This window comes from Allgaiera indica, from assembly GCF_900106675.1.
Lineage (GTDB): Bacteria > Pseudomonadota > Alphaproteobacteria > Rhodobacterales > Rhodobacteraceae > Acidimangrovimonas > Acidimangrovimonas indica.
The window spans coordinates 169,586-210,357 of record NZ_FNOB01000007.1 but is presented as its reverse complement, the minus strand read 5'-3'; the positions used below and the strand labels follow the sequence as shown (position 1 = coordinate 210,357).

Here is a 40,772-nt window from a genome sequence, read left to right as displayed (position 1 = left end):
GTGTCGCAACACGATACGATAGATGTCCGAAGGTCTTCCTCTCAGCCATCGCCCTTGCCGCAACTGTCATCTATTGGCTATGAGTCCTCACCCTAATCACGCCGTCAGCCAATCATCGCTTGCAACCGGGGCGGGCCATACGTTTTCGACCGCAGGCTCGAAGCCGTGCGGTGCGCCTTGAGGTACTTGCGCAGGCTCACTCGAACGCATGGCGTTCGCCTGCTCACTTCAATCATGATCGTCGTCTGTTCCGCCGCCTCCGCGGCCAATCCTTCGAAGATCCTGGCGAACACCCCCATGTCGCTCCAGCGCTTCCAGCGGTTGTAGAGCGTCTTGTGCGGGCCATATTCCTTGGGCGCATCGCACCACCGCAAGCCATTGCGATTGATGAAGATTATTCCGCTCAAGACGCGCCGGTCATCGACCCGTGGCTTGCCCATCCTCAGGAAAACGGTCCCCCGGACCGTTTTCTGACCTTCGGAAACTCTTTGGAAAGAAAGGCTGAAGCCGCGCCATCTGCTCATCGGTCAGCCAGAAAAGTGTGCTCATCATGCCCCCATCAGTTCGGGAGTGTGAATCACAGAGGCACCGAGTTCACAAGCCGATCAATGGGTCCTGACCCTAACAGGAGATCGCGAAGATTATAAAGTTGATCCTTCGCAAGTTTCTTCCGATTATGATATACTGTTAAACTACGCTCCTGGCGTTTGAAGCGGTGACTTTGCCGACTTTCCCCAGGCGGCATGCCGTTTAGCGGAAAGGTCGCCTGATCGTACTCTCCGATCAATTTGTTTGGGCTCCTTCGGCAACACGCGCCGACCGCACGCCAAGGATTACCTCGACCAGCTGATGTCCCGCTCCGACACCAAGCATACGGAGTCCCGAAGAAATTCCCGAACTTCAGGGAATTATACCATATTTTCCGAAGACTACCGGGGCTTCCCAAGCTTACGACGAGGGTTCGATTCCCCTCACCCGCTCCATCCCGTAAGCCGGTAACGTGAGATCCCCAAGCCAGCATTTGGGGTTTCGCTTGGTCCCGTCACGGTGCTCGGCGCCAGAGGGTTCGCGCGCCGTCGCCAGTGTCGCTTGGGCCGATGGCGAGCCGCCGCCTCATTCGCCGCTGAAGCCGCCCACGTCGCCCTGCGCCACCGCGACCGACTTGACGATCGCGTAGCAATCGACCCCCGGCGCCAGACCCAGCGCAAGCGCCGAGCGACGCGTGATCCGCGCCAGGATCAGGTCCTCGCCCAGCCGAAGCTGTACCGCCGCCCCCGGCCCCTCGCCCAGGCGCACCTGGGTCACCGTCGCAGGCAGGATGTTGAGCGCCGAAAGCGCGCTGGGGCGCCTGCGCGCAACGATCACCTCATGGGCGTGGATACGCACCCGCAGACGCGCGCCGGGATCGGCCTCGACACGCGGCAGCACCAGTTCTCCGCCGCTGATCGACAGCACGGAAAGCCCGTCCCCGGTATGGGCCGAAAGTGTCGCGGGCAACACGGCGCCCGCCTCGCGCACCCCCAGCGCCGGGATCGCGTCGGGATCTGAGAGCACCTCGGCCAGCGGTCCCTCGCGCCGGACACACCCGTCGCGCAGGATCATCACCCGGTCGGCCAGACGCGCAAGTTCCTCTGCCGAATGCGTGACATAAAGGATCGGCACGCCGGCCGCGTCGCGCAGGGCCTCGATATGGGGCAGGATCTCGGCCCTGGCGGCGGCGTCGAGGGCTGAGAGAGGCTCATCCATCAACAGCACCCGCGGACAGGAAAGAAGTGCGCGCGCGATCGCCACCCGCTGGCGCTGGCCGCCCGAAAGCTGCGCGACCTGGCGCCGCATCAACGGCCCAAGCCCAAGCGCCGCGCCCACCACGTCGGGATCGGGCCGCGCCCCCCGTCCACGGGCGCGGCGCACGGCGTAGTCGAGATTGCCCTGCACATCGAGATGCGGGAAAAGCCGCGCGTCCTGAAACACATAGCCCACGCCGCGGCGATGCGGCGGCAGAAAGCGGCGGCCGTCTTGCCAGATCTCGCCGCCAAACGAGACGCGGCCTTCGGCGCCGCGTTCAAGCCCGGCGAGAACACGCAGCAGGCTGGATTTGCCGCTGCCCGAGGGGCCGAACAGCACGGTAAGGCCGCGCGCGGGCAGTTCCGCCGCGACTTGCAGCGCGAAATCGGGAAAGCACAGCGCGATGTCGAAGCTCAGGCTCATCGCAGGGCCCGCCCCGGCGCACGGCGGTTCAGGGTGTAGACCGCCAGCAGCACGACGAAGGAAAAGACCAGAAGGCCGGCCGAAAGCGTCTGGGCACCGGCGTAATCCAGCGTCTCGACATGTTCGTAGATCGCGATCGACAGCACCCTGGTCTTGCCCGGAATGTTGCCTCCGACCATCAGCACCACGCCGAATTCACCCACCGTATGGGCGAAGCTCAGCACCAGCGCCGTCAGATAGCCGCGCAGCGCCATCGGGGCCGCGACGCTGAAAAAAGCGTCGCGCGGCCCCGCGCCCAGGGTCGCGGCGGCCTCCAGCGGGGCACGGCCCACGGCCTCGAACGCCGCCTGCAGCGGCTGCACCGCGAAGGGCAGCGAATACAGCATCGAGGCCAACACCAGCCCGGTGAAGGAAAACGTCAGCGTCGTGCCCGTGGCCCGCACCCAAAGCCCGCCCAGGGCCGTATCGGGGGCGAAGAGGACCAGGATGTAGAACCCCAGCACCGTCGGCGGCAACACCAGCGGCAGCGCGGTGACCGCCTCGATCACCGGCCGCGCGCGGACCCGCGTATGGGCCAGCCACCAGGCCAGCGGCGTGGCCAGCGCGACCAGGATCACCGCCACCAGCCCGGCCAGCTTCAGCGTCAGCCAGACAGGGCCCAGGTCGACGCCAAGATCGGGCATCAGGCGGGACCGTAGCCGAATTCGGCCTTCACCGCCTGGGCGGCCTTGCCCTTCAGGAAGGCCAGGAACCCCTTGGCCGCCGGGTTGTCACGGCCGTGGCTCAGCAGGGCCGCGTCCTGGCGGATCGGGGTGTAATCCTTCTGCGGCACCAGCCAGATCGCCCCGCCCTTCGGCGCCGTCGGCCCCTTCAACGATGAATAGGCCACGAAACCAGCCGGCGCGGCGCCGCTTTTGACCAACGCGAAGGTCTGGCCGATGTTCTGGCCCATCACGATCTTGCCCGCGACCTGCGTCTTGATGCCCATCGCGCCCAAAGTCTCTTCCGCCGCCTGCCCATAGGGGGCAAGCTTTGGGTTGGCGATCGCCAGATGCGCCAGCCCGGCGCCGGTCAGAAAGCCGGCGGGATCAGGGATCCGCGCCTGCCCCGGCGCCCAAAGCGCCAGCTTGCCCACCGCATAGGTAAAGCGGCTTCCCGTCACCACGCGGCCCTTCTTCTCCAGCGCTTCGGGGGTCACCGCATCGGCCGAAAGCATCACGTCGAACGGCGCACCCTTGAGAACCTGCGCCGCGATCACCCCGGTCGAGGCGACGGTGAGCGTAATATGGTTGCCGCTTTCGGCGTCGTATTTCTGGGCGATCGCCTTGGCCGCATCCGCAAAGTTGGCGGCCACGGCCACCAGCGCATCCGCCGCCACCGCGCGCCCCGGATGGGCCAGACCCAGGGACAACGCGACCAGTGCGACGGCCAGCACGGGGCGGCGATGTTGGGCGGGACGGAATCGGCGGGGTTCTTGGTGGATCGGCATGACGGGCTCCTTTCGGGTGTGGCGTGGATCTTCATTATGTTTCGACAAACATATCGCCCGAGGCGCGCGATGGATCAAGCGTTATTTCCCGCCAAACATAACCAACCCCAAGACCGTCGCATCGGCCGTCGCGGTTTCACATGCCAAAGCGGGTGGTATCACCGTCGGTCGCGCCCCGGCGCGTATGTCCCGCGACCAACGGCCAGGCGGCGCTTTCCATCCGCGCGGCGATCCATCTCGCGGCCCCAAAGGCTTCGCCACTCTCAACCCTTGCGCAACAGTCGCTGCAATTCGGCGATCCGCGCCGCGCCGGCCCGGGCGGCGTCCTCCTCCAGCCCGCGATAGGCCTTCAGCACCCGCAGCCCCAGATCGCTGAGGTGTGCTCCGCCGCCCCTTGCCCCGCCCCGCGTGCTTTCGACCAACGGCGCGCGGAAAGCCGCGTTCATCTCCTCCACCAGCGACCAGGCGCGCTTGTAGCTCATCCCCATGGCCCGCCCGGCAGCCGAGATCGAGCCGCTCTCGCGGATCGCTTCCAGAAGATCGGCCTTGCCGGGGCCGAGCATCGCGTCAGAGCCGAAAAGCACACGCAGGCGCAGGCGGGGAGAGCAGGGTTCGGTCATGGCGGGAAGGGTCCGATGCGGGCCGCGGGATTGCAAGGAAAATTCGCACGCGACCGGCGCGGCGTCAGTTCGCGGCTTCGGCGGCAACCTTGCGGATCCGTTCGACCATCGCACGCAGCCCGTTCGAGCGCTGCGACGACAGATGTTCGTTCAGCCCCAGCCGGGCCAGTTCGGCCGGCGCGTCGACCCGGCCCACCTCGGCCACGCTGAGGCCCGAATAAAGCGCGTGCAGAATGGCGATCAGCCCGCGCACGATCATCGCGTCGCTCTCGCCCTGGAAATCGAAGGTGGCATCGGGCCCGCTGCCCTCGATCCTGGGCAGGATCCAGACCTGGCTGGCGCAGCCGTCGACCTTGGTGGCGGGCACGCGGAAGGCCTCGTCAAGCGGCGGCATCTCGCGGCCCAGCTCGATCACATGGCGGTAGCGGTCTTCCCAATCGTCGAGAAATTCGAAGGTCTCGGCGATTTCCTCGAATGCGGGGCTGGCCATCGGCGTCTCCTTTTCGTCCTGACCTAAGCGCAGCGCGCCGAAACGTCCAGAGGAGGCGACATCTGCCCACCGCTTTCGCCCGCCGCCGCCGTCTCGCGACCCCCTGGCACACAGATGCGCCATTTCCCCCGCAAGCCGTGCCTGCGCGCGCGCCGCCTTCTATGTGGCCCAGATATCCCGGGCACGCGGAGCGCGGCGCCCGGGCCGCCGGGCCGACGATCCGCAAAGCCGCCCGATCCCGCCAAGCAGACGCTTTTCAAAGCGCCCGCTTTGGGCTACCCAGAGGCGACGCAACGGGCACGGGGACAAGGGCCTTGGGGATGAAGACACCGCTGATTGCCGCGCTCGCGGCCACATTGACGCTCAGCGCCTGTGGCTCGTTCTCGTCACGGATCAACCCGTTCAACTGGGGCAAGCACCGCGCGCCCAAGGGGGATGTCCTCACGCCGGCTGGCGGCTACCCCGCCGCGCGCACAGCCGGGCCGCTGGTGCCAAGGGTGCAATCGATGCGCGTCAACCGCACCCCCGATGGCGCCATCGTGCGCGCCACCGGTCTGCCGCCGACCCAGGGCTACTGGGACGGCAAGCTGGTGGCCACCAACGACGGCAAGCCCGATGAACATGGCGTGATGACCTACCGTTTCGTGCTGGTGCCGCCGCCGGAAGCCACCCCCGTCTCCACCCCGCAATCGCGCGAGGTCAACGTCGCCGCCCATATCGACAACAACGCCCTGCGCGCGATTCGCCGTATCGTGGTCGAGGGCGCGCAGAACAGCCTGACGGCGCGGCGCTAAGCCATGGCGCCGCAGGTCCTGATCCTCAACGGCCCGAACCTCAACCTGCTGGGCCAGCGCCAGCCCGAGATCTACGGCGCCGAAACCCTTGCCGATGTCGAGACCGCCTGCGCTGCGCTCGCAGCCTCCCTGGGCCTCGGCACCGATTGCCGCCAGTCCAACCACGAAGGCGAACTGGTCACCTGGATCCAGGACGCTCGCGCCACCGCCGCCGCCATCATCATCAACCCCGGCGCCTACAGCCATACCTCGGTGGCGATCCTTGACGCGCTGAACGCCTATGACGGCCTGGTGCTCGAGGTCCACATCTCGAACATCCACCAGCGCGAAGCCTTCCGCCACCATTCCTACGTCTCGCGCCGCGCCGAGGGCGTGATCGCGGGCTTCGGCACCGAAGGCTACCTGCTGGCGCTGCGCCGCGCCGCCAGCCTGCTGGCCCCCTGACCCTTTCATTGTTCCCCAAATACGCCGGCACCGGATCCGCAACGCGCCCGCCGCCAGGGCCGCGCCCGGCTCAGGCCTCTCGCGAAACCTCGGCCCCCGCCGAACGCGCGTGCGCAATTCGCCGGTTGTAGCGGACTGACGACAACAGCGAGAGGCCGATGAAACCCGCACCCAGGCCCCCGGTGACCAGTTCCGAAATCTCCACCAGCGTTTGCGCATACATGATCACCGCCAGCGCCAGGATCGAATAGAACGCCCCGTGTTCAAGATAGCGGAACCGCGCCAGGGTCTCGCGCTCGACCAAGGTCACCGTCAACGCGCGCACATAGAAGGCGCCAGTCCCCAGCCCGATGGCGATCAGGAACAGGTTCTGCGTCAGCGCGAAAGCCCCCACCACGCCGTCGAAGCTGAAGGACGCATCCAGCACCTCCAGATACAGGAACGCCCCCAGCCCGCCCACCGCCGCCGCACCGCGCGCGGCCGCGCCCGCGTCCAGCACATGACCCAGCAATTCGACCCCGGTGAAGACCAGCATCCCCAGCAGCGCGGCGAACAGGAAATCCCCCGCCACCCGATGCGGCAGCGCCCAGGCGACGGCCAGCACCACAACCAGCACGAAGGCGATCTCCAGCCCGCGCACCCGGGCGCAATCGCGCAGTCGGCATTCCAGCCGCGAGATCCAGTCCACCTGCTTGTGCTCGTCCATGAAATAGCGCAGCCCCACCAGCATCAGAAAGGTGCCGCCGAAGGCCGCGATCGATAGATGCGCCTCCTCCATGATGCGGGCATAGGCCTGCGGCTCGGCGGCCGCCAGACGCAGCGCCGCCACCGGGCTCAGATGGGCCGCGACCGCGACCACCAGCAGGGGCAGCAGCACCCGCATCCCGAAGACCGCGATCAAGATCCCCCAGGTCATGAAACGCCGCTGCCAGACCGGGGACATCTGCTTCAGCTTGCCGGCATTGACGATCGCGTTGTCGAAGCTGAGCGAAATTTCCAGCACCGCCAACACCACCCCGACCGCCAGCGCCGACAGCGCGCCGCCCAGGCTGTGGGACGCCTGCCAGCCCAGCCAGAAAGCCAGACACAACCCTACCGCCGTCGCGGCGAAAGCCGTGCGGAACTGAACACGCGCGCTTTGCATCCGGCTCCCCTTGGCTTCCGGCTTGACCGGGCCCGCCGCATCCTCGACCGGTCCCCGCGCCCTGCCCGGGACCGGCGGCGCACCGGGTGGTCCGGATATGGGAAGCGCGGGGGATCAACTCAACCCGTGCCTCTTGCGGGTTTCGCCGCCCTGGCCCATGATCCGGACGCCCGTGGCGCATTTGCCACGCCGCCCGGAAGCCCAAAGGAAAGTCCCATGCTCAGCGAAGCCGCACATGGTGTGTTCACCATCGCCTGCACCCCGTTCCTGCCCGATGGCGCGCTCGATCACGCCTCGGTCGCCTCGATGACCGAATTCTACCTTCAGCGCGGCGCCACCGGGCTGACGCTGCTGGGGGTAATGGGCGAGGCGCCGAAGCTGACCCAGGCCGAAAGCCTGGAGGTGGTGCGCGGCGTGGCCGAAGTGGTCGCCGGCGCGGTGCCGATCGTGGTGGGCGTCTCGGCGCCCGGCTTCGCCGCGATGGCCGAACTGGCGGCGGGCGCGATGCAGGCGGGCGCGGCCGGCGTGATGGTGGCGCCGCCTTCCAGCCTGCGCACCGACAGCCAGATCCTCGACTATTACGGCAATGTCGCCCGCATGCTGGGCGACACGCCCTTCGTGCTGCAGGATTTCCCGCTGGTGACGGGGGTGCAGATCGCGCCCGATGTGCTGCTCAAGATCTTCGCGGCGCATCCGACCTGCGTGATGCTCAAGCACGAGGACTGGCCCGGGCTCGACAAGATCAGCGCGCTGCGCCGCGCCTCGGACCGGGGCGCGCGGCGGGTGTCGATCCTGTGCGGCAACGGCGGCCAGTTCCTGCCCGAGGAGCTGGCCCGCGGCGCCGACGGCGCGATGACGGGCTTTGCCTTCCCCGAGATGATGGCCGGCGTGGTGGCCGCCCATCAGGCCGGCGACCGCGCCCGCGCGCAGGACATCTTCGACGCCTATCTGCCGCTGGTGCGCTACGAGGCCCAGCCCGGGCGTGGCCTGGCGATCCGCAAGCATATCCTGGCCCTGCGCGGCGCCATCAAACATGCCGACCTGCGCGCCCCGGGCGCCGGCCTCAACCCCGATGCGATTGCCGAAGTCGCATTCCTGATCGACCGCCAGGAACGCCGCCTGGCCGAGCTCGGCCTCTGATCCGGACCGCGCGCGCCCCGCGAATCCCTGCCTCGGCCGGCGCGCCGCGCCTAGGGCGCGCGCGTCCGGTCCCGCGTGACCGGCGGTCTCGGTTCACGCAAAACACACGCAAAATCACGCCCGCGTCAATATAACCCTTGATCCTGCCTCCACGCACGTCATCGTGAGGTCAGAGCGCCCGCGAGGCGCCCCCGAGAACCACAACCTCTGGGAGGAGGATCCATGAAATTCCTGACCGCCGCGGCCCCGACCGCGCTTCTGACCGCCGCGCTGCTGACCGTCGCCGCCCCCGCCGCCCGCGCCGAGGGCGCCTGCGATCCGGGCGAGACGGTGATCAAGTTCAGCCATGTCACCAACGCCACCAAGCATCCCAAGGGCATCGCCGCCCAGATGTTCGCCGACCGCGTCAACAAGGAGATGAACGGCAAGGTCTGCGTCGAGGTGTTCCCGAACTCGACCCTCTACAATGACGACAAGGTGCTGGAGGCGATGCTGCAGGGCGACGTGCAGATGGCCGCGCCCAGCCTGTCGAAATTCGAAAGCTTCACCAAGGTGTTCCGGCTGTTCGACCTGCCGTTCATGTTCAAGAACATCGCCGCGGTGGACGAATTCCAGAATTCCGAGACCGGCCAGAAGATGAAATCCTCGATGGAGCGTCGCGGCCTGAAGGGGCTGGAGTTCTGGCATTCCGGGATGAAGCAGTTCTCGGCCAACAAGCCGCTGATCGAGCCGACCGACGCGAAGGGGCTGAAATTCCGCGTGCAGCCCTCGGACGTGCTGGTGGCGATGATCAAGGCGCTTGGCGCCTCGCCGCAGCCGATGGCGTTCTCCGAGGTCTATTCGGCGCTGCAGCAGGGCGTCGTGGACGGGCAGGAAAACACCTGGTCGAACATCTACGGCCAGAAGTTCTACGAGGTCCAGGACGGCATCACCGAAACCAACCACGGCACGCTGGATTATCTGGTCGTGACCTCGACGGATTTCTGGGACGGGCTGGATCCGGCGGTGCGCGACCAGCTGACCACGATCTTGCATGAGGTCACCGTCAGCCGCAACGGCGCCGTGACCGAGATCGAGGCGCAGAACCGCCAGAACATCCTCGACGCCGGATCGAAGATCCGCGAACTGACCCCCGAGCAGCGCGCCGCCTGGGTGGCGACGATGAAGCCGGTCTGGACCGAATTCGTCAAGGATGTGGGCCAGGACAACATCGACGCGGCCCAGGCGATCAACGCCAAGCACTAGGCCCGCGCGGCATATCCAGGGCGGCCCCGGCAGCGGGGCCGTCCGCGACCGACACGGCCCCGGGGGAAGGATGGCCCAGCACCAGACGCGCCGGATGCGCGGATTTGAAGAGAACGCCATCGCCTTCATCCTGGGGGCGATGACGCTGCTGACCTTCGCCAATGTCTGCGTCCGCTACCTGTTCAACCTGCCCGCCGCCTTCGCCTTCGAGGAATGGTCGGGCCTGACGCTGCCGCACACCATCCTGTGGGCGCAGGAGGTGGTGCTGTATCTCTTCGCCTGGCTGGTGATCTTCGGCATCTCGCACACCATCCGGGTGACGGCAAACCTGGGCGTCGACGCGCTGACCCAGTCGCTGCCGCATCGCGGCCGCCGCGCCGCGGCCCTGGCCGCAGCCGCCGCTTGCCTGATCTACGCCGCGCTGATGCTCAAGGGCGCCTGGGATTACTGGGCCCCCTTCGCCGGGCTCTACGAGACCACCGGGCGCTGGTTTCCCACCGGCATCAACTGGAAGACCCGCGACCGCGCCTTCTACATCACCGAACAGATCCCGATGCCGCATGTCCTGGATTTCCTGGCCGCCTGGATCAACCAGGGCGAGGTCTGGGACAAGATGCCCCGGGTGATCCCCTATCTGATCCTGCCGCTCGGGCTGGCGCTGGTGCTGATCCGTTTCCTGCAGGCCGGCTGGGCCATCCTGACCGGCACCCGTTCCAGCCTGATCGTCAGCCACGAGGCCGAGGACGACCTGCGCGCCCTTGCCCCCGAGCCCAAGGAATAACCTGCGTGTCGATCGTTCTGCTCTTTCTCGGCATCATCGCGCTTTTGCTGATCGGCGTGCCGATCGCGGTGGCGCTGGGGCTGTCGTCGATCCTGTTCCTGCTGTGGGAATCCAACGCCTCTCTGGCCTCGGTGGCGCAGACCTTCTTTCAGGCGATGCAGGGCCATTACACGCTGCTGGCGATCCCGTTCTTCATCCTCGCGTCCACCTTCATGTCCACCGGCGGCGTGGCGCGGCGGATCATCCGCTTCTCGATCTCGCTGGTCGGGCACCTGCACGGCGGGCTGGCGATCGCGGGCGTGCTGGCCTGCATGATGTTCGCGGCGCTCTCGGGCTCGTCGCCCGCGACGGTGGTGGCGATCGGCTCGATCGTGATCGCGGCGATGCGCCAGATCGGCTATTCGCGCGACTTCGCCGCCGGGGTGATCTGCAACGCGGGTACCCTGGGCATCCTGATCCCGCCGTCGATCGTGATGGTGGTCTATGCCACCGCGACCGAGGTCTCGGTCGGGCGGATGTTCCTGGCGGGCGTGATCCCGGGCCTCGTCGCCGGCACCATGCTGATGAGCGCGATCTACATCATCGCCCGGATCAAGGGCCTGCCCAAGGGCCAGTGGCAGGGCTGGGCCGAAATCGCCCGCAGCTTCCGCGACGCCTTCTGGGGCCTGATGCTGATCGTCATCATCATGGTCGGGATCTACGGCATCCCCGGCCTCACCGGCGGCCTCTTCACGCCCACCGAGGCCGCCGCCGTCGCCTCGGTCTACGCCTTCTTGATCGCGATATTCGTCTACCGCGACATGGGCCCCCTGGCGCGCGAAAACGCCCCGCCGGTGGCGCTCTGGCGTCAGCCCTCGGCGCTGATCACCGGCTTCTTCCACGCCGACACCCGCCGCGCGCTCTACGATGCCGGCAAGCTCTCGATCACGCTGATGTTCATCATCGCCAACGCGCTGATCCTCAAGCAGGTGCTGACCGATCAGCGGGTCCCGCAGCAGATCGCCGAGGCGATGCTGGGCGCGGGGCTGAACCAGATCACCTTCCTGATCGTGGTCAACCTGATCCTGCTGATCGGCGGCCAGTTCATGGAACCCTCGGGCCTGATCGTGATCGTCGCGCCGATCGTCTTCCCGATGGCGATCAGCCTGGGCATAGATCCGATCCACCTGGGCATCATCATGGTCGTCAACATGGAAATCGGCATGATCACCCCGCCAGTCGGGCTGAACCTCTTCGTCACCTCGGGCGTGGCCGGCATGTCGGTGATGCGCGTGGTCCGGGCGGCGGCGCCGTTCCTCGGCATCCTCTTCCTGTTCCTGATCCTGGTGACCTATGTCCCCTGGCTCTCGACCTGGCTGCCGACGATGCAACTCGGCCCGGAACGCGTGGCTCACTGAACCCTTTCATCTTGGCGAAAATACTCCGGGGGGGCGCCGGGGGGGCAGAGCCCCCCCGCCCCGAACCCCGCAGCTCACGCCATCGGCTGCAGGATCTCCACCTCCTCGCCGCCCCGCAGCGCGGTATAGAAGCACGACCGGCGGTTGGTATGGCAGGCCGGCCCCTCCTGCGCGACCAACACCAGCAGGCTATCACGGTCGCAATCCACCCGCATCTCGATCAGCCGCTGGACATGGCCCGAGGTCTCACCCTTCACCCAGAACGCCTGACGCGATCGTGACCAATAGGTCACGCGCCCGCTCTCCAGCGTCTTGGCCACCGCCTCGGCGTTCATCCAGGCCATCATCAGAACCTCTCCGGTGGCGCTTTCCTGCGCGATCACGGGGATCAGGCCATTCGCATCATAGGTCAGGGTCGCGGGGTCGAACATCTTCGTTCCTTTGCAAAGCGTGCCTGGCGGACTATCTAGGGGGCAAAGCTGCGCGAGAAAAGACATGAGCAACGAGACCGACCTGGTCAAACTCTATTCCGGCCGGATCCTGGAACTGGCCGCCGACATTCCGCACACCGGCCGGCTCGAGGCGCCCATGGCCAGCGTCAAGCGCCGCTCTCCGCTTTGCGGCTCGACCGTGACGGTGGATCTGGACGTCGAAGACGGCCGCATCAGCCGCTTCGCGCAGGATGTGAAGGCCTGCGCGCTGGGGCAGGCCTCGGCCTCGGTGCTGGGGGGCCAGGTAATCGGCCGGACCCGCGCCGAGGTGGAACGCGCCCGCGACCAGCTGCGCGCCATGCTGAAAGAGGACGGCCCGGTGCCCGACGCGCCCTTCGACGGGCTAGAGGTGCTGCTGCCAGCGCGCAGCTACAAGAACCGCCATGCCTCGATCCTGCTGGCGCTGGAGGCCACCGCCGAAGCCATGGCCCAGGCCGAGAAACAGGCCTGCGCCTGAGCGGCGGGGCAAGCGCGGCACGTAGGCGGCCCGTGGGATGGCGCAGCTTGAGGTTGCGGCTTTGCCCTTCACGGCGCGGCAAGCCCCGGCGCTGACCCGAGACAGGCACAGTTCACGCGGCCTACCCGCCCGGAGGGGGGCAGCGGCCCGCCCTGCGCCAGCGGGGCGCATCGGGCTTGGGCGGCAGCACGCACTGGCGGCGCAGGCAGAACCCGGGCGACGCAGGCATAACCCGGCCTGCCGCGCCCTACCCCAGCGCGTAGCCCGCGCCGCGCACCGTGCGCACCGGGTCCTCGCCGCCATGCTGGCACAGCGCCTTGCGCAGCCGCCCGATATGGACATCCACGGTGCGGGTATCGACATAGATGTCGCGCCCCCAGACCCGGTCCAGCAATTGCTCGCGGCTCCAGACCCGGCCCGGCTTTTCCATGAAGGTGGCCAGCAGGCGGAATTCCGTCGGACCCAGCTTCAGCACGTCCGAGCCGCGATAGACACGGTGGCTTTCGCTATCAAGCCTGATGTTCTCGAATTCCAGCACCGCCCCCACGGTCGAGGGCCGCACCCGGCGCAGCTGGGCGCGCACGCGGGCCATCAGCTCGACCACCGAATAGGGCTTGATGACGTAATCGTCGGCGCCGGTTTCCAGGCCGCGCACCCGGTCGACTTCCTCGGAGCGGGCCGACAGCATGATGATCGGCGTGCCACGCGTGTCACTGCGGGTCTTGATCTGGCGGCAGACCTCGATCCCCGAGACGCCGGGCAGCATCCAGTCCAGCACCACGATGTCGGGGGTTTCCTCGTCCATCAGCATCAGCGCCTCGTCGCCGGTCTCGGCCCGGACTACCCGAAAGCCCTCGGCCTCTAGGTTATAGGCCAGAACCTCGCGCTGCGCCGGCTCGTCCTCGACCACCAGAACGGAAGGGGCTTCGTTTGCCATCAGGCCTGGCCCTCCCCCGCCGCGCCCGTCGCGTAAGAGGTGCGATCGCCCTTGGGCCGGGCCTCCTCGGGCATCTTGCCGGTGACCAGATAGATCACCTGTTCGGCGATCGTGGTGGCGTGATCGCCCATGCGCTCGATGTTCTTGGCGATGAAATGCAGATGCATGCAGGCCGTGATGTTGCGCGGATCCTCCATCATGTGGGTCAGGAATTCGCGAAACAGGGCGTTGTACATCTGGTCCACGTCCTGGTCGCGCAGGCGCACGTCGGCGGCCAGTTCCTGATCGCGCTGGATATAGGCGTCAAGCGCATCCTTCAGCATCAGTTCGACTTCCTTGGCCATGCGCCGGATCGCGCCGCCCGCGCCCTCGATCGCCGGCATCTGCGACAGCACCGTGGACCGCTTGGCCAGGTTCTTGGCGTAATCGCCCACCCGTTCCAGGCTGGCCGAGATCTTCATCACGCTCAGCACCGTGCGCAGGTCCGACGCGGTGGGCGCGCGCAGCGCGATCACCCGCGCAGCCTCTTCCGTCACCTGCTGGTCGAGCGCGTCGATCAGCTTGTCATTGGCGCGTACCCGGTCGGCCAGTTCCTCGTCGCGGGTCTCGAGCGCGCGCGACGCATCCAGGATCGCGCTTTCCACCAGCCCGCCCATCTTCATGATCATCGCCTGGATCGCCTCCAGGTCGCGGTCGAAGGCGGCGGCGATATGGGTGGTTTCGATCGTCATGTCCTGCTCTCCTGCCCGGCGCGGCCGGTGCTGTCTCGTGGTGGGGCCTACTGGACCCGAAGTCTAGCAGATCGCCCCGCCGAATGAAGGCGCCTTCGCGCTGCGGGACCCGGCGGACCCTGGCCACCGATCCGGCCCCCCGGTGCGGCCCTGAAGCCCCTCTACGACATCGGCGCAATGCTTTTGTGACGACAGTGCAACAGATCCATGACAGCGGCGGGGGCGCGCCGCGCCACCTAGGACATCGGCGCCGCCGGCAGGATCACCGTGAAGCGGCTGCCCTTTCCCGGCGCACTTTCGATGCGAAACCGGCCGCGGTGGCGGTTGACGATATGCTTGACGATCGCCAGCCCCAGCCCGGTGCCGCCCTGCTCGCGCGAGCGGTGGCTGTCGACGCGGTAGAACCGTTCCGTCAGGCGCGGGATATGCACCGCCTCGATGCCCTCGCCACGGTCGATGACCGACACCACCACCGCCGGGCCGCGCAGGCCGGGATCGCGCGCCTCGCGCTGGATGCCGATAGTCACCCGCTGGCCGGTGGCGCCGTATTTCACCGCGTTCTCGATCAGGTTGCTGAACACCTGCGACATCTGATCGGAATCGGCCAACACCTCGGCCGGGCCACCCTGCGGATCGTCCAGCTCGATCGTGACGCCCGCGGCCTCGGCCATCGGGCGAAGCGTGGTCATCGCCGCCTGCACGCGGCGCAGGACATCGACCCGCGACGAGGGCCGCACGCGTTCCTCGGCCTCGACCCGGCTAAGCGAAAGCAGATCGCTGACCAGCCGGTTCATGCGGCCCGCCTCGCGCTCCATGATTGCCAGGAAGCGCTCGCGCGCGGCGGCGTCGTCGCGGGCGGCGCCCTTGAGCGTCTCGATGAAGCCCAGAAGCGCGGTCAGCGGGGTGCGAAGTTCATGGCTGACGTTGGCCACGAAGTCGCGACGCATCTGGCTGGCCTGCACCAGATCGGTGGTGTCCTCGAAACTGACCAGCACGCCGCCGCCCGCGACCGGGGCGGTCAGCACGCTCCAGGCCGTCTCATGCCCGCCGGTGCCCGAGACGGTGATCTGCGCCTGGCCCGGTTGGCGCAGTCGCTTGGTGCTTTCCACCGCGTCCAGCACGCTGGGCTGGCGCATCACGGTGACATGATGGCGCCCGGTCAGGCCGCGGCCATAGATCGCCTCGGCCCCGCCATTGGCGGCGCGGATCCGTTCATCCGCACCGATCAGAACCAGGGGCAGCGGCACCCCCGCGATCAAAGAGGTCACCAGTTCCGATTCCATGCGCCGCGCTCCGTCCGTTGCCGCCCGCAACCTGCGCCAGACGCCTTGCCAAGTAAACCGCCGCCACCTGCCGCCGCGATCCGACCCTACCGCCGGCCGCGCCGCCGCCCAGACCATCCCGGCCGGCCGCGCGGTGCCGAAGCTGCCTAGCCTGTGCTTCGTAAGCCGCCACGCGACCGCCTGGCGTGCCCGCTGACGGGGGTGGGCGCGGGAGAATGCGCGCCCGCGCCGCCCAGCCCCCTTGCGTCGTGGCGCCCGCCTGCTACGCTGTGCATTCGTGGGCGGGGACTTCGCACCTTTCGGGGAGGGCGCGACATGCCGCGAATTCTACTGATCGAGGCCGATCTGCCGGGCGCCGCCCCCGGCGAAACGGAAAGGCTGTGCTGGCAGCAACTGAACGCGGTGCATCTGCGACGGATCCAGCCCGTGATGGTGATCTGCCCGCTTCTGGCGCGGGATTTCGACGCGATCGAGGTGATCGACCGCCTCGGCCGCCTGAAATGGCACGGCGCGCTGCATGTGCTGTTTCCGGCATTGCCGAATCCGGGCCTCGTGCGCCGCGAATTGCTGGCCTTCGCGCGCGACCACGCGCCGGCGATGTCGGTCGAGACGCTGGAGCCGGAGATCGCCGCGCTATGACGCCGCCGCGACCCCGGCGCTGAAATCGCGCAGCAGCAGCGCGATCTCCTCGACGCCGACCGACACGCGGAAGAAGCCCTCGGAGATGCCGGCGCGGGCGCGGGCTTCGGGTGCGACATTGCGATGCGACGAGGAATTGGGATGCGACAGCGTGGTGCCGATATCACCCAGCGTCGGCGCAAAGGCGACCTCGGGCATCGCCCGCACCAGCGCATTTGCCGCCGCGCGCCCGCCTTCCAGCTCGAACGAGACCATGTTGCCGCCGCGCGCGCCCAGCAGCGCCACCGCCCGGTTGTGGTCGGGATGGTCGGGACGGGTGGGATAGACCACCCGCCGTACGCCCTTCAGCCCGGCCAGGTGATCGGCCAGCACACGGGCGTTTTCCTCGGCGCGGTCATAGCGCAGCGGAAAGCTCATCAACCCGCGTTCGGCCAGCCAGCAATCGAACGGGCTGGGCGTCATGCCGGTGGTCACGGCGAAATCGTAGATCGCCTTGCGCAGGCCCGGATCACGGGCCGCGACATAGCCCAGCGTCGCGTCGGAATGACCGGCCAGCAGCTTGGTCACCGAATGGATCACGATATCGGCGCCATGATCGAAGGGCCGGTAGCCGCGTGGCGTGGTAAAGGTGTTGTCAACCGCCAGCAACACGCCGCGGTCGTTGCAGATCCGCGCGATCCCCTCCATATCGGCCACCCGCAGCGTCGGGTTCGACACCACCTCGACCAGGACCATCCGCGTCTCGGGGCGGATCGCGGCCTCCAACGTCGCCGGATCGGTGGGGTCGAACAGGCCCGTCGCGATGCCGAAGCGCGCCAGGTCCTGGGTCATCAGCCGAAGCGACCGGCCGTATAGCTGATCGCCCCCCAGCACATGATCGCCCGCCCCCAGAATGCCCATCAGCGCCGCGGTGACCGCCGCCATGCCCGAGCCGGTGACCAGCCCGCCCTCGGCGCCTTCAAGCATGTCGATCTTGCGTGCCAGCACATCGGCGTTGGGGTGGCCCTCGCGCGCGTAGGTATAGCCAGCGACCGCGCCGCCATATTGCGCGTCCAGTTGATCGGGGTTTTCCGAAGCATAGACGACCGAAGGCTGCAAGGGCGTACCCACCGCGCGGCTAACGCTGTCGGGCCAGGGCGCCCGACGGACAAGGGTTTCGAGCGGCTTGCGATCGGTCATCGGTATCTCCATCTGTCGCGCCCTTGGTGACACGAGGATGGGACGGCGGCAAGCCGGATCGTTGCGGTGCCGCAAGGGGGGGCGCTGCCCCCGTCCCGGCCGCGGCCGGGCCTCCCCCGGAGTATTTTCGCCAAGATGAAGAAAAGAAAGCCCCCCTGGCCCTTCATCTTGGTGCAAATACTCTCGGGGGGTGCGGGGGGCAGACAGCCCCCCGCCTGTCAGAGCGCGCGCAACCCCTTGCGGAAGCGGCGCATGTTCTCCTGATAGTGGCGCGCGGTGTCGGCCAGCGCCTTGCGCGCCGGGGCGTCAAGTTCGCGCGCCACGCGGCCAGGAGCGCCCATCACCAGCGCGCCGTCGGGGATTTCCTTGCCTTCGGTGATCAGCGCCCCGGCCCCGATCAGGCAGCCGCGGCCGATCTTCGCGCCGTTCAGCACCGTCGCCCCCATGCCGATCAGGCTGCCGTCGCCGATCGTGCAGCCGTGCAGCATCACCTTGTGCCCGATGGTGCAATTCTCGCCGATCGTCAGCGGATAGCCCATGTCGGTGTGGAAGACGCAGTTCTCCTGCACGTTGGATCCGGCGCCGACCAAGATCGGCTCGTTGTCGCCGCGCAGGGTGCAGCCGAACCAGACCGAGGCGGCCGATCCCAGCACCACCCGGCCGATCAGATTGGCGTCGGGCGCCACCCAGTAATCGCCGTCCTCGGGAAATTGCGGGGCCTGCCCGTCCAGCTCATAGATCATCGCGCTTCGAACTCCTCGTTCAATCCGCGCACGAAATCGCTCAGCCAGGGCTGCCGGTCGGCCCGCGCCCGCTCGGCCACCAGGATGGTGCGCAGCTCTTCCGCGGCCCGATCCAGTTCGCGGTTGATCAGGACGTAATCATATTCGCCCCAATGGCTGATCTCGTCGCGGCTTTTCGCCATCCGCCCGGCGATCACCGCGTCGCTGTCCTGCGCCCGTCCGCGCAGCCGCGATTCCAGATCGGCGATCGACGGCGGCAGGATGAAGACCGACACCACGTCATGCGCCAGCACCGAGCGCCGCACCTGCTGCCCGCCCTGCCAGTCGATGTCGAGGATCACGTCCTGGCCGTCGGCCAGCCGCGCCTCGACCGGGCCGCGGGGCGTGCCGTAGCGATTGCCGAAGACCTCGGCATGTTCCAGCATCTCGCCCGCCGCGACCATGCGCGCGAATTCCTCGGGGGTACGGAAGAAATATTCGCGCCCGTCCACCTCTCCGGGCCGCGCCGCGCGTGTGGTGGCGGAAACCGAGAACGACATGCCCGCGTCCCAGTCCATCAGCCGACGCGCCAGCGTCGACTTGCCCGCGCCCGAGGGCGAGGACAGGATCACCAACAGGCCGCGCCGCTTCGGCATCGATCACTCCACGTTCTGGATCTGCTCGCGCATCTGGTCGATCACGAGCTTGAGGTCAAGCCCGACCTGGGTGAGCGCCGCATTCTGCGACTTCGAGCACAGCGTGTTGGCCTCGCGGTTGAATTCCTGCATCAGGAAATCCAGCTTGCGACCCACCGGCCCCTCGGCGCGCAGAAGCTTGCGGGCCTGGGCGACATGGGCGTCAAGCCGGTCCAGTTCCTCGGTCACGTCGGATTTGACCGCCAGAAGGGCAAGCTCCTGCGCCACGCGGTCGGGATCGGCGGCGGCGGTGTTTTCCAGCACCCGCGAAAGGTTGGCGCGCAGGGCCTCGGCCATCTGGTCGCGGCGGGCCTCGGCCAGCGCGCGGGCCTCACGCGCGAGGTCCGCGATCCGGCTGATCTGGTCCTCGATCACCTTGGCCAGCGCAGCGCCCTCGGCGGCGCGCATCGCCTGGAAGGCATCGACCAATTCGGCCAGGCTGTCCATCAGCGCGGCCACCAGCGGGGCGCTGTCGGCCTCGTCGGGGTCGGCCCCGGTCTCTGCCACGCCGCGTAACGCCAGCACTTCGGCCGGGCTGACCGCCGCGCAGGCCAGACCCTGCGCCCGCGCGACCTGGTCGATCTGGGCCAACGCCGCCAGCGCCGCGCGCAACCCGGCGGGGTTGATCCGCAGCCCATTGGCCCCGCTGTCGCGTGCCAGCTTCAGCGTCAGGCTGACGTTGCCGCGCCCGATGCGACGGCCAAGCTCGGCCCGAACCGCGGCCTCCAGCCGGTCGATGCCCTCGGGCAGGCGCAGCCGCAGATCCAGCCCCCTGCCGTTCACCCCGCGCATGTCCCAGGCCCAGCTAGCCCCCGCGCCCTGCCCCTTGGCCGAGGCGAACCCGGTCATCGAAACGATCATGCGGCGCCCGCCCTGACGTTAACCATTTTGTAACTTTCTTCCCCCCCGATCCACCGCAAGGTGTATGTTAACCCTTGGGTAATCATTATCGGACTAGGGTTAACAGAGCATGACCCCGTCCACAATGCGCGGCCCCGCGGGGCGGGTGCGGAGGGTTAAGCAGATGATCTGGGGTCCGACGGATCGGATGGGCCGCCCGGGTGGCGGAATGCAGGCAAGCAGCGCGGGCAAGGTAATCGCGCTGAGGGAGTATCGGCAGATGCGGCACGACCCTCTGATCCAGCTGGTGATCGGCTATTGGGAGGCTTTGCGCGCCGGCCGCCCGGCGCCCCTGCGCGCCGAGATCGACCCCCGCGGCATCGAGGCCGCGCTGGATCGGGTCTTCCTGGCCGAGCGTATCGCGCCGGGGGTCGGCCGCTTCCGGCTGGCCGGGATGGGGCTGAACGATCTGATGGGAATGGAAGTGCGGGGAATGCCGCTGACCACGCTGATCCAGCCGGACGGCCGCAAGCGCTTTGCCGAGGCGCTGGAGCAGGTGTTCCAGGGCGGCACGCGCTGTAGCCTGCAGCTTGAGGCCGTGCGCGGTCTGGGCCGGCCGGAACTGGGGGGGCAGATGGTGCTGTTGCCGCTGGTCAACGACCGGGGCGACAACCCCCTGGTGCTGGGCTGCCTAAGCAGCGAAGGGTCGATCGGGCGGGCGCCGCGGCGGATGAACATCGCCGCGCTGCAGCAGACAGAATTCGAGATCACCGCGCCTGACGCCCCGCGCCCCGACCCCAAGCCCGCGCCCGATGCGCTGGATCGCCTTCGGTCGAAAGGGTTTGCCGAGCCGCAGCCGCCGGCCTTCACCCCACCGCCGGGCAAATCGCGCCCCGCGCTGCGGCTGGTGAAAAGCGACATCTGACCAGGCGCCGAAACCGCGCCGCCGATCGGCCAGCGCGGCGGCCGTTCGCGAAGACGGCCTTTCCGATCCGGCGTACCCGGCGTCTGGCGCATGCGGTTCTTCCCCGATCGCGCGCACACCGGATTTGCCGCCGCAATGGCCCGTTTCTGGGGTTTGGCGCACCGGTCACACGCCCGCCCGTCGCCGCGCCGTGGGCGCGCCGCGTCGGGCCGGCTGTCTGCAAGCCGGCCGCCGTGACCGCATTTTCAGCAGCCGCGATCGGCGCCGCTGCCGGGCCCGCCCGCACCTCTGGCCCCGTAGCTCTGGCGCGGGACCCGGGCTAGCGGCCCGTGAAGACAGGTTTGCGCTTTTGCAGGAAGGCCGCGACCCCTTCCGCGAAATCGGCGGAACGGCCGCATTCGCCCTGCAACCTGGCCTCAAGCGCCAGCTGGCTGTCCAGATCGTTGTCGGGGCTGGCGCGCAGGGCCTGCTTGACGCGCGTGTAGGCACCGGTGGGGCCGGCGGCCAGATGCGCGGCACGCGCCCGCCAATGCGCAGCGAAAAGGTCGTCGGGGACGGCTTCCCAGATCAGGCCCCACTCGGCGGCCTGGGTGGCGCTTACCTTGTCGGCGAACAGCGCGGCGCCCATGGCGCGGGCCATGCCGACCAACCGCGGCAGCGCATAGGTGCCGCCGGCGTCGGGGATCAGGCCGATCCGGGTGAAGGCCTGCAGGAAGACCGCGCTTTGCGCCGCGATCACGACGTCGCAGGCCAAGGCGATATTGGCGCCCGCCCCCGCCGCCGCGCCATTCACCGCCGCGATCGTCGGGATCGGGCTGTCGGCGATGGCGCGCAGGATCGGCGCATATTCCTCGCGCAGGGTCTTCGACAGGTCCAGATCGGTGGTATCCTTGCGATCGCCCAGATCCTGGCCCGCGCAGAAACCCCGCCCCGCACCGGTCAGCACCAGGGCGCGCGCGCTTTGGGGTGCCGCCGTCACCGCATCGCGGATTTCGGCGCGCATCACCTGGGTCAGCGCATTCATAACATCGGGCCGGTTCAGCGTCAGCACGCCGATGCCCTCGGCAACCTCATAGGTGATGGTCTGATAGCTCATCTCGGCCCTCCCTTGCGTCGGTGCGCAGCTTAGGGCGGCGGCCGGGCGGGGAAAAGAGGAACCGAGCGTCACTCACGCATGATCTCGGCCAGGCGGCGCTGTTCCTCGGGGGAAAGCGCGGGGCCGCTGTCGGGCATGCGGCGACGGCGGCGCTGGGTGTAAAGCGCGATCGCCAACCCCAGCAGCAGCATCCCGGGCGCTGCGGCCCAGAGGATCAGGTTCGCGCCCCGCGTGTTGGGCTTGAGCAGCACATACTCGCCGTAGCGCGCGACGATGTAGTTGACCACCTGGCTGTTGGTGTCGCCCGCCACCAGGCGCTTGCGCACCAGCACCCGCAGATCATGGGCAAGCGCCGCGTCGGAATCGTCGATATTCTCGTTGCGGCAGACCAGGCAGCGCAGCCCTTTCGAGATTTCCTCGGCCCGCGCCTCCAGCTTGGGGTTCTTCAGCATCTCGTCGGGCTGCACCGCCAGCGCGGGCGCGGCCAGCACCAGCGGCAGCGCGGCCGGCGCGACCAGCGCCAGGATCAGCGCAAGGCGTGCAAGCAGGGTTTTCATCGCCAGGTCACTCCGCGGGCACGGCCTGGGCGGGTGCGGCCTTGCGCGCGCCCGCGGCGATGCGGTAGCGGCGATCGGTCAGGCTGAGCAGCCCGCCAAGCGCCATGATGATCGCGCCGGACCAGATCCACATGGCGAAGGGCTTGATATAGGTGCGCACCGCATACCCGCCGCCCTTCTGTGCATCGCCCAGCACAAGATACAGGTCGCGGGTGAACCCCGGGCGAATCGCGGCCTCTGTCGTGGGGGTCCCAGCGACGGGGTAGAAGCGCTTCGAGGGATGCATCACCGCGACCTCGCGGCCATCCTTGGTCACCACCATATCGGCGACGCGCGCGGTGTAGTTCGGACCCTGCACCTGATGCACATCCTTCAGCGTGATGTTGTAGCCGCCGACATCGTAACTTTGCCCCAGCCGGGCGACGCGAATGTCCTGCACCTGCCAGGCCATCACCCCCGCGATCCCGATGAAAGTGATCCCAAGCCCCGCATGGGCGGTCACGCGGCCCCAGTCGGCCCGCGGCAGACGCGTGATCCGGCCCAGCCGCGCCATCGGCCCGCCGCGCCCGGTGCGGCTGGCCAGATCGGTCAGCGCGCCCAGGATCAGCCACACCCCAAGGCCCACGCCCAGCGGCCCCAGCGCGCTGTGCCCCGACTGGACCGCATAGACCAGCAGGGCAACCGCCACCGCCAGCACCGCGCCGCCGCGCAATGGCAACGCCGCCCGCGCCAGCCGGCCGCGTTTCCACGGCAGCAGCGTCCCGATCGGCAGGATCACCGCAAGCGCCATCATGAACGGCGTGAACGCCAGATCGAAGAACGGCGCGCCCACCGAAAGCTTGCGGTTGAAGGCGAGTTCCGCCACTAGCGGCCAGATCGTACCGATGAAGACCACGAAACAGGCGACGGCCAGCAGCACGTTGTTCAACACCAATGCGGTCTCGCGGCTGACGGTGGAAAAGACGCCCTTGGCCTCCATCGCCGGCGCCCGGATCGCGAACAGCGTCAGCGCCGCCCCCATGAAGGCCGCGATCAGCCCCAGGATGAAGACCCCGCGCGTCGGATCGGTGGCGAAGGCGTGGACCGAGGTGATCACCCCCGAGCGCACGATGAAGGTGCCGATCAGCGAGAAGCCGAAGGCCAGGATCGCCAAGAGGATCGTCCAGGCCTTCAGGGTCTCGCGCTTTTCGACCACGATCGCGGAATGCAGCAGCGCCGCGGCGATCAGCCAGGGCATGAAGCTGGCGTTCTCGGTCGGGTCCCAGAACCAGAAGCCGCCCCAGCCAAGCTCATAATAGGCCCACAGCGACCCCAGCGCGATGCCCACCGTCAGGAACATCCAGGCGGCCAGCGTCCAGGGCCGCACCCAGCGGGCCCAGGCGGCATCCACCCGTCCCTCGATCAGCGCCGCGACGGCGAAACTGAACGACATCGAAAGCCCGACATAGCCGAGGTAAAGGAACGGCGGATGGAAGGCCAGGCCGGGATCCTGCAGCAGCGGGTTCATCCCGAAGCCGTTCATCGGCGCCGGATCGACCCGCCAGAACGGGTTCGAGGTGAACAGGATGAACAGATAGAACGCCACGCCGATCAGGGCCTGAATGCTTAGCACCCGGGCCCGCAGCGCGGGCGGCAGATTGCCGCCGAACCAGGCCGCGCAGGCGCCGAAAAGCGACAGGATCAGCACCCACAAGAGCATCGAGCCCTCGTGATTGCCCCAGACCCCGGCGACCTTGTAGAGCATCGGCTTGAGGGTGTTGGAATTGTCGACCACCAGGCGCAGGCTGAAATCGTCGGTGACGAAGGCATAGGTCAATGCAGCGAAGGAAAACGCCACCAGCAGGAACTGGGTGGTGGCTGCGGGTTCGGCCACGGCCATCCAGCCCGGCCATCCCTTCTGCGCCCCGATCATCGGCAGCACGGTCTGCACTGCCGCCACGAAAAGCGCCAGAACCAGCGCGAAATGTCCGAGTTCTACGATCATGGCGCCGATCATAGGCCGGCAAAGCCCCGCCGCCTAGGGCCTGCGCGCACCGGTCGCACGATTGTTTGCAGAATTGCTGTGCGGCCCGGTTGTCAGGCGAAGCCCGCCGACAAAACGGCCTCGCGACCTTGCGAGATCACCGATCTATTCGGCCGCCACCCTGCCCTTCGGCTTCAGCATGTCCTTCAGATAGCGCCCGGTATGGCTGGCCGCGACCTTGGCAACCTCCTCGGGCGTGCCGGTCGCGACGATCGCGCCGCCGCCATCGCCACCTTCGGGGCCGATGTCGATGATCCAGTCGGCGGTCTTGATGACATCCAGATTGTGCTCGATCACCAGGACCGTATTGCCCTGTTCGACAAGTTCATGCAAAACTTCAAGAAGTTTGCGTACATCCTCGAAATGCAAGCCAGTTGTGGGTTCGTCGAGGATATATAGCGTGCGCCCCGTCGCGCGCTTCGACAGCTCCTTCGAGAGCTTCACGCGCTGCGCCTCGCCGCCCGAAAGCGTCGTCGCCTGCTGCCCCACCTTGATATAGCCCAGCCCCACGCGCACCAGCGCATCCATCTTCTCGCGGATCGCCGGCACGGCCGAAAAGAACGCCTGCGCATCTTCAACCGTCATGTCAAGAACGTCGGCTATGCTCTTACCCTTGAACTTGATTTCCAAGGTCTCGCGATTGTAGCGCTTGCCCTTGCAGGTCTCGCATTCGACATAGACGTCGGGCAGGAAATGCATCTCGATCTTGATCACGCCGTCGCCCTGGCAGGCCTCGCAGCGCCCGCCCTTGACGTTGAAGCTGAAGCGCCCCGGCTTGTAGCCGCGCGCCTTGGCCTCGGGCAGACCCGCGAACCAGTCGCGAATCGGCCCGAACGCCCCGGTATAGGTCGCGGGGTTCGAGCGCGGCGTCCGCCCGATCGGGCGCTGGTCGATGTCGATCACCTTGTCGAGATGTTCGAACCCCTTGATCGTCTCGCACGGTGCCGGCGTCTCGCGCGCGCCGTTCAGCCGCATCGCGGCGGTCTTGTAAAGCGTCTCGATCGTCAGCGTCGACTTGCCCCCGCCCGATACCCCGGTGACGCAGACGAAGCGGCCAAGCGGGAACTCGGCCGTCATCTCGCGCAGGTTGTTGCCGGTGGCCTTGACCACGGTCAGCTTCTTGCCGTTGCCCTTGCGCCGGGTGGCCGGCACCGCGATCTCGCGCGCGCCCGACAGGTACTGCCCCGTCAGGCTGGCCGGGTCCTCGGCGATCGCCTCGGGCGTGCCATGCGCCACCACCTGGCCGCCATACACCCCCGCGCCGGGGCCGATGTCGAAGACGTAATCGGCATGGCGGATCGCGTCCTCGTCATGTTCCACCACCAGCACCGTGTTGCCCTGGTCGCGCAGGTTCTTCAACGTCTGCAACAGCCGGTCGTTGTCGCGCTGATGCAGCCCGATCGAGGGTTCATCCAGCACATAGAGCACCCCCGTCAGCCCCGAGCCGATCTGGCTGGCCAGCCGGATGCGCTGGCTCTCGCCGCCCGAAAGGGTGCCGGCGGCGCGGCTCATGGTCAGGTATTCGAGGCCGACGTTGTTCAAGAATCCCAGCCGCTCGCGGATCTCCTTCAGGATCGCGCGGGCGATCTCGTTCTTCTGGGCCGACAGCGCCGCGGGCACGGTCTCGGCCCAGGCGTAGGCCTCCTTGATCGACATCTCGACCACCTGCCCGATATGCAGAAGCTTGTCCCGCCCGCCTTTGGCGGGACCGATCTTCACCGCCAGGGCCTCGGGGCGCAGGCGGTAGCCCTCGCAGACATGGCAGGGGCGGTTGTTCTGGTAGCGTTCGAATTCCTCGCGCACCCAGGCGCTGTCGGTCTCGCGGTAGCGGCGCTCCATGTTGGGGATGATGCCCTCGAAGATCCGGCTGACCTGGTAGACGCGGCCGCCGTCATCATAGCGGAACGCGATCTCCTCCTCGCCCGAACCGTACAGGAATATCTGCTGCACATGCGCGGGCAGATCCTTCCAGGCCTTGCGCTTGTCGAAATTGTAATGCTTGGCCAGCGCGTCGATGGTTTGCAGGAAATAGGGCGTCTTGCCCTTGCGCCAGGGCGCCAGCGCGCCGTCGGCCAGCCGCAGCGCCGCGTCCGGCACGATCAGCCGTTCGTCGAAGAACAGTTCCACCCCCAGCCCGTCGCATTCCGGGCAGGCGCCGAAGGGGGCGTTGAAGGAAAACAGCCGCGGCTCGATCTCGGGGATGGTGAAGCCCGAAACCGGGCAGGCGAATTTCTCCGAGAAGGTGATGCGGTCGGGATCGCCCTCGGCGGGGGCGGTTTCCAGCACCGCGATCCCGTCGGCAAGGTCAAGCGCGGTGCGCAGGCTGTCGGCCAGCCGCGTCTCCATCCCCGCGCGCACCACGATGCGGTCGACCACCACGTCGATGTCGTGGCGGAACTTCTTGTCCAGCGTGGGCGGCGCGTCAAGTTCGTGGAACTCGCCGTTCACCTTGACGCGCTGAAAGCCCTGCTTGCGCAGTTCGAGGAATTCCTTGCGGTATTCGCCCTTGCGGTCGCGCACGATCGGGGCCAGCAGATAGGCGCGCGTGCCCTCCTCCATACCCATGATCCGGTCGACCATGTCCTGCACCTGCTGCGCCTCGATCGGCAGGCCGGTGGCGGGGCTGTAAGGGGTGCCCGCGCGCGCGAACAGAAGACGCAGGTAATCGTAGATCTCGGTCACCGTGCCGACCGTCGAGCGCGGGTTCTTGCTGGTGGTCTTCTGCTCGATCGAGATCGCCGGGCTGAGGCCCGAGATATGGTCGACATCCGGCTTCTGCATCATGTTGAGGAACTGGCGCGCATAGGCCGAAAGGCTTTCGACATAGCGGCGCTGACCCTCGGCATAGATCGTGTCGAAGGCCAGCGACGACTTGCCCGACCCCGAAAGGCCGGTGATCACCACCAGCCGGTCGCGCGGGATGTCGACATCGACCCCCTTGAGATTGTGTTCGCGCGCGCCGCGCACCTCGATCTGTTTCAGTTCGGCCATCTCGATCCCCGATCCACCGAGACACAGATAGGCGATCATGGCCGAGTCTCCAATCGAAATATGAGAACGTTCCAAGAACGCGGCGGCGGGACGCCCAATTGCCGCGCGCAATGTCGGCCGTCGGACGATTCGCATGCTTCCGCGCCCCCCAGTCGCCGGATCGCGAATTCGCACGGAAATCCGCCGCTTCCGAAGCGGTGCCAGCCTTCTCGGCACGCGGAAGTTGCGAAAACTCTATATTCACAGTTATGAATATTTTGTGCTATAGGGGGTTGAACGAACAGCGACGCCGCCCCAGATGCTGGGGACAGGACAGACAAAGGGAAACGCGATGCTTTCTTTTCTCAAGCCCAAGGGCGGCGCCGTGGGCCGCATCAGTGCCGCAGACGCGGTCCAGAAGGCCGCCGCAGGTGAGATCACCCTGATCGACGTGCGCGACGCGGGCGAGATCCGCTCGACCGGCAAGGCCAAGGGCGCGCTGCATATCCCGATGGCGCGGCTGGCGATGGTCACCGATCCCAAGAGCCCCGATTTCGACAAGCGTCTGAAGACGGACAAGCCGGTGGTGCTGTATTGCGCCTCGGGGGCACGGTCGCAGATGGGCGGCCAGCGGATGGCGGGCCTCGGCTATGAAAAGGTCTTCAACCTGGGCGGTTTCCGCGAATGGGTTTCGGCGGGCGGCCCGGTCGAGCGCTGAGGCGCCGGACCTGGCGCCGACGCGGCCCACAAGCGGTGTCGGCCCGTCCAGCATAGAATCGGCGGTGCCTGGGACTCCTCCCTCATTTCCCTCCCTGCACCGACGCGAAACGGGCGCCGCCTCCCCGGCGCCCGTTTCTAATTCCACGGCCCGGCACCGTGTCTGGGCAGGAGGCCCGCGCCCTTCGCCCCCGCGCCCTTCGCCATTGTCGCGCGCAGCAACGGCGCCGGATTGGCGGCCCCAAGCATCTTTCCGCCGGAAAGAGCGCACAGAGCGCGCCTTCGCACTCTAACAGGTTCGAGCACCCGACCCGGGTCCGGGGGGTGACCCCGCTGGCGCCGCGGCCGGCATCCGGTTCAATGGCCGCGCGTCCGGCGCCAAGCCATCCACTGGTGCGCGGCAAGCCCGCCCAGACAAAGCGGCACCGAAAAGACAAGCACGCCCGTCGCCGCCTGTCCGGCGATCAGCGCGGTCAGCAGCGGTGTGCCGGTGGCGGTGCCCAGATTGCCCAATTGCGCAATCGCACCGGCGGCGCGGGCCCGGTCTTCGGAGGTGCGGTTCAATTCCGCGATCGCGGCGAAGCTGCCGCCTTGCACCAGCCCCAGCGATCCCGCCAGCGCCAGCAACGCCACCGTCATCGCGGCGCCTTCCCCCCAGACCAGCCACAGCGACAGGGCTGCAACCGCCGCCAGCGCGAATCCCAATTGCACCAGACGCACCGCCGAAAGCCAGCGCAGGATCTGCACCCCCAGCGTCAGCGACACCGCGATGGCGATCAGTGGCATGCCTTCGGACACCCAGCCGTGCAACGCCGGCGGCATCTGTAACGGCATCAGCGTGACCAGGGCCACGAACATCAGCGTGTAGAACACGAATCCCGCCGCCGGCGCCGCGACAAAGGGCGAACGGTAGATCGCCAGATGCTGGGCCAGCAGGCCTTCGCGCGGCCGCGGCCACGGCGCGGCCGCGGGGCGGTCGGCGGAATGGTCGGCGGGCAGCATCGGCCAGAGCAGGGCCGCAAAGACCGCCATATAGGCCGCATGGGCCGCGAACAGCCCCGCAATACCGAAAGCCGCCACCAGCACCGGCGCAATGAGCGCGCTCGCCGCGAAGGAGACCCCGAAGAACGAGGCCCACAGCGACATGGCAAACCCGTTGTGCCGCGGCGCCGTCACCTCGGCGATCAGTACCGGCCCGGCGACCACGATCGCCAACTGCGACGCGCCTTCCGCCACGCGCGAGGCCAGCATCCAGCCATAGCCCGGCATCCCCGCCTGAAAGGCCGACAGCGCCGCGCCCAGCATCAACCCGCCGACCAGCACCCGGCGCGGCCCCAGCCGCACCACCAAAAGCCCCGCGGTTGTGCCGAAGATCAGCCCGACGATGCCCACCACCGACACCAGCCAGGATGTAGCCGCCGCTCCGCCATAGTCACGGGCCATCGGGGCGAAGATCACCGAAATCTTGGCGAATTGCGCCGCCGCCCCCAGGCCCGCGCCCCAGATGGTGAACACGATCAGGAAATTGGTGCGGGGCGCGGCGGCGTCGCTCATGCTTTCCGCCTAGCCGGTTGCGGACAGCGGCGCCAGTTCAAAGGCGCCGATATCCGCCGCCGCGCGGGAACCCGGCCGTCAGAAATGGATCGCCCGGCCATAGGCGGCCAGCACGGATTCGTGCATCATCTCGCTGAGCGTCGGATGCGGGAAGACCGTGTTCATCAGGTCCTCCTCGGTGGTTTCCAGCTGGCGGCCCACCACATAGCCCTGGATCAGCTCGGTCACCTCGGCGCCGACCATATGGGCGCCCAGAAGCTCTCCGGTCTTGGCGTCGAAAATCGTCTTGACCATGCCCTCGGCCTCACCCAGGGCAATCGCCTTGCCGTTGCCGATGAAGGGAAAGCGGCCGACCTTGATGTCATGGCCCGCCTCTTTCGCCTTGGCCTCGGTCAGGCCGACGCTGGCCACCTGCGGCTGGCAATAGGTGCAGCCCGCGATGGCGCCGGGGCGCACCGGATGCGGATGTTGGCCTGCGATCAGTTCGGCCACCATGACGCCTTCGTGGCTGGCCTTGTGCGCCAGCCACGGCGCGCCGGCGATGTCGCCGATCGCGTAAAGGCCGTCGACCCCGGTGCGGCAATATTCGTCCACCACCACATGGGTGCGGTCGACCTTCACGCCGAGGGCCTCCAGGCCCAGCCCCTCGACATTGCCGACGATGCCCACGGCCGAGATCACCGTGTCGAATTCGGCGGTCGTGGTCTTGCCGCCCTGCTCGATCGTCGCGGTGACCTTGTCGGCCTTACGGTCGAGCTTCTTGACCGTGGCCTTTTCGCGGATCGTCATGCCCTGCTTTTCGAACTGCTTCCTGGCAAAGGCCGAAATCTCGGCGTCCTCGACCGGCAGGATCCGGTCCATCACCTCGACCACCGTGGTCTTGGCGCCCAAGGTATTGTAGAAGCTTGCGAATTCGATGCCGATCGCGCCCGAGCCGATGACCAGCAGATCCTTCGGCTGATGCGGCGGTTGCAGCGCGTGCTTGTAGGACCAGACGCGCTTGCCGTCGGCTTCCAGCCCTGGCAGGTCGCGCGCGCGCGCCCCCGTCGCCAGCACGATATGCTTTGATGTCAGCTCCTCGGTACCATTCTCGGTCTTGACGCTGACCACGCCCTTCGCGGGCAGCGTGGCCTCGCCCATCACCACGGTGATCTTGTTCTTCTTCATCAGGTGCGCGACGCCCGAGGTCAGCTGCTTTGCCACCCCGCGCGACCGTTTCACCACCGCGTCCAGATCGTAGCCGATCTTCTCGGCCGAAAGGCCGAATTCCTTGGCGCGGTGCATCAGGTGGAACACCTCGGCCGAACGCAGCAGCGCCTTGGTCGGGATACAGCCCCAGTTCAGGCAGATGCCGCCCAGGTGCTCGCGCTCGACGATGGCCACGTTCAGGCCCAGCTGCGCCCCACGGATCGCGGCGACGTAGCCCCCCGGCCCCGCGCCGATCACGATCATGTCGAATGCCTTGGACGCCATGGGCGCACCTCCTTGCAAAAAGTAGTTTGGTATTAAACCAGTTCTCCAGCCAGAGCAATGCGCGCCAGACCGACCCCCAGGCGCCGCGCCATCCGCGGCCGGTCACCGCCGCTAGCGCGCGCCCGGATCCCGGGCCTTCAAGGCCTGCAAAATCTGCGCATAGCCGCCATTTTCCAGGAAATCGACCTCTTCACGACTGCTCGTCCGCCCCAGCGCTGCGTTACGATGGGGGAACCGGCCGAAGCGGCGGATCACCTCTTGGTGGGCGCGGGCGTGAATTAGGTTGTCGGCGCCCGTCTTTGGCATCCGCTCCGCGATCAGGGCGACGCAGCGGGCCTGATCGTCGGGGTCCTCGTGATGCATCAGGGGCAGATAGAAGAACTGGCGCTGGGGTTCGGGCACCTGCATGTCCCACCCGGCGCGCATGGCGGCATCGGCGGCCATGCGAGCCTTGGCGTCGGTCGCGAAGGCACGGTCGGAGCCGCGCCAGATGTTGCGCGGGAACTGATCGGTGACGATCAGATAGGCCAAGGCCGGCTCCGGCCCAGAGATCCAGTCGGTCAGCGCCCCGTCCCAGGCGTGGCCGCAAAGCGCGGCGAAACGGCCGCGGATCTCGGCGTCCAGCGCCTCGCCACCGGCGTACCAGCCCTTGGGGCCGACCTCGGAAAGCCAGTAGTCCAGAACCTCGGAATAGCTGTGCGTCATGGGACGGGCTCCTTGTCGCAGGCCTCCTGATGGACGCAAGTTTGCACCTTTCTCCTGGCCGCGCAACGGGGGCCTCAAGGATCGACGTGATCCTTGGCCCGATCCGCGGTCCGGTCCGCATCATGCGCCGCCCGATCGGCCTCTGACGCGTCTTCCGATATCTCCTCGGCCTCTTCGACGGCGGCCTCGAAAACCGCGTCGACCGCCAGCGCCGAGGCCGAAGGGATCACCGCCGCGAAGGCCCCGGTGTCGGATACCGGGGTGGAGGGCCGGCGCGTCATCCGCCAGATCGCATAGGCCGACATCAGGGCCATCAGCACGCCGATGAACAGGAAGAACCCGCCCGGCCCCATCTTCGACATGATCCAGCCGGTGATTACCGGCCCCAGAATTGCCCCGAGCCCGTTGATGAAGATCAACCCGGCCGAGGCCGCGGGCATGTCCTCCTTGTCGAGGTAGTCGTTGGTATAGGCGATCAGCAGCGAATAAAGCGGGTTCGAGATCCCGCCCACGATCAGCGCGACCCCCAGCAATGCGACGAAGGGCAAGGCCAGGAAGGCGGCCGTCACCGCCACCACCGCGCCGACCGCCGTGGAACCGACGATCAGGCGGCGCCGGTCCATCCGGTCCGATGCCCAGCCGATCGGGTATTGGAACAGCATGCCGCCGACATAGATGGTGCCGACGAAGGTCGAGATTTCGCGCACGCTCAGCCCCTGCTGGGTGCCCCAGACCGAGGCCATGCCAAACAGCGCCGAGAACACGCCGCCCAGCAGGAACACACCGATGCAGCCCAGCGGGGAAATCCGGTAAAGATCGCGGAAGGACAATGGCTTGGTGGTCTCGAACACTGGCGCCGGCGCGATCGACAACAGGATCGGCGTGAAGGCCAGCGACACCAGCACCGAGGGAATGACGAACAGCGTGAACCCCGAGGGGCTGGCGACGTTCATCAGCCCCTGGGCGGTGACGATGCCGATCATCTGCATCATCATGTAGAGCGACAGCGATTGGCCCCGCGTCTCGTTGGTGGCGGAATTGTTCAGCCAGCTTTCCGCGGTGATGTAGACCCCGGAAAAGCTGAACCCGATCAGCACCCGCAGCAATATCCAGCTTTGCCACTGCACCAGCACCGGATACAGCACCAGCACCGCCGAGATCAGCGACCCCAGTGCCGCGAAGACCCGCACATGCCCGACCCGGCGGATCATGATCGGTGTCATCCGCGACCCGAACAGAAAGCCCAGGAAATAGGCCGACATCACCAGCGACATCTGAAAGGTCGAAAACCCCTCGATCCCGCCGCGGATACCCAGCAGCGTGCCCTGGACGCCGTTGCCGACCATCAAGAACATCACCCCCAGAAGCAGGGGCCAGGAGGCGGCAAGTACCTGGATCATCGCGTCACTCCGAATGTCTGCGCCCAGCCCTAGAGGCGGCTCGAAGACCGGTCGCATCACCACGCGACATTTTCAAGCCCGTCCGCGCCGGATGGCGGCGATCGGCCGGCACGAGACGGCGCGCACGCCACCCCAAACGGCGACCAATGTGCAGGCGGTGGCCCCGAAGCCGCATCGCCGACCCGTGCGAACGGCACGGACGTGTCACACGGCGGTGCCTTGAATGCCCGCGCCGCCCGCGCATCGGGGCCCCAATCGGCCCGCGATGCCTTGCGCAATTATCGCCCGAAAGGCGACAATAATACCGTGGGGCGCAGACTGGTTCCAACGAGAAGCTTCGCGACGTCAAGAAATGCTGCGACGCCACCTGAACTGAAGCCTTCAGTTATTTGTTATTATTATATTTATTTCCACAAAGCCACGGCACGGGCCCGCTTTGTGCGGCCCGCAGCCGGGCCCTGGGGGCGCTGGAACTGACAGGCCGGCGCGCGCGCCTACGCGGGCCCGAACTGGGGCTTCGGGGAAACCTGCGCCAAGTGGGACCGCATCGGCCGACCATGCACTTGCGAAGGGCCGCGCGCACGATCGCCCTGCCGGGGCTTGACGCCAGGACCCCCACCATCGGAACGGCATTCGCGCTGGTCTATCTCGTCGAGGTTGCTCGTCGGGCTTGCACTGGCCGCCAGCGCCCTTGGGCCAGCTGGCGCGGCACGTTGCGCGGCCAGGCCCCGTTCGGCGCAGCGGCCGCTAAGCCGCCGATCGCCGTACGCGAGGGGCGCGCGCCCGCCCGGCATGGCGCATCCGATCGCGGAATGGCCCAAGCCCCCCGAACCCGCATGATAGGGCCGTCACGGCGATCGCCCGGTCGGCGCTGCCGCCGCGTTTCGCCCGCGGCGGCCTGCAAGATCATTCCGGCAAGATGCGCACGCCGCCCCGCGCGGCCGAAGAGGCCAGCAGCGCATAGGCCTTCAGCGCCGTCGACACCGCGCGCTTCCTGGGCTGCGCGGGTTTCCACGGCAGCGGCCCCTTGGCCGCGCGGCGTGCTTCCAGCGTGGTCGCGTCGACCGCCAGATGGATCGTGCGGCCGGGGATGTCGATCTCGATCCTGTCGCCATCCTCGACCAGGCCGATCAACCCGCCCTCTTCCGCCTCGGGGCTGACATGGCCGATCGACAGACCCGAAGTGCCACCCGAAAACCGCCCGTCCGTCAGCAGCGCGCAGGCCTTTCCCAGCCCTTTCGATTTCAGATAGGAGGTCGGGTACAGCATTTCCTGCATCCCCGGCCCGCCGCGCGGACCCTCATAGCGGATCACCACCACCTCGCCTTCGCGCACCTTGCCGGTCAAGATGCCCGAAACCGCGTCGTCCTGGCTCTCGAACACCTTCGCGGTGCCGGTGAATTTCAGGATCGAATCGTCCACCCCCGCCGTCTTCACGATGCAGCCGCGCTCGGCGATGTTGCCAAACAGCACCGCCAGGCCGCCATCCTTCGAAAACGCATGATCGGCCGCGCGGATCACGCCCGTCTCGCGGTCGCGATCCAGCGCCTTGTAGCGGTTCTGGGTGGAAAACGCCTGCGTGGTGCGCACGCCGCCGGGCGCGGCGCGGTAGAATTCGTCCACCGCCGCGTCATTGGCGGTGATCACGTCCCATTTCTGGATCGCCTCGCCCATGGTCTCGGTATGGATGGTGCGCGCGTCGGGATGGATCAGCCCGGCGCGGTTCATTTCGCCCAGGATGCCCATGATACCGCCGGCGCGGTGGACATCCTCCATATGCACATCCTGCTTGGCCGGTGCCACCTTGCACAGCACCGGCACCTTGCGGCTGAGCCGGTCGATATCGTCCATGGTGAAATCGACCCCGCCCTCATGCGCGATCGCCAGAAGGTGCAGCACGGTGTTCGTCGACCCGCCCATCGCGATATCCAGGCTCATCGCGTTCTCGAAGGCCTTGAACGTGGCGATCTCGCGCGGCAGCAGGCCCTTGTCCTCCAACTCATAATGGCGGCGCGTGATCTCGACGATCTTGCGCCCGGCCTCGAGGAACAATTCCTTGCGATCGGCATGGGTGGCCAGCATCGAGCCGTTGCCCGGCAGCGCCAGCCCCAGCGCCTCGGCCAGGCAGTTCATCGAATTCGCCGTGAACATCCCAGAACACGAGCCGCAGGTCGGACAGGCGGCCTTTTCGACCTCCAGTACCTGTTCGTCGGTGTAGCGGTCGTCGGCGGCCATCACCATGGCGTCGACAAGGTCCAGGTCATGGTCGATCACGTCGGGGCTGATCTTGCCCGCCTCCATCGGCCCGCCCGAGACGAAGATGCAGGGGATGTTCAGCCGCATCGCCGCCATCAGCATGCCGGGCGTGATCTTGTCGCAATTCGAGATGCAGACCATGGCGTCGGCGCAATGGGCATTGACCATGTATTCGACGCTGTCAGCGATCAACTCGCGCGAAGGCAGCGAATAGAGCATCCCATCATGACCCATGGCGATGCCGTCATCCACCGCGATGGTGTTGAATTCCTTGGCGACGCCGCCGGCGCTTTCGATCTCGCGCGCGACCATCTGACCCAGATCCTTCAGATGCACATGGCCCGGCACGAACTGGGTGAACGAGTTCACGACCGCGATGATCGGCTTGCCGAAATCCTCATCTTTCATGCCGGTTGCGCGCCACAGCCCCCGGGCGCCCGCCATGTTGCGGCCATGCGTGGATCTGCGAGAACGATAATGGGCCATGGGATCCCCCTCCAATGCGTCCCTAGCTGGATAGCCCTCTGCCCGGCGCGGTGCAAGGCGCAGCCCGCACAGGCAATTGACCTTTCGTGCCTTTTCCGCTAGGTCCAATCCCATTCTCCGGGGCCACGGCCTGACGGGGGCAAGACTGACGCCGGGACGCCCGGACAATCGCGTCCCATAACCCAGCGCGGCCCGATGCCGCGCCGACTAGGACGCTGATGACCAAATTCACCGATCTCGCCTTGGATCCCAAGGTGCTGAGCGCCGTCGCCGAAGCCGGCTATGAAACCCCCACCCCGATCCAGGCCCAGGCGATCCCGCATGCGCTGGAAGGCCGCGACGTGCTGGGCATCGCCCAGACCGGCACCGGCAAGACCGCCAGCTTCACGCTGCCGATGATCACCCTGCTCGGCAAGGGCCGCGCCCGCGCCCGGATGCCGCGCAGCCTGGTGCTGGCGCCGACGCGCGAACTTGCCGCCCAGGTGGCCGAGAATTTCGACATCTACGCCAAGAACACCAAGCTGACCAAGGCGTTGCTGATCGGCGGCGTCAGCTTCGGCGAGCAGGACAAGCTGATCGACCGCGGCGTCGACGTGCTGATCGCCACGCCCGGCCGTCTGCTGGATCATTTCGAGCGCGGCAAGCTGCTCTTGACCGGCGTGCAGATCATGGTGGTGGACGAGGCCGACCGGATGCTCGACATGGGGTTCATCCCCGATATCGAGCGGATCTTCCAGCTGACGCCGTTCACCCGGCAGACGCTGTTCTTCTCGGCCACGATGGCGCCCGAGATCGAGCGGATCACCAACGCCTTCCTGCACAATCCCGCCCGTGTCGAGGTCGCGCGCCAGGCCACTGCCTCGGAGACGATCGAGCAGAAGCTGTTCTCGTTCACCCCCTCGCGGCGTGATCGCAGCTTCACCGAGAAGCGGGCGCTGCTGCGCGCGCTGATCGAGGTCGAGGGTGAGGCCTGTCAAAACGCGATCATCTTCTGCAATCGCAAGGTCGATGTAGATGTGGTAGCCAAGTCATTGAAATCGCACGGCTTTGATGCTGCCCCGATTCATGGCGATCTGGACCAGTCGCAGCGCACCCGCACCCTGGACGGGTTCCGCGACGGGACGCTCAGGTTCCTTGTGGCGTCGGACGTGGCGGCGCGTGGGCTGGATATTCCGGCGGTCAGCCATGTGTTCAACTTCGACGTCCCCAGCCATGCCGAGGATTACGTCCACCGCATCGGCCGCACCGGCCGCGCCGGGCGGCAGGGGCGCGCCTACACGCTGGCGGTGCCGGCCGATGACAAATATCTGTCGGCCATCACGTCGCTGGTCAAGATGGACATCCCCGCCGGTGAGGTGCCCGAATTCAGTGCCGCCCCCGAGCGGCCGCGCCGCGAGAAGGACGACCGCAAGGACGAGCGCAAGGAAGGTGGGCGCGGCCGCAGCCGTGGCGGCCGCAGCCGCCGTGACGAGGCGCCCCGCGAAGAGCCGGCCCCCGTGGTGGCCGAACCCGCGGCCGCCGAAGCCCCGAAGCCCGAGCGCCGCAAGTCGGAGCGCCGCGAAGGCGAACGGCGCAATGGTCGGCGCGAGGAAGACGCGGTCGTCGGCATGGGCGATCACATGCCCGATTTCCTGACCCGCAGCTTCAAGACTTCGTAGACGGCCTCTGCCCCGTGGCGCCGCGCAAGGGCGCGGCGAATGCCGCGTCGCCGTCGGCCTTTTCCGCACGGTCCCGGGCGGCCGGATCGGCTTAGGCGAAACGCGCGGCGCCTGGCCCGACCCCGGCCACGGTCCGTTCCAGCCCGCCCCGGGACACCACCTGACGCGCCGGATCGGGCCTGAAGACACGCGATGATCGTCGCGGCACGGAAGACCCAAAGCCACAGCGCGCGCCGGGTCGTGAAATCATAGCTGTTGCTGCGGGTTGAAAGATATTCTTCAACCGATTTTGCAACTTCACATGCTGCCTTTGGCCGACCGGGCCGAGGCTGAAGAAAGCCGCTTTCGACCAGGTCCGCTAGGCGGCGGGCGCCGGTCCAAATCTCGAATTCCTAGAACGCCCGCCCGATCCATTTGATCTTCTGCTGACCCGCGAAGCACCGGCTTTCAGGCCAGCGGCGCCGCGCCGATCTGGGCCCGGGCGCTGGCAAGCCCTGCCAGCGCCTCTGGGCTGAAACTCGGCTGATCTCGCGGGAGCAGGTGTCGTGCCCCCCGAGGCACCGCGCCCGGTCCTGGCCTCAATCGATCCGAAGCCGGGGCCGCGCGGTCAATCCAGCCGCGAGACCACCGTCGTCACCTCGGGCTTCTTGCCGACCTCCTCCATCGCGACCTGGCGCACGATCCGGCGCAGCGCCTCGTCCAGCTTGTCGTCGTCCTTCAGCACGCGGTGGTCGGCGCGGTTGAGAAATTCGGTCAGATCGGCCTCGATCGCCTCCACCAGCGGCGCGCCGGACTTGCCGGTCTCGGCCAGACCCATCGCATCTGCCCAGGCGTCGCCCAGCGGCTCTCCCTGTTCGTCGAGGATCACGGTCACCATCACATGGCCGTTCAGCGCCATGCGGATCCGGTCGCGGACCACGCCGTCCATCGCGCCGATCAGCACGTTGCCGTCCAGATATACGCGCCCCGTCTCGATGTATTCGGCCACCTGCGGACGCCCGGACGTCAGGTCGATCATCATTCCGTTCGTCGCAACTTCGGATGCTATCCCTTTGTCCGACGCCACTTTTGCATGTTCGCGCAGATGCCGGTGCTCGCCATGCATCGGGATCAGCATCTTCGGGCGCAGCAGGTCGTGCACGCCCTCCAGGTCCGGGCGGTTGGCGTGCCCCGAGACGTGATAAAGGCCGTCGTGATCGTCGACCACATCCACGCCCATCTCGGAAAACGCATTCATGATGCGGATCACGCCGCGCTCGTTTCCGGGGATGGTCTTCGACGAGAACAGGAACAGGTCGCCCTCGGCCAGTTGCAGCCCCAGATATTTGCCGCGCGCCAGCTGGGCCGAGGCCGCGCGGCGTTCGCCCTGGCTGCCGGTGACGATCAGCATCAGGTTCTCGCGCCCGATATCGACCGCCTGTTCAGGCGAAACGGTGCTGGGGAAATCGGTCAGCACGCCGCTTTCCACCGCCGCGGTCACCATCCGTTTCATCGCCCGCCCCAGCAGGCAGACCGAGCGGCCCGCTGCGCGCCCGGCCTCGGCCAGCGTCTTCAGCCGCGCCACGTTCGACGCGAAGGTCGTCGCCACCACCATGCCGCCGGCCCCGGCAACCAGCGCGGTCAGCGGTTCGGCCAGGGTCGATTCCGACCGCCCGGGCCTAGGCGAGAAGATATTGGTGGAATCGCACATCAACGCATGAACGCCGTCGCCTTCCTTGGCGATCGCATGCCATTCCTCGGGGGCGAAGGCCTCGCCCACCACCGGCGCGCCGTCCAGCTTGAAATCACCCGTATGCACGACCCGCCCGGCCGGCGTATCGATGATCAGCGCCGAGCTTTCGGGGATAGAATGCGACACGGGGACGAATTGCACCCGGAAGGGCCCGGCCTCGACCGCATGGGGACGCGGCTCGACCACCGAGACGACATTCGGTTGCAGGCCGCGGTCTTCCAGCTTCATCGCCGCCAGCATGCCGGTGAAGCGGCGGCAGAAGACCTGCGCCTTGAGCTGCGGCCACAGATGGGCGAGCGCGCCGATATGGTCCTCATGCGCATGGGTGATGAAGATCGCTTCGATCCGATCGGCGCGCGCCGCCAGCCACGATATGTCGGGCAGGATCAGATCGACGCCGGGCGTCGTGTCCATATCCGGAAAGGTCAGGCCCAGATCGACGACGATCAGCCGTTCGCGCCCCTCGGGGCCATAGCCATAGACATAGCAGTTCATACCGATCTCGCCCGCGCCGCCGAGGGGCAGGTAGATCAGCCGGTCCTTCTTTTTGGTCATGTGGGGCCGTTTTCCTTGTTGTATGCATGAATCACGGTCAGGCCGTGCATTGTCAGATCCTCCTCGATCGTGTCGAAAAGGACGTCTCCGGTGGCGAACAGCGGCGCGAGGCCGCCGGTTCCGATGATTTTCATGGGCTGGTCGTATTCGTCGCGGATGCGGCCGCAGATCTCACGCACGAGGCCGACATAGCCCCAGAAGATCCCCGATTGCATGCAGGCGACGGTGTTGGTGCCGATGACGCTTTGCGGCTTGGTCACGTCCACATGCGGCAGCGCGGCGGCGGCCATGTGCAGCGCCTCAAGCGACAGGTTCACCCCCGGCGCGATCACCCCGCCGACATAGGCGCCATCCTGGGCCACAACGTCGAAGGTGGTGGCGGTGCCGAAATCCACCACGATCAGATTGCCGCCGTGGCGCTCAAAAGCCCCGGCCGAATTCACCAGCCGGTCCGGCCCCACCCCGGTGCCGGGATCGACGCGCGGCGGTACCGGCAGCAGGCAGTCGGGGCGGCCCACCACCAGTGGCCGGGTGTTGAAATAGCGATCCGCCAGCACCCGCAGGTTGAACACCACCCGCGGCACCGTGGACGAAATGATCACATCCTCGATCTCGGGGCGGATGCCGTGATGCCCGACCAGCGTCGAGAACCAGACGAAATACTGATCGGCCGTGCGCTGATGCTCGGTCGAGGTGCGCAGCGTGCACAGGAACCGCGTGCCGTCCCAGATCGAGAATACGGTATTGGTATTGCCGCAATCAATGCACAGAAGCATCGCGCCCTCCTTCAAAAGAAGACCTCTGCCGCGGGGATCGCGCGGCGCCCTTTGGCCGTGTTTAGGACAAGGTTGCCCATCGCGTCCACCGTCTCGAAGGTTCCGGGGATGCTCTCATGGGTTGTGCGGGCTACGATTTCCTCTCCGATCCGGGCGGCGCGCT

Annotated in this window: 37 protein-coding genes and 2 pseudogenes (1 of these 39 cut by a window edge); 12 read left to right on the top strand and 27 right to left on the bottom strand. The window is 67.3% G+C overall.

The features are described 5' to 3' along the window. A pseudogene (locus BLV97_RS20710) lies at positions 1-83 on the top strand (IS5/IS1182 family transposase); the annotation flags it as partial. A gap of 42 nt (positions 84-125) precedes the next feature. Here the strand turns inward: BLV97_RS20710 and BLV97_RS08650 are convergent. From BLV97_RS08650 to BLV97_RS08625, 6 genes and pseudogenes are all read right to left on the bottom strand, one after another. Then, positions 126-549, bottom strand: a pseudogene (locus tag BLV97_RS08650) (transposase); the annotation flags it as partial. A 564-nt stretch (positions 550-1,113) separates the two neighbouring features. Then, entirely contained in the window at positions 1,114-2,208 is a 1,095-nt protein-coding gene (gene modC, locus BLV97_RS08645; RefSeq protein ID WP_035844192.1) for a molybdenum ABC transporter ATP-binding protein, read from the bottom strand. Continuing rightward, positions 2,205-2,891, bottom strand: a complete 687-nt coding sequence (gene modB / locus BLV97_RS08640; RefSeq protein ID WP_035844194.1) for a molybdate ABC transporter permease subunit — start codon at positions 2,889-2,891, stop codon at positions 2,205-2,207. Before modB ends, modC begins: the two co-directional genes overlap by 4 nt. Then, positions 2,891-3,697, bottom strand: coding sequence for a molybdate ABC transporter substrate-binding protein (modA, locus tag BLV97_RS08635; protein ID WP_081825112.1), 807 nt, complete (start codon positions 3,695-3,697; stop codon positions 2,891-2,893). The genes modB and modA overlap by 1 nt, the downstream gene beginning before the upstream one ends. 263 nt (positions 3,698-3,960) lie before the next feature. Further along, the gene (locus BLV97_RS08630; protein WP_035844196.1) at positions 3,961-4,317 is read right to left on the bottom strand and encodes a winged helix-turn-helix domain-containing protein; all 357 of its coding nucleotides are present in this window, start codon (positions 4,315-4,317) and stop codon (positions 3,961-3,963) included. Between the two features lie 64 nt (positions 4,318-4,381). Then, on the bottom strand, positions 4,382-4,807 hold the full coding sequence (locus tag BLV97_RS08625) for a SufE family protein (protein ID WP_035844200.1): 426 nt from the start codon (positions 4,805-4,807) through the stop codon (positions 4,382-4,384). A gap of 320 nt (positions 4,808-5,127) precedes the next feature. On the opposite strand from BLV97_RS08625, the gene BLV97_RS08620 reads away from it, so the two are divergent. Both BLV97_RS08620 and aroQ read left to right on the top strand, forming a co-directional pair. Next, the gene (locus BLV97_RS08620) at positions 5,128-5,601 is read left to right on the top strand and encodes a hypothetical protein (protein WP_035844202.1); all 474 of its coding nucleotides are present in this window, start codon (positions 5,128-5,130) and stop codon (positions 5,599-5,601) included. Positions 5,602-5,604: 3 nt separating this feature from the next. Further along, positions 5,605-6,045 carry a type II 3-dehydroquinate dehydratase gene (aroQ, locus tag BLV97_RS08615; RefSeq protein ID WP_035844204.1) on the top strand — a complete coding sequence of 147 codons (441 nt, stop codon included), beginning with the start codon at positions 5,605-5,607 and terminating at the stop codon, positions 6,043-6,045. A 70-nt stretch (positions 6,046-6,115) separates the two neighbouring features. Here the strand turns inward: aroQ and BLV97_RS08610 are convergent, their stop codons facing one another. Continuing rightward, positions 6,116-7,189: a DUF475 domain-containing protein gene (locus BLV97_RS08610; protein WP_035844206.1), complete on the bottom strand. Its 1,074-nt coding sequence runs from the start codon at positions 7,187-7,189 to the stop codon at positions 6,116-6,118. A gap of 216 nt (positions 7,190-7,405) precedes the next feature. Between BLV97_RS08610 and BLV97_RS08605 the strand changes: the two genes are divergently transcribed. The 4 genes from BLV97_RS08605 to BLV97_RS08590 all read left to right on the top strand — a co-directional run bounded on the left by BLV97_RS08605 (position 7,406) and on the right by BLV97_RS08590 (position 11,752). Continuing rightward, positions 7,406-8,329: a dihydrodipicolinate synthase family protein gene (locus BLV97_RS08605; protein WP_035844208.1), complete on the top strand. Its 924-nt coding sequence runs from the start codon at positions 7,406-7,408 to the stop codon at positions 8,327-8,329. A gap of 222 nt (positions 8,330-8,551) precedes the next feature. After that, complete coding sequence (locus tag BLV97_RS08600) at positions 8,552-9,574, top strand: TRAP transporter substrate-binding protein (RefSeq protein ID WP_035844210.1); 1,023 nt, start codon at positions 8,552-8,554, stop codon at positions 9,572-9,574. A gap of 70 nt (positions 9,575-9,644) precedes the next feature. Continuing rightward, entirely contained in the window at positions 9,645-10,355 is a 711-nt protein-coding gene (locus tag BLV97_RS08595; RefSeq protein WP_051646158.1) for a TRAP transporter small permease, read from the top strand. A 5-nt stretch (positions 10,356-10,360) separates the two neighbouring features. Beyond that, complete coding sequence (locus tag BLV97_RS08590) at positions 10,361-11,752, top strand: TRAP transporter large permease (RefSeq protein ID WP_035844214.1); 1,392 nt, start codon at positions 10,361-10,363, stop codon at positions 11,750-11,752. 74 nt (positions 11,753-11,826) lie between these two features. On the opposite strand, the gene hisI is transcribed toward BLV97_RS08590, so the two are convergent. Next, complete coding sequence (hisI, locus tag BLV97_RS08585; RefSeq protein ID WP_035844216.1) at positions 11,827-12,183, bottom strand: phosphoribosyl-AMP cyclohydrolase; 357 nt, start codon at positions 12,181-12,183, stop codon at positions 11,827-11,829. Between the two features lie 64 nt (positions 12,184-12,247). On the opposite strand from hisI, the gene BLV97_RS08580 reads away from it, so the two are divergent. Then, entirely contained in the window at positions 12,248-12,700 is a 453-nt protein-coding gene (locus tag BLV97_RS08580) for an iron-sulfur cluster assembly scaffold protein (protein WP_035844218.1), read from the top strand. Positions 12,701-12,947: 247 nt separating this feature from the next. On the opposite strand, the gene phoB is transcribed toward BLV97_RS08580, so the two are convergent. From phoB to BLV97_RS08565, 3 genes are all read right to left on the bottom strand, one after another. Beyond that, positions 12,948-13,637, bottom strand: coding sequence for a phosphate regulon transcriptional regulator PhoB (gene phoB / locus BLV97_RS08575; protein WP_035844220.1), 690 nt, complete (start codon positions 13,635-13,637; stop codon positions 12,948-12,950). Further along, positions 13,637-14,368: a phosphate signaling complex protein PhoU gene (phoU, locus tag BLV97_RS08570; protein ID WP_035844222.1), complete on the bottom strand. Its 732-nt coding sequence runs from the start codon at positions 14,366-14,368 to the stop codon at positions 13,637-13,639. The genes phoB and phoU overlap by 1 nt, the downstream gene beginning before the upstream one ends. Positions 14,369-14,604: 236 nt before the next feature. Continuing rightward, positions 14,605-15,651 carry a sensor histidine kinase gene (locus tag BLV97_RS08565; RefSeq protein WP_035844224.1) on the bottom strand — a complete coding sequence of 349 codons (1,047 nt, stop codon included), beginning with the start codon at positions 15,649-15,651 and terminating at the stop codon, positions 14,605-14,607. A gap of 315 nt (positions 15,652-15,966) precedes the next feature. On the opposite strand from BLV97_RS08565, the gene BLV97_RS08560 reads away from it, so the two are divergent. Beyond that, complete coding sequence (locus BLV97_RS08560; RefSeq protein ID WP_035844226.1) at positions 15,967-16,290, top strand: hypothetical protein; 324 nt, start codon at positions 15,967-15,969, stop codon at positions 16,288-16,290. On the opposite strand, the gene BLV97_RS08555 is transcribed toward BLV97_RS08560, so the two are convergent. The 4 genes from BLV97_RS08555 to BLV97_RS08540 form a co-directional block, all read right to left on the bottom strand. After that, complete coding sequence (locus BLV97_RS08555) at positions 16,285-17,469, bottom strand: trans-sulfuration enzyme family protein (protein WP_035844288.1); 1,185 nt, start codon at positions 17,467-17,469, stop codon at positions 16,285-16,287. The genes BLV97_RS08560 and BLV97_RS08555 overlap by 6 nt on opposite strands. 218 nt (positions 17,470-17,687) lie before the next feature. Continuing rightward, the gene (locus BLV97_RS08550) at positions 17,688-18,212 is read right to left on the bottom strand and encodes a gamma carbonic anhydrase family protein (protein ID WP_035844228.1); all 525 of its coding nucleotides are present in this window, start codon (positions 18,210-18,212) and stop codon (positions 17,688-17,690) included. Next, positions 18,209-18,847, bottom strand: coding sequence for a guanylate kinase (gmk, locus tag BLV97_RS08545; RefSeq protein WP_035844230.1), 639 nt, complete (start codon positions 18,845-18,847; stop codon positions 18,209-18,211). Before gmk ends, BLV97_RS08550 begins: the two co-directional genes overlap by 4 nt. A gap of 3 nt (positions 18,848-18,850) precedes the next feature. Then, positions 18,851-19,747 carry a YicC/YloC family endoribonuclease gene (locus tag BLV97_RS08540; RefSeq protein WP_035844232.1) on the bottom strand — a complete coding sequence of 299 codons (897 nt, stop codon included), beginning with the start codon at positions 19,745-19,747 and terminating at the stop codon, positions 18,851-18,853. Positions 19,748-19,955: 208 nt separating this feature from the next. On the opposite strand from BLV97_RS08540, the gene BLV97_RS08535 reads away from it, so the two are divergent. Beyond that, positions 19,956-20,651, top strand: a complete 696-nt coding sequence (locus BLV97_RS08535; RefSeq protein ID WP_035844234.1) for a PAS domain-containing protein — start codon at positions 19,956-19,958, stop codon at positions 20,649-20,651. 319 nt (positions 20,652-20,970) lie between these two features. Here the strand turns inward: BLV97_RS08535 and BLV97_RS08530 are convergent, their stop codons facing one another. The 4 genes from BLV97_RS08530 to uvrA all read right to left on the bottom strand — a co-directional run bounded on the left by BLV97_RS08530 (position 20,971) and on the right by uvrA (position 27,318). After that, on the bottom strand, positions 20,971-21,747 hold the full coding sequence (locus BLV97_RS08530; RefSeq protein ID WP_035844236.1) for an enoyl-CoA hydratase-related protein: 777 nt from the start codon (positions 21,745-21,747) through the stop codon (positions 20,971-20,973). A gap of 68 nt (positions 21,748-21,815) precedes the next feature. Continuing rightward, positions 21,816-22,304: a cytochrome c-type biogenesis protein gene (locus BLV97_RS08525; RefSeq protein WP_081825114.1), complete on the bottom strand. Its 489-nt coding sequence runs from the start codon at positions 22,302-22,304 to the stop codon at positions 21,816-21,818. A gap of 7 nt (positions 22,305-22,311) precedes the next feature. Next, a complete protein-coding gene (locus BLV97_RS08520) occupies positions 22,312-24,288 on the bottom strand; it encodes a heme lyase CcmF/NrfE family subunit (RefSeq protein WP_035844292.1) in 1,977 nt (658 codons plus the stop codon). Between the two features lie 144 nt (positions 24,289-24,432). After that, on the bottom strand, positions 24,433-27,318 hold the full coding sequence (gene uvrA, locus BLV97_RS08515) for an excinuclease ABC subunit UvrA (protein WP_035844294.1): 2,886 nt from the start codon (positions 27,316-27,318) through the stop codon (positions 24,433-24,435). Between the two features lie 331 nt (positions 27,319-27,649). On the opposite strand from uvrA, the gene BLV97_RS08510 reads away from it, so the two are divergent. Continuing rightward, positions 27,650-28,015, top strand: coding sequence for a rhodanese-like domain-containing protein (locus BLV97_RS08510; protein WP_035844238.1), 366 nt, complete (start codon positions 27,650-27,652; stop codon positions 28,013-28,015). 356 nt (positions 28,016-28,371) lie between these two features. Here BLV97_RS08510 and BLV97_RS08505 read toward each other — a convergent pair whose 3' ends face one another. The 5 genes from BLV97_RS08505 to ilvD all read right to left on the bottom strand — a co-directional run bounded on the left by BLV97_RS08505 (position 28,372) and on the right by ilvD (position 35,888). After that, on the bottom strand, positions 28,372-29,568 hold the full coding sequence (locus BLV97_RS08505) for an MFS transporter (protein WP_035844240.1): 1,197 nt from the start codon (positions 29,566-29,568) through the stop codon (positions 28,372-28,374). Between the two features lie 78 nt (positions 29,569-29,646). After that, positions 29,647-31,041 (bottom strand): dihydrolipoyl dehydrogenase, encoded by a 1,395-nt coding sequence (gene lpdA, locus BLV97_RS08500; RefSeq protein ID WP_035844242.1) that lies wholly within the window; start codon positions 31,039-31,041, stop codon positions 29,647-29,649. Positions 31,042-31,152: 111 nt separating this feature from the next. Further along, positions 31,153-31,746 (bottom strand): DUF924 family protein, encoded by a 594-nt coding sequence (locus BLV97_RS08495; RefSeq protein ID WP_035844244.1) that lies wholly within the window; start codon positions 31,744-31,746, stop codon positions 31,153-31,155. A gap of 74 nt (positions 31,747-31,820) precedes the next feature. Continuing rightward, the gene (locus BLV97_RS08490) at positions 31,821-33,146 is read right to left on the bottom strand and encodes an MFS transporter (protein WP_035844246.1); all 1,326 of its coding nucleotides are present in this window, start codon (positions 33,144-33,146) and stop codon (positions 31,821-31,823) included. A gap of 906 nt (positions 33,147-34,052) precedes the next feature. Next, on the bottom strand, positions 34,053-35,888 hold the full coding sequence (gene ilvD, locus BLV97_RS08485) for a dihydroxy-acid dehydratase (RefSeq protein WP_035844248.1): 1,836 nt from the start codon (positions 35,886-35,888) through the stop codon (positions 34,053-34,055). A 218-nt stretch (positions 35,889-36,106) separates the two neighbouring features. Here ilvD and BLV97_RS08480 point away from each other — a divergent pair, with 218 nt between their 5' ends. Further along, positions 36,107-37,546, top strand: a complete 1,440-nt coding sequence (locus BLV97_RS08480) for a DEAD/DEAH box helicase (RefSeq protein WP_035844250.1) — start codon at positions 36,107-36,109, stop codon at positions 37,544-37,546. A gap of 607 nt (positions 37,547-38,153) precedes the next feature. On the opposite strand, the gene BLV97_RS08475 is transcribed toward BLV97_RS08480, so the two are convergent. The 3 genes in view from BLV97_RS08475 to BLV97_RS08465 are tightly spaced (at most 11 nt apart) and all read right to left on the bottom strand, a layout consistent with a single transcriptional unit that may run on beyond the window. Beyond that, complete coding sequence (locus tag BLV97_RS08475; protein ID WP_035844252.1) at positions 38,154-39,833, bottom strand: ribonuclease J; 1,680 nt, start codon at positions 39,831-39,833, stop codon at positions 38,154-38,156. Continuing rightward, on the bottom strand, positions 39,830-40,609 hold the full coding sequence (locus tag BLV97_RS08470) for a type III pantothenate kinase (protein ID WP_035844254.1): 780 nt from the start codon (positions 40,607-40,609) through the stop codon (positions 39,830-39,832). Before BLV97_RS08470 ends, BLV97_RS08475 begins: the two co-directional genes overlap by 4 nt. Positions 40,610-40,620: 11 nt before the next feature. Next, positions 40,621-40,772: the end of a biotin--[acetyl-CoA-carboxylase] ligase gene (locus BLV97_RS08465; protein WP_035844256.1), read on the bottom strand. The gene runs 616 nt beyond the window's last position; only the last 152 of its 768 coding nucleotides appear in the window; its start codon lies off the right edge, out of view — the gene reads right to left on this strand; its stop codon occupies positions 40,621-40,623.

What these genes read in the sequence shown, in the direction of transcription:
- BLV97_RS08495 (WP_035844244.1), bottom strand. Translation starts at nt 31,746, where the DNA reads ATGACGCACAGCTATTCCGAGGTTCTGGACTACTGGCTTTCCGAGGTC.
- BLV97_RS08595 (WP_051646158.1), top strand. Translation starts at nt 9,645, where the DNA reads ATGGCCCAGCACCAGACGCGCCGGATGCGCGGATTTGAAGAGAACGCC.
- modB (WP_035844194.1), bottom strand. Translation starts at nt 2,891, where the DNA reads ATGCCCGATCTTGGCGTCGACCTGGGCCCTGTCTGGCTGACGCTGAAG.
- BLV97_RS08525 (WP_081825114.1), bottom strand. Translation starts at nt 22,304, where the DNA reads ATGAAAACCCTGCTTGCACGCCTTGCGCTGATCCTGGCGCTGGTCGCG.
- hisI (WP_035844216.1), bottom strand. Translation starts at nt 12,183, where the DNA reads ATGTTCGACCCCGCGACCCTGACCTATGATGCGAATGGCCTGATCCCC.
- modC (WP_035844192.1), bottom strand. Translation starts at nt 2,208, where the DNA reads ATGAGCCTGAGCTTCGACATCGCGCTGTGCTTTCCCGATTTCGCGCTG.
- BLV97_RS08530 (WP_035844236.1), bottom strand. Translation starts at nt 21,747, where the DNA reads ATGAGCTATCAGACCATCACCTATGAGGTTGCCGAGGGCATCGGCGTG.
- BLV97_RS08625 (WP_035844200.1), bottom strand. Translation starts at nt 4,807, where the DNA reads ATGGCCAGCCCCGCATTCGAGGAAATCGCCGAGACCTTCGAATTTCTC.
- BLV97_RS08610 (WP_035844206.1), bottom strand. Translation starts at nt 7,189, where the DNA reads ATGCAAAGCGCGCGTGTTCAGTTCCGCACGGCTTTCGCCGCGACGGCG.
- BLV97_RS08480 (WP_035844250.1), top strand. Translation starts at nt 36,107, where the DNA reads ATGACCAAATTCACCGATCTCGCCTTGGATCCCAAGGTGCTGAGCGCC.
- BLV97_RS08620 (WP_035844202.1), top strand. Translation starts at nt 5,128, where the DNA reads ATGAAGACACCGCTGATTGCCGCGCTCGCGGCCACATTGACGCTCAGC.
- BLV97_RS08490 (WP_035844246.1), bottom strand. Translation starts at nt 33,146, where the DNA reads ATGATCCAGGTACTTGCCGCCTCCTGGCCCCTGCTTCTGGGGGTGATG.
- lpdA (WP_035844242.1), bottom strand. Translation starts at nt 31,041, where the DNA reads ATGGCGTCCAAGGCATTCGACATGATCGTGATCGGCGCGGGGCCGGGG.
- BLV97_RS08520 (WP_035844292.1), bottom strand. Translation starts at nt 24,288, where the DNA reads ATGATCGTAGAACTCGGACATTTCGCGCTGGTTCTGGCGCTTTTCGTG.
- modA (WP_081825112.1), bottom strand. Translation starts at nt 3,697, where the DNA reads ATGCCGATCCACCAAGAACCCCGCCGATTCCGTCCCGCCCAACATCGC.
- BLV97_RS08580 (WP_035844218.1), top strand. Translation starts at nt 12,248, where the DNA reads ATGAGCAACGAGACCGACCTGGTCAAACTCTATTCCGGCCGGATCCTG.
- BLV97_RS08470 (WP_035844254.1), bottom strand. Translation starts at nt 40,609, where the DNA reads ATGCTTCTGTGCATTGATTGCGGCAATACCAATACCGTATTCTCGATC.
- BLV97_RS08630 (WP_035844196.1), bottom strand. Translation starts at nt 4,317, where the DNA reads ATGACCGAACCCTGCTCTCCCCGCCTGCGCCTGCGTGTGCTTTTCGGC.
- BLV97_RS08540 (WP_035844232.1), bottom strand. Translation starts at nt 19,747, where the DNA reads ATGATCGTTTCGATGACCGGGTTCGCCTCGGCCAAGGGGCAGGGCGCG.
- ilvD (WP_035844248.1), bottom strand. Translation starts at nt 35,888, where the DNA reads ATGGCCCATTATCGTTCTCGCAGATCCACGCATGGCCGCAACATGGCG.
- phoU (WP_035844222.1), bottom strand. Translation starts at nt 14,368, where the DNA reads ATGACGATCGAAACCACCCATATCGCCGCCGCCTTCGACCGCGACCTG.
- uvrA (WP_035844294.1), bottom strand. Translation starts at nt 27,318, where the DNA reads ATGGCCGAACTGAAACAGATCGAGGTGCGCGGCGCGCGCGAACACAAT.
- BLV97_RS08565 (WP_035844224.1), bottom strand. Translation starts at nt 15,651, where the DNA reads ATGGAATCGGAACTGGTGACCTCTTTGATCGCGGGGGTGCCGCTGCCC.
- BLV97_RS08550 (WP_035844228.1), bottom strand. Translation starts at nt 18,212, where the DNA reads ATGATCTATGAGCTGGACGGGCAGGCCCCGCAATTTCCCGAGGACGGC.
- BLV97_RS08555 (WP_035844288.1), bottom strand. Translation starts at nt 17,469, where the DNA reads ATGACCGATCGCAAGCCGCTCGAAACCCTTGTCCGTCGGGCGCCCTGG.
- BLV97_RS08505 (WP_035844240.1), bottom strand. Translation starts at nt 29,568, where the DNA reads ATGAGCGACGCCGCCGCGCCCCGCACCAATTTCCTGATCGTGTTCACC.
- BLV97_RS08560 (WP_035844226.1), top strand. Translation starts at nt 15,967, where the DNA reads ATGCCGCGAATTCTACTGATCGAGGCCGATCTGCCGGGCGCCGCCCCC.
- BLV97_RS08600 (WP_035844210.1), top strand. Translation starts at nt 8,552, where the DNA reads ATGAAATTCCTGACCGCCGCGGCCCCGACCGCGCTTCTGACCGCCGCG.
- phoB (WP_035844220.1), bottom strand. Translation starts at nt 13,637, where the DNA reads ATGGCAAACGAAGCCCCTTCCGTTCTGGTGGTCGAGGACGAGCCGGCG.
- BLV97_RS08475 (WP_035844252.1), bottom strand. Translation starts at nt 39,833, where the DNA reads ATGACCAAAAAGAAGGACCGGCTGATCTACCTGCCCCTCGGCGGCGCG.
- BLV97_RS08510 (WP_035844238.1), top strand. Translation starts at nt 27,650, where the DNA reads ATGCTTTCTTTTCTCAAGCCCAAGGGCGGCGCCGTGGGCCGCATCAGT.
- aroQ (WP_035844204.1), top strand. Translation starts at nt 5,605, where the DNA reads ATGGCGCCGCAGGTCCTGATCCTCAACGGCCCGAACCTCAACCTGCTG.
- BLV97_RS08535 (WP_035844234.1), top strand. Translation starts at nt 19,956, where the DNA reads ATGCAGGCAAGCAGCGCGGGCAAGGTAATCGCGCTGAGGGAGTATCGG.
- gmk (WP_035844230.1), bottom strand. Translation starts at nt 18,847, where the DNA reads ATGCCGAAGCGGCGCGGCCTGTTGGTGATCCTGTCCTCGCCCTCGGGC.
- BLV97_RS08605 (WP_035844208.1), top strand. Translation starts at nt 7,406, where the DNA reads ATGCTCAGCGAAGCCGCACATGGTGTGTTCACCATCGCCTGCACCCCG.